The sequence below is a fragment of the Pseudomonas sp. 8209 genome (assembly GCF_028682105.1).
GTDB lineage: Bacteria > Pseudomonadota > Gammaproteobacteria > Pseudomonadales > Pseudomonadaceae > Aquipseudomonas > Aquipseudomonas palmensis.
This window is the reverse complement of record NZ_JANIAH010000014.1, coordinates 115,343-164,163: the sequence shown is the minus strand read 5'-3', so window position 1 is coordinate 164,163 and position 48,821 is coordinate 115,343. Positions and strand designations below refer to the sequence as shown.

The following is a 48,821-nucleotide window of genomic DNA, read 5'->3' as shown; positions in this document are numbered from 1 at the left end:
TTTTCGCCAAACCCGAAACCGTTGATACACCGTTGACCACGGGCCAAAGCGCTCCGGCATATCTCGCCACGCAGCACCTGAGCGGAGCACCCAGAGCACGCCATCGAGCATCAGGCGGTCGCTCAGGCGGGGCCGCCCCCGGCCATGGGTTTCGGTGAAGAGATCAGCAACCACAGCCCAAGCCTCATCCGAAAGTTCGTAACGCTTTGCCATCACAGGATTCCTTTCCGTAGATGGTTGGAAACCTTACAAAAAATCAGCTTCCGAGGGACGCCGATTAGGTTTCTCGGGATTTCGTACAGAGCCTAGCTTGATTTCAGCCCATGGCAGCCCCAATGAGTGCCCTGAGAGTGGGATCCTCGGCTGAGGAGGGGAGGATCTATAAGAAAGCCGTGACAAGACATCTCTCCCTGTTGTCTGGGGTGGGGGAGGGGTAGCCGGGTTGGTGGTTTAACCCCGATGGAGTCCACACTTAATGGATCGCGGCCTCAACCAACTGGGTGTAGCAGCCGAGAGCAGTACGTCTTATCGCGATGGAACGCTACTGAGAATAGATTAGGAGCGTTTCCTTTGAGAGGTGCGCGATTGGGCTGGCAACGAGGTGATGACCTGATGGGCAGATGTCCAGATGTCCAGCCAAGACCATCATCTCGCGCTCCGTTAATGCCGAGGGGCGCAGTCAAGCGTTTAGCCGTTCGGTAAGATGCAACACCCTAAGCTGCAACTAGTTGCGTCTTTCTGGGCGAGAAAATGAAAAAGCTTGAAAGGCCCGGTTTTATTGGGTTAAGCTTGTTTTCAAGGTGAGCAGTGAAAAGAGCGAACCACCCGTATAAGGGGGCTCTCCTTAGAGAAGGGTTCGAATCTCTACGCTTCCGCCATCTTCAAAGCCCTGATTAGTCAGGGCTTTTTGCGTTTTTGGGGGTCCAATTTTTAGCTAGTCCCCGTTCCTTGATTTCCGCATTTTTGTCTTCTATTTCCGCAAGTCACGGTTCGGGCAGTCCTGCATGCCGCGCCTTTGACTGTATGTCCATACAGTGCTAGTCTCGTCCGTAATGCCTCTTGGCCATTACGCATCTGAGGTGTATATAGGTCGGAGACGACATGGACGTCAGCGGCACAGAGTTGGTTTCTGGTTTCCATGTCAATACTTCGAGCTTGTGCGGCAGGGTTGTGTCTTAAGCGCAGCCCGAGTCGGACAGCATTGCGCATGGGGCTATCTGATTGAATACGTTTTCCGCATCAACCAATGCCAATATCCCGGAGCTCGTTGAGAGCGAAAACTCTGTTAATGTACCAACTATTGAAGTGGTTGCTGCCATAACAGCATCTTTGGAGAAGGATCCAGAGCTTCAACGGAAGCCATTTAAGTATTTGATGGGGGCTGTTTGGAATTTAAAAAACAAAGCTGCCATTGATTTTATAGAGCAGATTGAGAAAAAGTTCAGGAAGAAGAATAAGTTCCATAGTTATTTTTCCGGCTTGCCCTCCAATCAAACGCCACAGAACTTGCAGAAATATATAGACTCTGACCTGCCATTTCATGATTTGGCACAGGCAGAAATGAGGCTCCTCGTAAGCTTTGCGAATGAGGCTGAGCGGGCGTCACTATCTGGTGGTAATCTTGTTTTTATTCATTACAAAACTCCTGGTGATGAGGAAGATCATGGCCGGTTGATGGTTGTAATGGTTGACAAGAAAGGCGCGTTTGAATTTGACGAGGAGAGTTTGGAGCCTAAAAGACTGCAGCCCATAGATACCGATGCGTTGAGGCAGGCGGCAATGTTTGATTTGACATTGTTCTCAGCTATTTATCCGGAAAAAACAGGGGCTGCTTATCTTCATTTTATCGAAGGTAGGTCTAAGTCAGAGTTCTTCAAGTCTGCGTTGGGCTGTGATAGTGCGGTCTCTAACAAGCAAAGTGTTGCTAATCTTTTTGAGGCTATTAAGCAGTTCTCATCTTATAACTCCTTGAAAATTGGGGTTCAAGAGAAAATCACAGAAAAAGTTTATGAGCATATTGAAAGGAATATAGGCAAGCAGGTTGCGCTTGTCGATATCCAGCATATCATTGATAAACAGTTGCCAGATGGTCACAAGGCGGTTGGGCAGTTTTCCGAGTATGCTAATGAAAACGGCTATCAGGTAAACTCTGTATTTGAAGCTACTAGGTACTCTTTGAATAAGGGGGTGTCGATCCAAATTAAGGATTTTCAAAATAATTATTCGGTTTCTGTTAAGTCCAAGTCGATAGGTTATTCGGGTGGAGACAAGCCGGTAACAGTTGATGAGAATTTGACATACATTATGATCCCGTTATCCCCTGAAGATCGTGATAATATTCGTGCGGCGATTGGGGAAAAAGAGAGCTAAGATGCAACAAGTAGCTGGCCTGCTCAAGCAGGCCAAATTTGAAATTGAAAATGGGTATCTAGAAGTATACTCAGATCGAGACAAATTGGACGCTCTCTACGAAGCGGTGCGTAGCCTTGGATATGAGGATGACTGCAGAGTAGAGGGGGCTATCGGAAATTGTTATTTATCGCTAAATTTGAGCGTTGACTCGTGGCCAGTGCAGAATCCTTTTTTTCCGACCATGCTTGATTTCTGGCAGCATGTACTTCGAAAGGGTATGCCTGAAAAGTTTTATATTCTAGATAGTCAGGCGTTCAATGGTCAAGAACCGGCCAACTCAGATATTGGATCTATAGCGTATTACCTTGAGTGGAGGTCCCTGCTTTTTTCTTTGAAAGATCGAGGGGGCGGTGACGGATCTGATTCGACACTTCTGTACTTCATCAGCACCGAGAAAGGTGCAAAAATGTATGAAGTAAATCCAAGGGGGATAGAGTTAGAACAAGTTAAGGAAGGGTTTAAGGGGCTGGGTGAGGATAAAGATGTAACCCATTTGGCCGATATGATTGCTATCTCTGACGGACATCAAAAGGAACGGCGTGATGTTCTGAGAGCTTCGCTTGCAGAACTCTTGGAGGAACATCACGCCGGATCCTCGATTGCATGGCTACTTAAGCAGGGAGGAAGGCTTAGAAAAAAGTATCAAGAAAATTATGATGTGTACTTGCATAAGTTTTCTGTAAATAAGCTTCTTTCTGAGATTGAGGAAAAGTCGACGGACTATATTTCTAAAATCAATGACTCGATTTCTTCTAGCCAGTCCAAGGCTTTCGCTATACCAGGGGCTTTAATTGCAGTAGGGGCTTTGATAAGGAATCCAGAGCTGCTTCCCTTGCTATTTGTTTGTGCTGGCTTGTTAAGTGTTTCTCTTTTGACGTTCGTTGCTAATAATATTCATTGTGAAGCTTACTGCGCGCTAAGAGAACAAGTGCAGCGCTCGCTTAAGCGATACGAAGTTATAAAGAACGAGGATGCGGTTAGGGTTAGTGCGGAGGAAACGAAAAGAAAGCTGCTTGGGTTGATTGATAGGGCGATTAAAAGATTGAATTTCATAAATCATCTGTCAGTCGTGGTTTTTTTTGTTGGCGTGGCCTATACATTATATGTGAGTCCTGATGCCTTGAGTCTTTCGCGAAAGTTTCTGGGCGGTGTTGTGGGTTTTTTTGGGGTTATTTACAGTTTTGGTTTTTCAGCGGGTTGGCTTTACTATTTCTCCTGCGCGGCGATATACAGTAAGGGTTATCCTCTTGTCAGTATGGCCAAGTAACCGGCTGGCATGCGTCAAATCACCAATTTCGCTTGCCACCTTTGGGCGAATATCACGGAATTGGAACTTACGAATCTGCTGTGCCAAAAGCTCATCCTGGGCTTTGAGTGCATGCCCAATAGCAGATTTCCTGGCATCATCGAAGCGAAGTCTCAGCATAGAAGCAGTTACGTTGCGGCCGTCCTCAGTGGTGATCAGATAAGGATTTCGAACACCACGCTCTTTGCGTTGCTTCATTAGCCTCTCCACGAGCAAGCCTAAATTGTTGGCCTGGTTGCTGGAGCTGAGTTCAATCCGCAGTTTCTTTGCTGTTTTATCCTGTGAAACTTGCAGGTGTCCCTCTATGCAGTCCGCTGCCCTCATGGAAAGTACGTCGGCCGGGCGCTGGCCCGTCAAGTAAGCCAAATCCATCGTGTCCCGTAATTCAGGCACAGCACATTCATAGACCGCATCCCATATCTCGGGTTGACGGGCGTGCAATCCGCAATTCCTCACAACGCGCTGCAGCCCAAGGTACGCAAGGCGCGCAGCCCAATCGGCGAATTTGTTACAGGGGAGAATGCAGAACGTGAAAAAGGGCATGGACCATGGCTTTAAAAGGCTGCGCCTGGACCTCGTTCAGTGCTCGGTCTGCAGGGGTAGGGCGGTTGCAAAAGGGGTCTTCTTTGAGCTGGTCTGCACTGATTGCAATGGCTCAGGTTGGGTTGTTGAGGGTTCTAGGTTGGTGCTTCCGCTCGAGGAGTTGGTGACGCAGTTGAGTTTCAAATTGCAGCATGCCCAGAGACAAATTGAAGCGCTGAAAGGGCCGATCAGAGTAGTCGGCCCGCAGCAGCAATACCAAGAATCGAACCGCCTGGGGGCGGGCAGCACAAATTACACAGGGGATTGAAAACATGATGATTCGTAAGCCGGCAGGCCGACCATTTGGAGATACCGAGTACCTGCTGGAGTAATGGGGGTGGTGGCGTATGGATGGGGCAGGTCTGCCTATTTACACTTCGCCGACCTTTGCGCTGATGCGGCAAGCATTACCGCAGCCATCGGTGAGCAAGAACTATTGCATAACCGATGAATGGGCACTTGTCATCGACAGTGCAGTAGCCCGGCTTGCGGCTCGCGATCAGCAGATGCGGGACGTTATTTGATTGTACTTCGGTGCCAAGTGGCCGATGGTGCGAGTTGGCAAGCACTACGGTCTGAGTGAGGGGAAAGCAAGAGAGCTAGTAAGAGCGGGGGCGGCTTGGATTGATTGGGCTGTTACAGGCATGCGGGATGTTGCATGATTTCCTTCAGGTGCAGGCAGGGCAAGGGTTCCGAAAGTCAAGGTCTTGTGGTTAATGACCTCTCGCTTGGATTTTTTAAAGCTTAATGGAGACGAAGTATGGAGTATCGACAAACAGGTGGCGTTTTGATAGCGTGCTTCCGATTGCGCTCAGGGTGGTTAAGTCGGATGGGGTGTCCTTCCGTTCCACACAAATATTCTTCGTCAGTGAATGGAATGTCATGGCAAGGCCAAGGGTTTTTGTTTCATCAACTTATTATGACTTAAAGCATATTCGTAATAGCTTAGAGATATTTATCCAGGACTTAGGGTATGAGTCTGTTCTCTATGAGCAAGGTGACATACCTTTTCATCATGACTCTCCACTGGATGTGTCCTGCTATGATGAAATAAAGAGCTGTAACATACTTGTTCTAATTATAGGCGGGCGGTATGGTAGTCCAGCATCAGATGCGGATATAGATTCTGGTTTGGATTTTTATAATTCAGTTACAAAAAAAGAATATGAAACTGCAAGGGAAAATGATATTCCGATCTACATTTTTATAGAGAAAAATGTGCACTCGGAATACCATACCTACAAAAAAAACCGTACGAACGAATCAATAAAGTACGCTCATGTGGATAATGTAAGCATATTTAAGTTGGTTGATGAGGTGTACGCGCAAAAGCGAAATAACTTAGTGCGCGATTTTGAAAATTTTGATGATATTTCAAGTTGGCTGAGGGATCAGTGGGCTGGGCTTTTTGCGGATTTATTGGCTGGCAAAAAGCGAGATAATGACCTTGAGGAACTATCCGTTCAAGTGTCTGGATTGAAAGACTTGAGTTCTGTGCTTAAGAGTTACACGGAATCAATCATGTCTAAGCTTCAGCCAGATGATTTTGAACAGATCATTAGCACTTCAAATAAAGCTCTGAAAGAAAAATCGCTTAAAATTTTTGAACAGCATCCAATGATCGAATATTTCTTAGATAACTCGCCGAAAGGAGTCGGTTTGATAAGGCTTTATGATGCTTTCCAGAACAGCGAATCGGTTGAAGAGTTTCTTATAAACGCGAACTTTAGTCCGGAGTTTGTAGAAGATATGAAGGGGCATAAAGCTGCGAACAAAGACTTCAATCACCTGAAAAGGGAGCTAGGGTAAGCGGTCTGGTGAATAGACACATGTTTATGTGGGTTCATTCAGGGTGGCGGCGGCGAGTGATTGAAGAAAAGCTTTTCCGCGCGGAATAAACCTGTTTCTATTGCAACGTGTGTTGCTGCGAACGCATCGCGACGCCTTCAAGAGCCCGGCCAAACTAGCCGGGTTTTTTTTGTGCCCATATACAAGTCCAGCCATCGTGCGGTGCTTTTTCGTTTTCGGCCCCTTACCTGGCTCTTTGCATCAGGCGGATGACAGTGTCATGGAGGCCGAACCTATTTGAGGACTACAGATAAACACTGAGCATCAGGCGCTCGCCGATGTGCCCCTTTGGCTGTTGGTGCTGCTGAGTATGGCTGGTCTATCAGGGGAATGCTGCGGGCTTCAGGGGCCGATCTAAGTCTGCGTCAGATTCTGCAGCGAGTGGCTTTACGCTTCCTGGCACCAGGTCTGCTTGGCATGGCGACGCTGCTGCTCGCCTTAGCGTTGTGGGGAAATCTGTATGATCCTCATAACTTACTATATTGAATTTCTCTTCTGGCTTGTTCATTCCAAACATCATGTGAAGAAGGTTTGTAGTGGTCTAATGATTCCGGACACCCATTTAGGCGAGAATGCTCGCTACAGAGAGGTGTCCGATGACCAAGCAACGCCGTACCTTTACCCCTGAGTTCAAACGCGAAGCTGCCTGCCTGGTGCTCGACCAAGGCTACAGCCACATCGAAGCAGCCCGTTCGCTCGGCTTGGTGGAGTCGGCCCTGCGTCGATGGGTCAACCAGCTCCAGTAAGAGCGAGGCGGTGTCACTCCGACCAGCAAGGCGCTGACGCCCGAGCAGCAAAAAATCCAGGCATTAGAAGCCCGAATCAATCGGCTGGAACGGGAAAAATCGATCCTAAAAAAGGCCACCGCGCTCTTGATGGCCGAGGAACACGAGCGTTCGCGTTAATCGATCAGCTCCGCTCTGAAGAGCCTGTTGATCTGTTGTGCTCGGTATTTGAAGTCACCCGATCTTGCTACTACGCGCACTGCCGAAAACGTCGAATTCCCGACGTTGAGCGGCTGGTTTTACGCAGTCGAGTGAACGAACTGTTCACCCAAAGCCGCAGCGCGGCGGGCAGCCGAAGCATCATGTTCATGATGCGGGAGGACGGCATAGAAATTGGGCGCTTCAAGGTGCGTAAGCTGATGAGCGAAATGAAGCTAATCAGTAAGCAACCCGGTTCACATGCCTACAAAAAAGCGACGGTCGAGCGACCAGATATCCCGAACGTGCTAGATCGAGCGTTCACCGTACCGGCACCAAACGAAGTTTGGTGCGGTGACATCACTTATGTCTGGGCTCAAGGTCGCTGGTACTATTTGGCTGCCGTCATCGATCTATTCGCCCGCCGCGTGGTGGGCTGGGCATTTTCAGCGAAGCCCGATGCCGACCTGGTGATCAAGGCATTGGACATGGCCTATGAACTGCGTGGTCGGCCACAGAGCGTGCTGTTTCACAGCAACCAAGGCAGCCAATACGGCAGCCGAAGCTTCCGTCAGTGGCTGTGGCGTTATCGGTTCAAACAGAGCAGGAGTCGACGGGGAAACTGCCACGACAACGCGCCGATGGAGCGGTTGGTTCGCAGTTTGAAAACAGAATGGGTGCCAACAGTGGGATACATGAGTGCTTCCCTGGCACAGCAGGATATTGGTCGGTTTTTGATGCAGCGCTACAACTGGCAACGGCCACACCAATTCAACGGCGGACTAGCGCCCGCCGTGGTTGAAGAAAAACTTAACGCAGTGTCCGGGATTAGTTGACCACTACACAAACAGGGAGCGTGGCAATGGGGTGGAGAAGCAAGCTGGTGGCGCTCAGGCAAAGGTTCACGCGTCGGCAGCGGTTAGTTGTTGGTGGCGGCGTGTTTGTGGTCGCCCAAGTGGGCTCTTTCTCGTACCCGAGCCAATACTGGCTGTACCTGGTGATCTTCGGGGTTATCGTCCTGAGCAGCGCCTGGTCACCCGAACTGCACCGGAAGCGTTGATGCTCTGACGGGCAGCGTCGTCATTGAAGCACTCGCCAGCTCTTGGTAGGCCCGCTAATTGGTCTGGCTACGAGTGCCAGCCCGCCCGCACCGAACATCGCTGTCGAGGATGCTGGCCTCACTGTAAGCGATGACCCGGCGCACAACCAGTAGTGCTGCCTGGTAGACAGGCACTATTTTTCTCTCTGAAAAAATTAGCCGCGCAAAAGAATCGGGCTGTTTCGTGCACTATTTTTTCAAGGCGCTCAGGTGCGTGGCGAGTGAACGACGATTGGCGGGTGGGCTGATCAGGGCCTAAAAAGAAAAACTTGCGAGCAGGCCATGGCGGCCTGCTGCAATAACAGTCAGGAGTAGCGAGTGCAGTAGTGTTTTTTACTTTACAGCTTTTCTGGAGGGCTACTCTTTTTGCGGTGCTGTCTGGTTTTTAAGATGCACTCCGGCAGCTTTCGCAGCGCCATCCCTTGTAACTTTCTGCTTTTTCAAGCGCTGCAACCAAATCACGACCGGCTATCGTGTTTTGGCAGTTGTTGTGTTTTTCGTTTGGTTTTCTCATCCCCTCGCATTGTTTCTTCAGGAAGGGGCTCACCACCGCCTGCTGCCTTGACGTAAGCGCTCTGAAACCCTTGTCTACGGCTAGCTGGGCGTAGCTTTGTACGCTCGGCTTTTCACCTTGAAATGCGTTCTGCGCGATAAGGGCCGAGAAAATCTCTCGCTCGATAGTCATTCGTTAATCCTTTATTCAACCAACAAGTTTGCTCATGTTTTTTATTATTCTGAGCAATGCGAAAGCATACGTTACCATCGGGTGAGGTTTTATTGAACTGGGTTTCCATCCAGCTATAAAAACGCACGGCTTCACATTTTTTGGTCAATAAAGGTTGGGTTCCTGGTATTTAAAATATTTCAACAGGTCATTGTTACAATTTATTTCTTGTTCAAAAAAAGTTTCGCTCTCACTTTAATGGGGTCGTGCACCGTGTAAGTTTCCTGCCTTTCCCACTAAGTTTTACGGTGACGACACGCCTTATGAGTTTTTATGAAGTTCCGCGATTTCCTGTGCCGGGCTGCCACTGAGTGCGCAGCTCGTGGGGAACACCCGCCCTGTCGATTTCAGTTGCAGGTCGTGCAGGTCCTTCGTCAGCCCCTGGTTCATCGCCACAAGCTTGGCAATGTTCCTGCGCGCCTTGCCCAGCTCTCGGGTCAGGTATTCGGCCTCATTCGTAATGAGCACCACCTGGTGCTTCCACATCTCCAGCTCAGTGGGCGCTCCGAAGCCGTCAAGGTCTTCAATGTCTTGGGTCATTTCCGCCACCATATGGATACTGTTTGCATATACAGTAATCCAGTCGGGCGAGCACGGCGAGCCGAGGCGACGAATTGCACGGGGAGGGGGATTTTTTCGGTCGGCAGGACGCCGGAACAGGGGTGAGAATCGGTTTCAGAACGCCAGCGGCGCCACTTGCAGCATGCGGCCTGTCGCATGCCGAGTTATCGCCAGCACCACGCCCCTTCAGTCATGCTCCATCTGAACATACTCCAGCATCTTCTGGCTCCCATCCAGAATGTCACTGCAGATCGCCAGGCGAGCCGCCGCACCATCGCGCTGCTTCAACGCCTCCAGCACATCCCAGTGATGATCAATCGCCATGCGCTCGTTGAACCCGCCGTAGGCCCGGGCAATCAGCGGCCCGGTACGCATCCACAACCCATCCAGCAGGCTGACCAGCACCGGCATATCGGCGATTTCCGCCAACCTGAAGTGAAACTCGTGGTTGAAGGTCAGCGCGGACCTCAAGTCATTGTCCTTGATCGCCACCAGGTTGTTCTGAATGCAGGTTTGCAGCCGCGCCACTTGCTCCTCGGTCGCCAGCGATGCAGCTGTTTCGGCCGCCAACCCCTCGAGCGAGAGCCGGATGCTCCTGATCTCCAGGTACTGCTTGGAAGTCAGTACCGGCACACGAATGTCCCGCGGTGTCTTCAGAACCAGCGCCTGCTCCTTTGCCAGTTGAAGAATCGCGTCCCGCACTGGTGTGACACTCGTACCCAGCTGTTCGGCAAGGTCGCGTATGCGCAGCCGGTCGTTAGGCTGGAAGCGCCCTGTAATCAGGGCTTCGCGCAGCAGGCCATAGATACCGCTGCCAAGGTAGGAGTGTTTCAGGTGCTCAATCGGATAATTCATCGCGTACTCGTGTGCGGCGCAGGCCCGGCGGGAGAGGGGAGGCTACCGGCAGCGATTATCGAGTAACTCAAACATGTTGCCCACCGTTTACATGGATTTCTGCGCCATTGACGTACGAAGCGCCCTGCGTGCAGAGAAAATGCACCAACGCCGCGACCTCCTCGGGTTTGCCCATGCGTTTCATCGGGATCGATCGCTCCACGATCAGCTCGGTGCCAGCGGACAGGATGGAGGTGTCGATCTCCCCCGGGGCGATCGCGTTCACCCGAACCCCATAGGGCCCGAAGTCGTGCGCCATCTCGCGAGTCAGCGCCGACAGCGCCGCTTTGGAGCAGGCATAGGCCACCCCTGCGAACGGGTGCACCCGCGAACCGGCAATGGAGGTGACGTTGATCACCGAGCCTTTCGCCGCCTTGAGCTCCTCGAACAACCCCCGTGCCAGCAGGGCCGTCGAGAAGATGTTCACGTTGAACACGTTCAGCCAGGTCGAGTAGTCGGACTCCAGCACCCCCAGTCGCTCCCCATCCGGGCCTTTGGGTGAAACGCCGGCGTTGTTGACCAACGCATCCAGCCGCCCCCCGAGTTTTTCCCGGATTTCCGGAAGCCTGCGCTGTATGTCCTCCACGCTCCCCAGGTCGAGGTGAATGTGGTTGGCGATGCCTTCGGCCCAGGGGCAGCCTTCGCCCAGGTCCTGCCTCGAGGCGGTAAACACGCGCCAACCCGCAGCACTGAAATGTTTCACGGTGGCGTGGCCGATGCCCCGGCTGGCACCGGTGAGAAGCAGCGTACGTTGATCGGTCATGGCGGGTTCCCTGTTCATTGGTGAGGGCAAGTGTAGCGTAAAATATGATGCATCATATTTATTATGTGTTTTAATGCGTCCCGTCCCCACCGGGGAAGCGTCACGTTCGATCGATTGCTGCCACTACAAGAAAACTGCCATCCCTTTAAAGCTGCCCACGACCCGTAGCTGACCTGGAGAGACGCATGAATAAGAAAATCGCAGCTGTACTTTTGCTCGCAACCATCGCAAGCCCGCTGTATGCCGCTGAAAAGCTGACCGTGGTGTCCTTCGGCGGCAACAACCGCCAGGCGCAGGAGAAGGCGTTCTACAAACCCTTCACCGCCCAGACCGGCGTGGCCATCACCGCCGACGACTACAACGGCGAAATGGCCAAGATCAAGGTGATGGCCGACACCGGCAAAACCAGCTGGGATGTGGTGGAGGTCGAATCGCCCGAGCTCATCCGTGGTTGCAGCGAAGGGGTGTTCGAACCGCTGGACTGGAGCCGGATAGGCAACAAGGAAGACTTCATTCCTGCGGCCGTCAGCGACTGTGGTGTCGGCATCTTCATCTGGTCCACCGTGCTGACCTACGACCCCAAGAAGCTCGCCTCCAGCCCGCAAGGCTGGGCCGACTTCTGGGACCTGAAGAAGTACCCCGGCAAGCGCGGCCTGCGCCGCGGCGCGAAGTTCACGCTGGAGTTCGCGCTGCTGGCCGATGGGGTAGACAACAAGGACCTCTACACGCTGCTGGGTACTGAAGAGGGTGTCAAACGTGCGTTCAAGAAGCTCGATGAAATCAAGTCCAGCATCCAGTGGTGGGACTCCGGCGCGCAGCCGCTGCAATGGCTGATCGCCGGTGACGTGGTCATGACCTCCGCCTACAACGGCCGTGTCACCTCTGCCCAGGAGGAAGGCCAATCGTTCGCGATGCAATGGAATGGCAGCCTCTACGACCTCGATCACTGGGCCATCGTGAAAGGGGCGCCGAAAAAGGAATTGGCCGAGCGCTTCATCGCGTTCGCCAGCGAGCCCATGCAACAGAAGAACTTCGTCGAGGCCATCCCCTACGGGCCCAGCAACACCGGCGCGATGGACCTGCTGGACAAGCGCGTGGGCGAAAAACTGCCCACCGCCCCGCAAAACCTGAAAAACGCCCGTGCCACCGACGCCGAGTTCTGGATCGACCACGGTGAGGACCTGGAGGAACGCTTCAACGCCTGGGTCAACAAGTGATGCATGGCGCCCCTGAAACCGGGGGCGCCATTCAAAGGCCGTATAAGGATGCGAGTCATGCCCCTTGAAAATCTGGCTGTCGATGACAGCCTGCTCGAAGCTGCTCCGGCACGGGTCACCGATGCGCAGGCGTGTGCAGTGCTGCGCCAGCAATTTGGTTTGAGCGGCACGCTCGAAAAACTGGGCGGCGAGCGCGACCTCAATTTCCGCGTGATGCTCGAAGGCGGCTCATCCCGGTTGTTCAAGCTCTCCCACCCGCTTGAAAACCCCGATGTGGTCGACTTCCACAACCAGGCGATGCGAAGAATCGAGCTTCGCGATCCCGGGCTTGCGGTTCAGCGCGTGCACCCCTCGCTTGAGGGCCAGTACGCCACCTTCGTCGAGATCGACGGGCAGCGCATGCTGGCGCGGCTGCTGTCCTTCGAAGATGGCATGCCCCTTCACTGCGTGAGTCACCCCACACCGACGTTTCGCCGGGTCATCGGGCAGTCCATCGCCCGGCTTGACGTGGCGCTGCAAGGGTTTGCCCACCCCGCCGCCGGGCATGCGCTGCTGTGGGACATGCAGCACGCCGCGCACCTTCGACCGCTGCTGGTGCACATCGAACCCGGTCCCGGACGAAGCCTGGTGCAGCGCAGCCTCGAGCAGTACGCGTCGGCGGTGGTGCCAAGCATCCCCGGGCTGCGCAAGCAGGTCATTCACAATGACACCAACCCGCACAACATCATCGTGGATGCCCACAACCCCGATGTGCTGCGCAGCATCCTCGATTTCGGTGACATGGTGCATGCGCCCCTGGTCAACGAGGTCGCGGTTGCCGCTTCCTACCACCTTGGGCAGGTAGGCGATGTACTGGAGCCGGCCCTGGATGTGATTGTCGGCTACCACCAGTGCAACCCCCTGAACCAGCAGGAGCTGGCGCTGCTGCCCGAGCTGCTGGCCACGCGCCTGGCGTTGGCCCTGTGCATCAACTCCTGGCGCGCCGAACTGCATCCGGACAATCGCCAGTACATCCTTCGAAACACCCAGCGTGCCTGGGCAAGCCTGAAGGCACTGTCGGCGCTGTCTCGCGCTGAAACAGAGGACCGAATTGCTTCGGCCTGCCTGCGAGCAAATCGAGCATGAGCATGATCAACGGCTTCACGTCAGCCGACGCCACCCGGCTTTCGGCATCGCAGCGACGCCTGATCGAGCGCCGCGAGCGGCTACTGGGCCCGGCATACCGTCTGTTCTACGAGCGACCGCTGCACACTGTTCGAGGGGAGGGCGTATGGCTCTTCGACGAGCAGGGCCGTCGTTACCTGGACGCCTACAACAACGTTGCCTCCATCGGTCACTGCCATCCCCGGGTGGTCGAGGCGATGCATCGGCAGTCGCAGGTGCTGAACACGCACACCCGTTACCTGCAGGAGGGCATTCTCGACTATGCCGAGCAGTTGCTCGGTACCTTCACCGATGACCTGGATCGCGTCATGTTCACCTGCTCCGGGAGCGAGGCGAATGATCTGGCGCTGCGCATCGCCAGGCACTGCACCGGTGGCACCGGCGTCATCATCACCCGGTTCGCCTACCACGGCGTCACCGCAGACATCGCCGAGCTTTCACCATCGCTTGGCAGCGCCATGGTGCTCCCGGCGCATGTGCGCACCGTTCGCGCACCTGACGCTTACCGTCTGGGGGCCGAAAACGTGGCGTCGATTTTCGCCGCAGACGTGCGCGCCGCAATCGATGACCTCAAGGCGCACGGCATCCGCCCGGCGGCAATCCTGCTGGATGGCATCTTCTCCAGCGACGGCGTGCTGCCCGGGCCGGCGGGCTGTATCGCCGAGGGTGTGGCGCTGGCCCAGGCCGAAGGCCTGCTGTACATCGCCGATGAGGTACAGCCGGGTTTTGCGCGTACCGGCCTTAACATGTGGGGGTTTACCAGGCACAACGTGCGCCCGGACCTCGTCACCCTCGGCAAGCCCATGGGCAATGGCCAACCCATTGCCGGCATCGTCGGGCGCTCCCAGGTGGTCGATCACTTCGGCAGGAGCATGCGCTACTTCAATACCTTTGGCGGCAACCCGGTCTCGTGCGCGGCAGGTCAGGCGGTGCTGGACGTCATCCGTGAAGAACACCTGCAGCAGAGGGCCCATCACATTGGCAGCTACCTGCTGGACGGCCTGACACGGCTTGCCCAGCGCCATGAACTGATCGGCGACGTCAGGGGGGCCGGCATGTTCCTTGGGGTTGAGCTGGTCACCGACCGCGCCACCAGGGCACCCGCAGCCAGGCAGGCCCGCCAGGTGGTCAACGCGATGCGCGAGCAGGGCGTGCTGATCAGCGCCGCTGGTCCGCACCAGAACGTGCTCAAAATCCGTCCGCTGCTGGCGTTTACCGAAGAGCATGCGCAGATGCTTGTGGAAGCGGTCGATACCGCGATGCAAGGGGCTTGTTGAGAAGGCCAGGCCCCTTGTTCGTCAGCCTGCGCCGTGGGCGGCGAGGTTGCAGTATTGCCCCTTGAAGTACAGCAAGGGCTGTGTGGCAGCAGTTTGCTGCAGGTTCAGCGCCTTCACTTCGCCAATCACGATCAGGTGATCACCGGCGACGTGTTCGGCGTGGATCTCGCAATCGAGCCAGTGCAGGCTGCCGGCAATGATCGGGTTGCCCAGTGGCGATGCCTGCCATTGCACGCCCTGCCACTTGTCGGTACCTCGTCGGGCGAACTGGTTGGAGATCCCGACCTGTTCACCGGACAGGATGTTGACCGCGAAGCGGCCTGCCTGGCGGATCCTGGGGTAGCTGGCCGAACCGGCCATCACGCTGAACGACACCAGCGGCGGGCTCATCGACACGCTATAGAACGACTGGCAGGTAAAGCCGACCGGCTCCTCCTCGATCTGCGACGTGATCACCGTGATACCGGATGCGTAGTGCCCGAGCGCTTCGCGAAAGCGCAATGGCTCGATGGCAGTACTGGAACGTGACATGGTAGGTCCTGGCTGAAGGGGCGGATCCAAAGGCGGTGGGGAGGGGGCAAGCCGCTCGATCAGCGCTGCAACCCCTCCTGCACCCTTATCGGTTCAAGAGCTCTCTGCGCACGATGTCCGCGCCGGCGCTCAAGGCGTTCAGCTTGCCGCGTGCCACCTCGCGGGGCAGAGGGGCCATGCCGCAGTTGGTGCACGGGTAGAGCTTGTCGGCGTCCACGAACTGCAGCGCTTTGCGCAGGGTGTTGGCCACTTCCTCGGGTGTTTCGATGGCGTGGTTCGCCACATCGATGGCCCCCACCATCACTTTCTTGCCGCGAATCAGCTCGATCAGGTCCATCGGGACATGGGAGTTGTGGCACTCCAGCGAGATGATATCGATGCCGGATTTCTGCAGCTTGGGGAAGGCCTCCTCATATTGGCGCCACTCCGAGCCCAGCGTCTTTTTCCAGTCGGTATTGGCCTTGATGCCGTAGCCGTAGCAAATATGCACGGCCGTTTCACATTTGAGCCCTTCGATCGCCCGTTCCAGTGTGGCCACGCCCCAGTCATTCACCTCGTCGAAGAACACGTTGAAGGCAGGCTCGTCGAACTGGATGATGTCCACGCCCGCCGCCTCCAGCTCTCGGGCTTCCTGATTGAGGATCTTGGCAAATTCCCAAGCCAGCTTTTCCCGGCTTTTGTAGTGGCTGTCATACAGCGTGTCGATCATGGTCATGGGGCCGGGCAGGGCCCATTTGATGGGCTGGCTCGTCTGCTGGCGCAGAAACCTGGCATCTTCGACAAACACCGGTTTCTGCCTGGCAACAGCGCCCACAACGGTCGGCACGCTTGCGTCATAGCGGTCACGAATTCTGACGGTTTCGCGCTTCTCGAAATCCACTCCGCTCAGGTGCTCGATAAAGGTGGTAACGAAATGCTGGCGGGTCTGTTCGCCGTCGCTGACGATATCAATGCCTGCGTGTTGCTGTTCCTGCAGGGCCAGGCGCAAGGCGTCCTGCTTGCCTTCGAGCAGCTCCTCGCCGTGCAGCTTCCAGGGCGACCAGAGCGTCTCGGGTTGTGCAAGCCAGGACGGTTTGGGCAGGCTGCCAGCAGTGGAGGTGGGTAGCAGTTTTTTCACGATAGATGACCTTGTATGTTCTGAATGATCAAAGCGCGTATTGGGCGGACCATTGCTCAAGCACGGTCTGGTAGGGCTTGATGAAGTGCTCTTCGACAAACCTGCCCTGTTCGATGGCCAACTGACTGCGCTCTTCTCGATCGTAGACAATGCGGGTCAACGAGTAATCCTGGTGATTCAAGCTCGGCTGATAGGATCGACCTGCTGCTGAATTCGCGTTGTAGATTTCAGGGCGATAGATCTTCTGGAAGGTATCCATCGTGCTGATGGTGCTGATCAGTTCAAGGTTGGTGTAATCCCCAAGCAAGTCCCCAGCAAAGTAGAACGCCAGCGGTGCCACGCTGTTGGCAGGCATGAAGTAGCGAACCTTCAGGCCCATCTTCCGGAAGTACTCATCGGTCAGGGAATATTCGTCCTGCTGGTATTCGGTGCCCAATACCGGGTGCTGGTTTTCGGTGCGCTGATAAGTCTTGCTGCTGGAAACACTCAGGCAGATGACCGGTGGTTTTTTGAAGTGTTCCTTATAAGTGCTCGAGTTCACGAAATGCTTGAACAGCTTGCCGTGCAGCTCGCCGAAATCATCCGGCGTACTGAACCCCTGCTGGTTCTTGTTGTGCCCCAGCAACAGCACGCTGAAGTCATAATCGCGCACGTACGAGGAGAAGTTGTTGCCTACGATGCCCTCGATGCGTTCGCTTGTTTTGCGATCCACAATGGTGGTCTGCAATATTTCAATCAGCGGCAGGGCGGTGTCCCTGTGCTCGACATCCATGTTCATTTCCACGGAAATGATTTCAAGTTCGACGTTGTAGCGGTCGCCTTTCGGGTTGTCCCAGTGCGCCAGGGCATTGAAACGATTGTCGATCATCGTCAGGGTGTTGCGCAGGTTCTCCTGGCGACGCTGCCCCCTCGCCAGGTTTGCGAAGTTGGTGGTCGTGCGGGTGTTTTCAGCGGGGCGATAATGTTCGTCGAAACGAATACGCTTGATCGAGAATGTAAATGCTGTGCTCATTTTAATCGGGTGCCCTGATGGTCCGAGATAAAAACCGAATCTACATTTGCCCTCTTCGGCAAGTTTGATTCGTTGTAGGTTTTTTTGCTCGGGCGTCTTGAAGTGTTCCTTAATTGGGGCGTATTTTATGTCCGGGCATCGAACGAGTTAAATTGAATTGATTTCATGGGAACGTTAGCCACCCTCATGATGCTCATCTGCAGGGCTTGTGATTATTATTTTCCGCCTTGACCAATAAGCGGCAGGTTCGCTTTTTCAAGATGCGCGCAGGCCATGGTGACCATTGAGGCCTCAAGGCGCTGGAGGCCATGGCGTCACTTGTTGCGGATATATAAATGAAACCACTGATCACGGCCCTTGCGCTGTTCATCCTCGCCGGCTGTACCTCCAGCGGCGCTCCCACGGCTGAGCAGCAAACCCGGGAATGCATGAACTATCACGCCATGATGACCGCGCCCATGGCGCCCGATGCCATGCAGCGCCTCAAGGCTGCATGCGAACAGTCCAGGCTTCGATAGCGGCCTAGGCTCTGTACGAAAAGCCTTGATACTCGATGATGCTGCGTTGAAAACAGCCTGACCTTCGTCTCAAGACTTTTCATACAGACCCTAGTCCCAGGCCATCACCACGCCTTCCAGCCGGCGAAATTCATCCAGTGTGTGGTGGAATTCGGCGCGTTCGAAGGTGGCGGTGCACGCGGCCTCGAACCAGCTGACGCGGGGCTGCTCCAGGGTGATCACCTCGTGCAGCAGGCCGAAGCGCCGCCAGTGTATGTGATCCTCATGGGCGTGTTGCTCCACGACGATGACCGTGCAACTCAGGTCCAGGTCATCGGAGCACACCAGCAGCGGCACCAGGGTGGTCCACCCAGGGGCAGTGGAGTAGCTGCGGTCCCACACCAGTTCATTATCGTCTTCGCCGTAGAGGCCGGCATGCGCTGCCACCAGATGAAGCTGTGCAGCGGGGTCTCGTGTTGGCAGCCAGACTTCCAGCGGCGCGCCATCGATGGCGAAGGTCGAGTAGAAGCCCTGGCTGTACTTCGATTTGAAGCTGGCGATTGAAAGCTGGTTCACGTTGGTTTCTTTCCTTTGGCAAAACCTGGCAGGCCCTCAGTGCCCGCCCTTCATCCGCCGCGCCACCAGGTAGATCCCCAACCCCACCAGCGCAGTCGCCGCGCCAATGTAGCCGGTACTGGTCCAGCCGAACCCCGCGGTAATCGCCATGCCGCCAAACCATGGCCCCAGCGCATTGGCCAGGTTGAACGCCGCATGGTTCGATGCCGCCGCCAGGCTCGGCGCTTCATGTGCAATGTCCATCAGGCGAATCTGCAAGGGGGCGGCCAGTGCGATCATGGTGCCGACCAGCCCGCAGCCCAGCAGCACGCCCCACGGCGAACTGGCCGCGAAGGGGAACAGGCTCAGCACGAGAATCGACCATACCAGCACCAACCCCACCGCGCGAAACTGCAGGCGGTCGAACAGCTTGCCGCCCGCGATGTTGCCGATGATGCCGCCCACCCCGAACGCCGCCAGCCCGAATGGAATCCACTGTGGCGACACCTTGGTCACCTGCAGCATGGTCGGCGCCAGGTAACTGAACACGCAGAACATGCCGGCAAAACCGATCGAGGCGATGGCCAGCGCCATCCACACCTGCGGCAGGCGAAACGCCTGGAGCTCCTTGCGCGGGTCGCTGCGCACTTCATCGTGACGCTGCGGCACGTAGCGCCACACCAGCCCGATGGTGCACAGCGCAATCGCGCCCACCAGCACGAACGCCGCACGCCAGCCGAAGAACTGCCCCAGGAAGGTCGCCACCGGGTTGCCCAGCAGCATCGCCAGGGTGAGCCCCATCATCACCCGTGCCACCGCGCCCGCGCGCTGGTCGGTGGCCACCATGCTCGAGGCCACCACCGCCGCGATGCCGAAGTAGGCGCCGTGGGGCAGGCCGCTGATAAAGCGAAACGCCACCAGCCCGGCGAAGGAGGGCGCCAAGGCCGTGGCCAGGTTGCCGAGCGCATACAGCGCCATCAGCAACAGCAGCATGTGCTTGCGCAGCAGCTTGGCGCCCAGAATCGCCAGGGCCGGCGCACCCACCATCACGCCCAGGGCATAGGCGCTGATGGCATGGCCCACCTGGGGCTCGCTCAGGTGCAGGTTGCTGGCAATGTCGGGCATCAGCCCCATGATCGCGAACTCGCCGGTACCGATGGCAAAACTTCCCAGGGCCATGGCGGCTTCCATCTTGCCGACGGTGGCTCTGGAATAGGCGAGTGGCGGCGCTTGCTGAATGGTCATCTGAATCCTTGAAACAAACTGAAACGTTAAAGCGGGAAGCTTAATCAATCTGCACCCTACGCGTCGAGAATCAGGGCACGCGCATTGGATTCGCCGCACAAGGCGCGGTGAGTGCCGGGTCTACTCGCGTCAATCACGCTACCATTGCCCGCGTTCCCCAAACGCTCAATGGAGTTGGTCTTGACCGGTTACCCAACCACCCGCAAACACCTGATGCACGCCCTCGGCTTCTCGATGGCAGCGTTGCTGCTCGGCGCCTGCACCAGCGCAACCCCGCCTGCGCCATCCAGCACCGCCTTGCCCGCCGCCCCGGAAATCGCCTCGGGCTACCGCACAGGCATGGCCCCGGTACAGGCACAGCACCATATGGCCGCGGCAGCCAACCCCCTGGCAAGCGCCGCCGGCCAGGCGATGTTGCGCAAGGGCGGGTCTGCGATCGATGCCGCCATTGCCATGCAGGCGGTGTTGACCCTGGTGGAGCCGCAGTCCAGCGGCATCGGCGGCGGCGCCTTCATCCTGTACTGGGATGGCAAGCAGGTGCAGGCGTTCGATGGGCGGGAGACGGCGCCCCATGGGGCCGACAGCCGCCTGTTCCTGAAGCCGGACGGTACGCCGATGGGATTCAAGGACGCCCAGATCGGCGGTCGCTCGGTGGGCGTGCCCGGTGTGCTCAGGGCCCTGGAGATGGCGCACCAGCAACACGGCAAGCTGCCCTGGCGCGCGCTGTTCCAGCCGGCCATCGATTTGGCCCGCGACGGCTTCCCCGTGTCTGCGCGGCTGCACGCCCTGATTGCCGCCTCCACCTCGATACCGCAGTCGCCTGCACTGGCCCGTTACCTGCTCACGCCCCAGGGCCAGCCCTTGCCCGTGGGCACGCTGCTGAAGAACCCCGAGCTGGCGCAAACCCTGGAGGCCATCGCCAACCAGGGCCCGGACGCCTTCTACCACGGGCCCATCGCCGAGGCGATGGTGCAGCAGGTCAATACCCACAGTAACCCCGGCACGTTGTCGCTGAGCGACATTGCAGGCTATCGGGCCAAGGTGCGCGCGCCGGTATGCGGGCCGTACAAGCAGTGGACGGTCTGCGGCATGCCGCCACCGTCGTCCGGTGGCGTCGCGGTACTGCAGACGCTGGGCATCCTGGAGGCGCTGCAGCGCCAGAAACCGGCACTGGACCTGGCCGCGATGGCACCCGAAAAAGCTCGCCCCGGGGGCGTCATGCAACCCTCCGCGCAGGCCGTGCACCTGATTGCCGAAGCCGAGCGCCTGGCCTATGCCGACCGCGCCCTGTACCTGGCCGACGGCGACCAGGTGCCGGTCAATGTGCCAGGGCTCACCAGCAAGGCGTACCTGGCCCAACGCGCCACGCTGATCGGTGACCGGAGCATGGGCGTCGCCACTGCCGGTGTGCCGCCCGGCATGCCCCTGGCATGGGCGCCTGACCGCTCGCCGTTGCGCATTTCCACCTCGCAGATCGTCGCGGTGGACGATCAGGGCGGCGCGCTGTCGATGACCACCTCGGTCGAGGCGGCGTTCGGCTCTCATGTGCTGGTCAAGGGCTTTCTGCTCAACAACCAGATGACCGACTTTTCGTTCATCCCCGAGGAGAACGGCAAGCCGGTGGCCAACCGCATCGCACCGGGCAAGCGGCCGCGCTCCTCGATGGCGCCGACCCTGGTGTTCGACCAGGCCAGCGGCCAGCTGGTGGCCGCCCTCGGCTCGCCCGGCGGCTCGCAGATCATCGAGTACGTGAACAAGGCGCTGATCGGCTTGCTGGACTGGAACCTCGACCCGCAGCAGGCCGTCGACCTGCCCAACTTCGGCAGCCGCAACGTCGGCACCGAAGTGGAGGCCGGGCTGATCGGCCCCGCCCTGATCGAGCAGCTCAAGGCCCGCGGGCATGCGGTATCGCCCATCGAGATGACCAGCGGCACGCAGGTCATCGTGCGTGATGGGCAGGGCTGGTCGGCCGGTGCCGACCCACGTCGCGAGGGCGTCGCGTTGGGCGACTGAGTTTTTTGCCTGCCCAAGCTGGTAGGGTACGCAACGGTATCCCGCCAGGGCTGTTTTTTCAGAGGATCAAGCGAAGATGAGTCTGCAGTCAGTCAAAGCGTTTTTCTCCCACCATTCACCCGACCTGCAGGTGCTGGAACTGGCGTCCAGCACCGCCACCGTCGCCCTGGCCGCCGAGGCGCTGGCGGTCGAGCCGGGGCAGATCGCCAAGTCGCTCTCGCTGCGCGTGGGCGAGGAGGTGATCGTGCTGGTGGTACGCGGCGATGCGCGCCTGTGCAACCGCAAGTACAAGCAGCAGTTCGGCGTCAAGGCACGCATGCTCGAGGCCGAGCAGGTCGAGCAGCACACCGGCCACCCCATCGGCGGCGTGTGCCCCTTCGGCCTGAGCCAGCCGCTGCGGGTGTACTGCGACGAGTCGCTGAAGGACTTCGAGGTGGTCTTCCCCGCCGGCGGTGCGGTCAATGCGGCGGTGCGCATCGAGCCCGAGCGCCTGGCCACCCTGGTCAACGCGCAGTGGGTCGACGTGATCCAGCCACTGGCCTGAAGTCGTCAGGCGCGCAAGCGGTGGTGGCGCGGGGTTATGAAAACCGCTCGATTATCCGTTGCAGGGCAAGGGCGGGCAGGCCGACTTGCCACAGCAAGCCGGCCTGCCCGGGGGTCACACGCAGATCTGCTTGCGCGCACCGCGTGGCAGGCGGCAACGGTCGGCCTGGCTGCTCAGGCGGGCCTGCCAGCTGGCCTTGACGCTGAACGCGGGCACCGGCGCCGGCGCGGCCTGTTGCTGGCGCTGCTTGCGCAGTTCGGCCAGCGAAGGGGTCTTGGCCTTGGCGGCCACGGCTGCGGAGTCGGGGGCTGCCAGCGAGCGCAGGCAGGACTTGCACGACACCTGATCCGCTGCCTGAGTGCTGTTGAGGGTCTGACTGGTACGCCCGCAGGCGGCATTGGCGCCGTTCGCCGAATAGTGTGTAACCAAACCGTACATCTCCAACCTGTTGATAACAAAGGCGCTATTTTCGCACAGCCGCGCCGCTGGGTGGGCACCGGCTTCAGTTCACCAAGGAGAAGACACATGCAATACCGCGTGATTAAAGCGCACCGCAGCGAATTCCCTCAGCCCATCACCTTTGCCAAGGGGGCCGTGCTGGAGGTGGGGGATGTGTACCAGGGCGATGAAGGATGGGACAACTGGTACTTCTGCACCACGCCCGGCCAGCAGGGTGGCTGGGTGCCGGCGCAGGTGATCGAAAGGCTGGGCGAGCAGGCAGGCCGCGCGCGCGAGGACTACACCGCCAGGGAGCTGGACGTGGACATTGGCGATGAAGTGCTCTGCGTGAGGTCGCTCAACGGCTGGTCCTGGTGCACAAGGCCGCGCGACGCGCAGGCCGGCTGGGTGCCTTCAAGCCATCTGCGCCACATCGAACAGGCGCCGGCGGCACCGACCCGCTGAAGGGCTGCACGCGGGTTCAACGGTGCGAGCGCTGATGCTCGCTGCACCTGTCGCGTATTGACGCCCGCCCGTGACGCCCACTAGGCTCGCTGCCGGTCCCTTTCATGGAGTGCTGCAATGGTTACCTGCTACCTGCGCTACATCGTCGATGCCTACAAGCTGCAAGAGTTCGAAGCCTACGGGCGCATGTGGATACCGCTGGTGGAGAAATTCGGCGGCCAGCACCATGGCTACTTCCTGCCCAGCGAAGGCGCCAACAACGTCGCCCTGGCGATGTTCTCGTTCCCGAGCCTGGCAGCGTACGAACGTTACCGCGAACAGTCGAAAACCGACGCCGAGTGCATCGCCGCGTTCAAGTACGCCGAAGACACCCGGTGCATCATCAGCTACGAGCGCAGTTTCTTCCGCCCTGTACTGGGCTGACCCCATCACGGCGCAAGCCCCCTCCTGTGGGAGCGGGCTTGACCCGCGATCGGGCCGCAGAGCGGCCCCAACTGCCGCCTACAGCTTCATCACCACCGACTTCAGCTCGGTGTAATGCTCGATGGCCGCCGCGCCCATCTCGCGCCCCACGCCCGACAGCTTGTAGCCGCCAAACGGCAGCGCCGGGTCCAGCGCACTGTGACAGTTGACCCACACCGAGCCCGACTTGATGCGCGGCACCATGCGGTGCACCTGCGCCAGGTCGTTGGACCAGATGCTCGCGCCCAGGCCATAGGCACTGTCGTTGGCCAGGCGAATCGCCTCGTCCATGTCGTCGAACGGAATCGCCACCAGCACCGGCCCGAAAATCTCCTCCTGCACCAGCGGGCACTGCTGGTCGACGTCGGCAATCACCGTCGGCTGCACGAAATACCCCGGCCCGTAATACTCGCCGCCACACGCCACCTTGGCGCCCAGCTCGCGGCCCATGTCGATGTAGCGGCCCACCCGTGCCTGCTGCTTGGCCGAGATCAACGGGCCCATGTCGATGCTCGGGTCCAGGCCATTGCCCAGCTTCATGCCGTTGGCGATGCCGGCAATATCGGCCACCACGCGGTCGAAATGCTTGCGGTGCACATACAGGCGCGACCCCGCGCAGCACACCTGCCCCTGGTTGAAGAAGATCGCGCTGGCGGCACCGGCAGCGGCCACCTCAAGGTCGGCGTCGGCCAGGATGATGGTCGGCGATTTGCCGCCCAGCTCCAGCGTCACCCGCGTCATCGAATCCATCGCCGCCTTGCCGATCAGCTTGCCCACCTCGGTCGAGCCGGTGAAGGTCACCTTGTCCAGCAGCGGGTGCGCCGACAGCGCCGCACCGGCCACCGCGCCCACGCCGGTGACCACGTTGAACACGCCCGCCGGGTAGCCGGCCTCCAGTACCAGTTCGGCCAGCTTGAGCGCGCTCAGCGGGGTCTCGTCCGCCGGCTTGAGCACCACGCTGCACCCGGTGGCCAGCGCCGGGCCCAGCTTCCAGCAGGCCAGCAGCAGGGGGAAGTTCCACGCCACGATGGCACCCACCACACCCACTGCCTCGCGGCGCACATAGGCATGGAACTCGCCGTCGAACAGCGGCAGCGACGGGTCGACCGTGGTGCCTTCGATCTTGGTTGCCCAGCCGGCCATGTAGCGCAGCGAGTCGATGGCCATCTGCACGTCCATCACCCGCGCCACCTGCGCGCTCTTGCCGTTGTTCAGGCATTCGAGCTCGGCGAACACCTGGGCATCGCGCTCGATCAGGTCGGCCAGCTTCCACAGCAGGTTCTGGCGCTCGCGTGGGCGCATGCGGCTCCAGGGCGAGTCATCGAACGCCTGGCGCGCGGCACGTACCGCCTGGTCGACATCCTCGACCGTGGCGGCAGGCACCTGGGCCAGCGCCTGGCCGTTGGCCGGGTTGAGCAGTTGCAGCGTGGCGCCATCGCTGGCGCCGCGCCAGTCGGCACCGATCAGCATGCGGTGCTGACGCTGCACGAACGCCTGGGTATCACTGTGAACCGGGAAGGCATGGGTCATGGGTGTGGCTCTCTTGTTATTGAAAGGAACCCGAGGCATTCAGCAACCCTTGTGCCAGCTTTTTTCTACTACCAAAGTACTTGTTTTTCAGGGGTTTGGAGGGCTTGAGCCGGTTCTGTGCGTATTAGGTCGAGACAAACGGTGAGACACATGAGACGCCCCTGAGAAACCCCGCAAAGCCTTGCAAACCGGGCCTGCAACGCGGCAGGTGGCAGCCGGGCACCTCACCGCAGGTTGACGTCCTCAAAGCGCAACCAATTGATATCAATGGATTAATTTCGTTGGCACGAAGCCTGCTACGGCCTGTGTGCCGCCCATTGGGTGGCTCATCCGACAAAAACAATAAACAGGTGACTCGATGAGCAAGACCGTACTGTCAAGCGTGCCGGCACACCGCCGTCGTACTGCATTGGGCTGGGCACAGGCCTGGACGCTGGGCCTCGCCGGCTGCCTGGGCAGCCAGGCGCACGCCGTGGATGTGGACGCCGGGGACTACACCGCGTTGCCCGAAGGCACCAACCTGGGCATGGTCTACTACCAGCATGCCGAACGTCGCTCGCTGTACTCCGGTGGCCACAAGCAGCCGGTGCGTGCCGGGCTGAACTCCGACATCGGCATTCTCAGGGGCGTGCACTTCATGAAGCTGGGCGGGTTCACCATCGACCCGCAGTTCCTGCTGCCCTTCGGCCAGCTCGAAGGCAAGCGCGACACCTCGGGCCTGGGCAAGAGCGATGGCGGCATCGGCGACCTGATCCTGGCCTCCACCGTGTGGCTGGTGGAGCGCCCGGAAGAAAAGACCTATTTCGGCATCACCCCGTTCCTCTACGTGCCCACCGGCCGCTACGACCGCGACGACGCGCTCAACATCGGCGAGAACCGCTGGAAGTTCGCGCTGCAGGCCGGCTACATCCAGGGCCTGGGCGACAAGTGGTGGCTGGACCTGATCGGCGACGTCACCTGGTTCGGCAAGAACGACGACGCCACCTCCGCCGGCCTGACCCTGCGCCAGTCCGCGCTGTACCAGGGCCAGGCGTTCCTGCGCTACCAGCTCACCCCGAGCCTGGACCTGCGCGTGGGCTACTCCAGGTTGTGGGGCGGCGAAACCCGCCTGGACGGCGTCGACCAGCACGACAAACCCGACACCGCCAAGTTTCTGGTGGGCGCAGGCTGGTTCGTCACCCCCAAGACCCAGCTGCTGTTCAACTATGGCCGTGACCAGTCGGTGGAAAACGGTTTCAAGGAAGGCGACCGCTTCAACGTACGCCTGATGCAGGTGTTCTGACCCGCACCTGCAGCCATCACCGAGGACACCGAACATGAAAAAACCTTTGCGTACTTCATTGCTGATGCTGTGCCTGGCCACCCCGCTGGCAGCCCTTGCCGCCGGGGTGGACGAGGCCGCCATCCGCGCCACCGAACAGGCCGGCGGCGAGTGGCTCAGCCACGGCCGCACCTATGCCGAACAACGCTTCAGCCCGCTCAAACAGATCGACGCCAGCAACGTCAAGTCACTGGGCCTGGCCTGGTACATGGACCTGGACAACACCCGCGGCCTGGAGGCGACACCGCTGTTCCACGACGGGGTGATCTACACCTCGATGTCCTGGAGCCGGGTGATCGCGGTCGACGCCGCCAGCGGCAAGGAGCTGTGGCGCTACGACCCCGAGGTGGCCAAGGTCAATGCCCGTACCTCGTGCTGCGACGCGGTCAACCGCGGCGTGGCACTGTGGGGCGACAAGGTCTACGTCGGCACCCTGGACGGGCGTCTGATCGCCCTCGACGCCAAGACCGGCAAGGCCATCTGGAGCCAGCAGACCACCGACCCGGCCAAGCCCTACAGCATCACCGGCGCGCCACGGGTGGTCAAAGGCAAGGTCATCATCGGCAACGGCGGCGCCGAATACGGCGTGCGCGGCTTCGTCTCGGCCTATGACGCCGACACCGGCAAACTGGCCTGGCGCTTCTACACCGTACCGGGCGACCCGGCGCTGCCCTACGAGCATCCCGAACTGCGCGAAGCGGCCAAGACCTGGCAGGGCGACCAGTACTGGAAGCTCGGCGGTGGCGGCACGGTGTGGGACAGCATGGCCTACGACCCCGAGCTGGACCTGCTCTACGTCGGCACCGGCAACGGCTCGCCGTGGAACCGCGAGGTGCGCAGCCCGGGCGGTGGCGACAACCTGTACCTGTCGTCGATCCTCGCCATCCGCCCCGACACCGGCAAGCTGGCCTGGCACTACCAGGTCACCCCGGGCGACAGCTGGGACTTCACCGCCACCCAGCAGATCACCCTGGCCGAGCTGAACATCGACGGCAAACCGCGCAAGGTCCTGATGCAGGCGCCTAAAAACGGCTTCTTCTACGTGCTCGACCGCACCAACGGCAAGCTGATCTCGGCCGAGAAGTTCGGCAAGGTCACCTGGGCCGAGAAGGTCGACCTCGCCACCGGCCGGCCGGTCGAGGCCCCTGGGGTGCGCTACGAAAAAGAGCCCATCGTGATGTGGCCCAGCCCCTTCGGCGCGCACAACTGGCATTCGATGTCGTTCAACCCCGGCACCGGTCTGGTGTACATCCCCTACCAGGAAGTGCCCGGTGTGTACCGCAACGAAGGCAAGGACTTCGTCACCCGCAAGGCATTCAACACCGCCGCCGGCTTTGCCGACGCCACCGACGTGCCGGCCGCCGTGGTCAGCGGCGCCTTGCTGGCCTGGGACCCGGTCAAGCAGAAGGCCGCCTGGAAGGTGCCGTACCCCACGCACTGGAACGGCGGCACCCTGAGCACCGCCGGCAACCTGGTGTTCCAGGGCACCGCGGCGGGGCAGATGCATGCCTATTCCGCCGACAAGGGCGAGGCGCTGTGGCAGTTCGAGGCGCAAAGCGGCATCGTTGCCGCGCCCATGACCTTCGAGCTGGCCGGGCGTCAGTACGTGGCGATCATGGCCGGCTGGGGCGGCGTGGCCACCCTGACCGGCGGCGAGTCGATGAACCTGCCGGGCATGAAGAACCGCAGCCGTCTGCTGGTGTTCGCCCTCGATGGCAAGGCGCAGTTGCCGCCACCGCCCCCGGCGCCCGCCAAGGTCGAGCGCGTGCCCCAGCCCGTCACCGCAGCACCCGAGCAGGTGCAGGCCGGCAAGCAGCTGTATGGCCAGTTCTGCAGCGTGTGCCACGGCATGGGCACCATCAGCGGCGGTTTGATTCCCGACCTGCGCCAGTCCAGCGACGCCACCCGCGAGCACTTCCAGCAGATCGTCCTGCTGGGCGCGCTCAAGCCACTGGGCATGCCGTCGTTCGACGACTCGCTCAAGCCCGAGGAGGTCGAGCAGATCAAGCTCTACGTGATGTCGCGCGAGTACGAGGACTACATGGCGCGGCACAAAGCCGCACCTTGAATCGCACCGGCGGCCTGTGTACGTCACAGGCCGCCGGTCGGGTGCGTGTTGGTGCTCCGGGTCGGTCTGGTCTTTTCTGAAAGAAGTCACATCGCTGGCAGTCTTTGTGACCTCAACGCAAGAGCCCGATTGCCCCTGGAGCCACTGCCATGTCCGCCATCCCTTCGCGCAGCCCCCGCAGGACGCCACTTGCCCGCAACAAGGACGTGACCGCGCTGGTCCCGGACTTCCCGTTCCACTACGCCGACTACCTCGCCGCCGCCCGTGCCGCCGGCCAGCCGCTGTGCCGCGTGCCGCCCGAGTGCTGGGGCCGCAAGGTGCTGGTGGTCGGCGCCGGTATCGCCGGCCTGGTGGCGGCCTACGAACTGCTGAAGATGGGCCTGCACCCGGTGGTGCTGGAGGCCGGCGAGCGCATCGGCGGGCGGCTGTATTCCAGGGTCATGGGCGACCCCGGCGCCGAGGTGATCTGCGAGCTGGGCGCCATGCGCTTTCCGGTATCCGGCAAGGCGCTGTTCCACTACTTCGACAAGGTGGGCATGACCGCGCAGTCGGCGGACTTTCCCAACCCCGGCACAGCGGCCGCAGTCAGCACCGTGGTCGACTACCAGGGCCGCGTGAAGTACTACGAGCACGACAGCCCGGTGTTTCCCGTGCCACCGGAGTACCTGCAGCTCGAAGAGCAGTTCTTCGACACCTTTCTGGCGGGCGCGCCGTTCCACTTCCATGAACTGGAAACCGCCATGACCGAAGGCAGCATCGACCAGAAAGCCATCAAGCGCCTGTGGAATGCCATCGTCCACTGCGGCGCCGGCCGCAGCTGGGACGACGTCAGCTTCTACCAGGCCCTGCTGCAGGAGTCGGGGTGGAGCCGCGAGCAGATCAACCTGTTCGGCCAGATCGGCTTCGGTACCGGTGGCTGGAACACCGACTACCCCAACAGCATTCTCGAAGTGCTGCGGGTGCTGTACACCGGGCTGGATGCCAGCCACCGGCTCATGTACCAGGGCGCCGATGCACTGCCCAGGGCGCTGTGGACGCAATCGCCCACTGCGTTGGGCGACCCCTGCGCCAACGGCCAGGGCGACAGCAGCGTCGAGTCGATGACCCGCCAGGTATTCGCCGAGCCGTTCAACCAGGAGGTCCGGCATATCAGCCCGCTGGCGAACGGTGAGTTCTCGGTACTGGTCCACGACCTCAAGCGCGATACCAGCGCCTGGCTGACCATCGGCCACGTGGTCTACACCCCGCACCTGCGGGTGCTCGACAAGCTGCGCGCCAGCGGCACCGTGCAGCAACTGAAGGCCATGGACGCGCTGCTGCCCAGCGCGACCTGGGAGGCCGTCAAATACACCCACTACATGCAGTCGGCAAAGATCTTCGCGGCCACCCGGCGGCCCTTCTGGCACGAACGACCGGGGCCGATGCAGGAACGCACGCTGAGCGTGACGCTGTCCGATGGCCTCACCCGTGGCACCTACCTGGTCGATTACGCGCAGGCGCCAAGCGGCTACCGCGGCAGCGGCATCTTCCTGTCGTACACCTGGAACGACGATGCGCTGAAGTTCCTGGGCGACCGCGCCAGGCCGGCGCCGCAGCATGCCCAGTTGTGCACCACGTTGCTGCAGGCCATCTACCCCAACGTGGACCTCGCCGCGCACTACAGTGCCAGCAACACCTTCGTCGAGTTCAACTGGGAGGACCAGCCGCACTACCTGGGCGCCTTCAAGATGAACCTGCCCGGGCAGTACGCCTACCAGCGCAGGCTCTTCGCGCAGTTCATGACCGGGGTGGGCGATGCCACGCCCTACGGCTTCGTGCTGGCCGGCGACGACGTGTCCTGGACCGGTGGCTGGGCCGAGGGCGCGGTCACCAGCGCACTCAATGCCGTGAACAAGATTGCCGTGTGCCTGGGCGGCGCGAGCGACCCGCGCAACCCCGGCCCGGTGGAATCCTGGGCCGACCTGCAACCGGTCGAACTGCGCTGAAGCTATCCACAAAAAAAGTGGGTAGCTCTGTGGATAAAGCGCTACACGCTACGTACCACAAGGGCTGCGTCAGTTTGATTACAAACTGAACAGCTTCTCTGGGTGTGCGTGGGGGGCTGTTGGCCACTGTGCCAAGTTCGTCATGCCCGTGGTCCGAATCGATCAAGCCCGGCCCCGGTCGATGGGGCACGATGGACGGTCTGTCCAAGGAGCTGACCATGATTCGACTGACCCTTACCCAAGCCCATGAACTGGCAGAGTCGATCCTGCTGCACAACGGTTTCAACGCGGCGCACGCCGCAGCCGTGACGGCCACGGTGGTCGCCGGGGAGCGCGATGGCTGCGCCTCCCATGGGCTGTACCGGGTGATCGGCTGTGTGAACTCGCTCAAGGCCGGCAAGGTGTCGGCGGCGGCCGAGCCGCAGGTGATCGACCAGGCGCCCTCGATCGTGCGTGTGGATGCTGCTGGCGGCTTCTCGCAGCTGGCGTTCCAGGCCGGCTTGCCGATGCTGCAGGCCAAGGCCCGCAGCAACGGCATCGCGGCCCTGGCCATCAACCATTGCGTGCACTTTTCGGCGTTGTGGGTCGAGATCGAACAACTGACCGAGGCCGGCCTGGTGGTGCTGGCGTGCAACCCCAGCCATGCCTGGGTGGCGCCGGCCGGGGGCAGCCAGCCGGTGTTCGGCACCAACCCCATCGCGTTCGGCTGGCCGCGTGCGGGCGCCAACCCGTTCGTGTTCGACTTTGCCACCAGCGCGATTGCGCGCGGCGACATCGAGCTGCATCGGCGCGCCGGCAAGGCCATCCCCGAAGGCTGGGGCGTGGATGCCCAGGGGCAGCCGAGCACCGACCCGAACGTGGTGCTCGACAGTGGCGCGATGCTCACCTTTGGCGGGCACAAGGGTTCGGCGCTGGCGGCGATGGTCGAGCTGATTGCCGGGCCGCTGATCGGCGACCTGACCAGTGCCGAGTCGCTGGCCTATGACGCGGGCAGCAAGTCCTCGCCGTACCATGGCGAGCTGATCCTCGCGCTGGACCCGCAGCGGTTTCTGGGGGCGGGCGCCGAGGCGCACCTGGCGCGGGCGGAGGCGGTGTTTGCGGGCATCGAGGGGCAGGGTGCGCGGCTGCCGTCACAGCGCCGCTTCGAGGCGCGCAAGCGCAGCCTGGAGGAGGGCGTGCAGATCCCCGAGGCGCTGTACAACGACCTCAAGGCATTGCTGAACTGAAACCCCATCGCGGGCCAAGCCCGCTCCCACAGGGTCTCCACTGACCATGAACACAGTGGTGTACCTGTGGGAGCGGGCTTGGCCCGCGATGGGCTGCAAAGCAGCCCCAAATCAGTCAGAGCGGTTCGCGACTGCTACAACCCTCCACCAACCGCACAATCCCCAGCGGGTTGCCATCCTGCAACGCCGCCGGCAGCAGATCATCCGGGCAGTTCTGGTAACACACCGGCCGCAGGAACCGATCGATCGCCAGGCTCCCCACCGACGTCCCCCGCGCATCCGAGGTGGCCGGGTAGGGCCCGCCATGCACCATCGCATCGCACACTTCAACACCGGTCGGGTAGCCGTTGAACAGCACCCGCCCAACCTTCTGCTCCAGCAGCGGCAGCACCTGGGCAAACTGCGCCAGGTCGTCGGCTTCTGCAATCAGGGTGGCGGTCAACTGCCCATGCAGGCTCGCCAGCGCGCTGTGCAACTGATCCGCATCGGCCACTTCCACCACCACCGTGGTCGGCCCGAACACCTCCTCCTGCAACAGCGCATCACCGTCGAGCAGCAAGCTCACATCTGCCTTGAACAGCTGCGGCTGCGCCTGGTTGCCCTGTTGTTCACGGCCCGCCAGGTGGCTCACCCCAGGATGCGCCTGCAACGCCTGTACGCCCCTGGCATAACTGCGCAGGGTGCCGGCATTGAGCATGGTCTGCGCCGGCTGCTCGCCCAGCGTCGCCGCCAAGTGCGCAACAAACGCCGAAAACTGCGGCGAGCGCAGCCCGATCACCAGCCCGGGGTTGGTACAGAACTGCCCGCAGCCCATCACCACCGACGCCGCCAGCTCCGTGGCGATTTTCTCGCTGCGCACCTGCAGCGCCTGCGGCAGCACCAGCACCGGGTTGATGCTGCTCATTTCGGCAAACACCGGGATCGGCTGCGCCCGCGCCGCCGCCATGTCGCACAGCGCGCGCCCGCCCTTGAGCGAGCCGGTAAAGCCCACGGCCTGGATCGCCGGGTGCTTGACCAGCGCCTCGCCCACCCCGGCGCCATAGATCATGTTGAACACGCCCTCGGGCATGCCGGTGCGCTCGGCGGCGCGAATGATCGCGTTGGCCACGTGCTCGGCCGTGGCCATGTGCCCGCTGTGGGCCTTGAACACCACCGGGCAGCCGGCCGCCAGCGCCGCTGCGGTATCGCCCCCGGCGGTGGAGAACGCCAGCGGAAAGTTGCTGGCGCCGAACACCGCCACCGGCCCCACGCCGATACGGTACTGGCGCAGGTCCACCCGTGGCAGCGGCTGGCGCTCGGGCAATGCGCGGTCGATGCGTGCACCGTAGAAGTCGCCCCGGCGCAGCACCTGGGCAAACAGGCGCATCTGCCCGCTGGTGCGGCCGCGCTCGCCCTTGATCCGTGCCGTGGGCAAGGCCGTTTCGCGGGTTACCAGCGCGACGAAGTCATCGTCCAGCGCGTCCAGCTGCTCGGCTATGGCCTCCAGAAACTCCGCCCGGCGCCCGGCCGGCAGGTTGCGAAACGTCGGGTAGGCCGCCGCTGCGGCGCGGGCGGCAGCGTCCACTTCCTCGGCGGTGGCCTGGGTGAAACGGTACGGCAGGGCGTCGCCGGTGGTGGCGTCATGGCTGTGCAGGGTGATGCTGCCGGCGGCGCTGCGCGCACCGCCGATGTAGTTGTGGCCGATGATCTCGGTCATGCAGACCTCCTGTTGAAAGGGTTGGGCTCAGGCCAGCGAGTTGCCGCGAGCGCTGGCGGTGTCGGTGCTGGCGGCAACCCGCTCGGCCGACTCGGCGTCGACCAGGTGCAGCGACTTGCCACGGGTTTCACGGGTCAGGCCGACGGCGACGATGGAAATCGCCGCGGCGCCCACCAGGTACCAGGCAATCGGCGTCGAGCTGTTGTACTTGTTGAGCAGGGTGATGGCGATCAGCGGTGCCAGGGAGCCGGCGAAAATCGGCGCCACCTGATAGCACAGCGACAAGGCGGTGTAGCGCACATGGGTGGGGAACATCTCGGCCATCAGCGCCGAGTAGGGCGCATAGGTCATCGACTCGATGGCCAGGCCCAGGGTGATCGCCGCCATGATCAGCCAGTTGTTGCCGGTGTCCATCATCGGGAAGCCGACGAAGCCCCAGAACGCGGTCAGCACCGCACCGGTCAGGTACACCGGCTTGCGCCCCACCAGGTCGGACAGGTAGCCCATCAGCGGGATCAGGAAGAAGTGCAGCAGGTGCGCGCCGAACATCAGCAGCAGAATCTGCGAGGTGTCCTTGTGCACCACCAGCTTGAGGTAGGTGATCGAGAAGGTCACCACGGTGTAGTACAGGATGTTCTCGGCAAACCGCGCACCGATGCCCACCAGTACCGAACGCCAGTGATGGCGCAGCACTTGCACCACACCCAGCTGCTGCACCTTGTGCTGTGCCTGGCGGGCCTGGGCCTGCTTGAAGATCGGGGCATCATCCACGCTGGTGCGGATCCAGTAGCCGATCAGCACCACCAGTGCCGACAGCCAGAACGCCACGCGCCAGCCCCAGGCCAGGAACTGCTCCTCGCTCAGGGTGCTCGACAGCGCCAGCAGCGCCACCGTGGCCAGCAGGTTGCCCGCCGGTACGCCGGCCTGCGGCCAGCTGGCCCAGAAGCCGCGACGGTTGTCCGGGCAGTGCTCGGACACCAGCAGGATCGCGCCGCCCCATTCGCCGCCAAAGGCGAACCCCTGGATCAGGCGCAGCAGCACCAGCAGGATGGGCGCGGCGTAGCCGATGCTGTCGAAACCGGGCAGGCAGCCCATCAGAAAGGTGGTGATGCCGACCACCACCAGGCTCAGTTGCAACAGGCGCTTGCGCCCGAACTTGTCGCCATAGTGGCCGAACACCAGGCCGCCCAGCGGGCGGGCCAGAAAACCTACGGCGTAGAGGGCGAAGGCGGCGATGATGCCGTCGATGGGGCTGTCGGTCTGGCGAAAGAACAACTGGCCGAACACCAGTGCCGAGGCCGTACCGTAGAGAAAGAATTCATACCATTCGGCGACGGTACCGGCCATGGCGGCCGCTACCACACGCTTGAGGCCCGCCGGGGCGGTGGTTGCGCGGGGAGAGGGGTGTGCAGTGCTCATGCTGGCGTTTCCTGTGCAGGCGCAAGACAGAAAAACTGGCGCGCCGGGTGGGCCCCGCAGAGAGGCCCGCCCGGCACTCACTCAGAGGCCGACATCCGGCAGTTCAGGGCGATTGGCCAGGGCCTTGGCCATGATCTGCTCGACGAACTCGCGGTCGTCCTTTGGCAGGGCCAGGCGCGGTGGACGGGTCAGCGCGCTGCCGCGACCGGCAATGGCTTCACACAGCTTGATGCACTGCACCAGGTCGGCGCGGGCATCCAGGTGCAGGATCGGCATCAGCCACTCGTAGATCGGCATGGCCTCGGCAAAGCGTCCGGCCTTGGCCAGGCGGAAGATCGTCTCGCCCTCCTTGGGGAACACGTTGGACATGCCCGACACCCAGCCCTCGGCGCCCACCGCGATGCTTTCGAGCACCACGTCGTCGAGGCCGGCGAACAGCACGAAGCGGTCGCCCACCTCGTTGCGCACGTCGATGAAGCGGCGGGTGTCGCCGGAGGAATCCTTGAAGCACACCACGTTGTCGCAGTCGGCCAGGGAAATCAGGATGTCCGGGGTCACGTCGTTTTTGTAGATCGGCGGGTTGTTGTAGACCATCAGCGGCACGTCGGCATGCTTGGCCACGTAACGGTAGTGCTCGGCGGTCTCGAACGGCTTGGAGCCGTACACCAGTGCCGGCATCAGCATCACCCCGTCCACGCCCACCTTGCGCACCGCGTTGGCCACCTTGGCGGCCTGCACGCTGGTGAACTCGGCCACGCCGCAGATCACCGGCACACGCCCACGCGAGGCATCCACCGCCACTTCGGTCACGGCAATCTTTTCTTCGGCCGTCAGCGAGGTGTTCTCGCCCACCGAGCCGCACACCACCAGGCCCGACACGCCGTCGCGGATCACGTTGGAAATCACCTGGTGGGTTTTTTCCAGGTTGATGGAGAAGTCGTCGTTGAATTGGGTGGTGACCGCAGGGAACACGCCACTCCAGTTGATGCGCTTGCTCATTGGTTGTCTCCGGTGGTTGTTAGTATTTCGTATACGATATTTTATGTGTGTGAAGCAGACCAGCGTTATTTCGGGGTTTTTGCTGGTCTTTTTGCTTAGGGTTTGTGAATCAAGGGCTTAGCGATCAGGCGCCGGGCCAGGTGTCCGACAGTCGGTAGCCTTGTGGCCACGGGTCGGCGGGGTCGAGCAGCAACTGGTGGGTGCCGGTGATCCAGGCGCGCCCCGAAATGCACGGGTAGATGGCGGCGCGGCCGGCCACTTCGGTCAGCGAATCGATGCGACAGTGGAACTCCGAGCCCAGGATCGAGCGGCCGATGAAGCGTTCGCCCACCTGCATCAGGCCCTTGGCCTGCAACACTGCCATGCGCGCCGAACAGCCGGTGCCGGTGGGGGAGCGGTCGATCTTGCCGGGCTGGATCACCACCGCGTTGGCACCGGTGGCCACGCCATTCTCCATCACGATGGGCGCGGCGATCTGGCAGAACGAGATATGCGACCAGCCGGGGTTGAGCGGGTGCACAAAACCCAGTTGCTCGTTGGCGGCGCGGGTGATCTTCAGGCCCACCTCCACCAGGTCGGCGGCCTCGTCGGGGCGAATGGCAAAGCCCAGGCGCTGGGCATCGACAATCGCGAAACTGTCGCCGCCATAGGCGGTGTCGACCTGCAGCGAGCCCACACCCTCGACCTCGATCCAGGCGTCCAGGCGGTCGGCGAAGGAGGGCACGTTCCTGACCTCCACGCGCTGAACCTTGCCGTCCCGGCATTCGGCCACGGCCTCGATCAGGCCGCCGGGGGCTTCGAGCACCAGGCGGGTCTGCGGCTCGGTCATCGGCAGGATGCCGCTGTCGAGCAGCACCGTGGCCACGCACAGCGAGTTGGAGCCGGACATCGGCGGGGTGTCGGCCGGCTCCATGATGATCCAGCCCATCTGCGCGGCCGGGTTCTTGGGCGGCACCAGCAGGTTGACGTGGCGGAACACGCCGCCACGCGGTTCGTTGAGCACGAAATTGCGCAGGGTGTCGTCCTGCGCGATCCAGCGCGACTGTTCCCACAGGGTGTCGCCCGGTGGCGGCGCGACGCCACCGACAATCACATCGCCGACCTCGCCTTCGGCGTGGCAGCTGACTACATGAATCACCTTTGATGAACGCATTGCCTGGCTCCTGATTGATGGTGTGGCCTTCGCTGGCAAGCCAGCTCCTACAGGCTGCGCAGAACCCTGTAGGAGCCGGCCTTGCCGGCGAAGGGGTCTGAAGCTATTTCACCGACTTGAGAAACGCCGCCGTCTCCGGCTGCTGCGGATTGCCGATCACCTGGTCCGGCGAGCCGATCTCGTGCACCAGCCCGTTGCGAAAGAACGCCACCCGGTCCGACACATCCCGCGCAAAGCGGATCTCGTGGGTCACCAGCACCATGGTCATGCCGTCTTCGGCAAGCATGCGCATGGTGTCCAGCACTTCGCCCACCAGTTGCGGATCGAGCGCCGAGGTGGCCTCGTCGAACAGCATGTAGTCCGGCGACATCGCCAGCGCCCGGGCAATCGCCATGCGCTGCTGCTGACCACCGGACAACTTGCCGGGGAAGGTCTTGAACTTGTCGCCCAGCCCCACGTGGGTCAGCTGCTGGATCGCCAGTGCCTCGGCTTCCTCGCGGCTCTTGCCCAGTACCTTGCGCGGCGCCAGCATCACGTTCTCCAGCACCGTCAGGTGCGGGAAGGCATTCCACTGCTGGAACACGATGCCGATCTTCTGGCGCAGGCGGTTGAGGTCGGTGGCGCGGTTGTGCACTTCGATGCCGTCCACGCGAATGCTGCCCTTCTGGATCGGCTCCAGGCCGTTGATGCACATCAGCAGGGTCGACTTGCCCGAGCCCGAACCGCCGATGATCGACACCACCTCGCCCTTGTTCACCGTCAGGCTCACGCCCTTGACCACTTCCAGGTCGCCGAAGGATTTGTGTACGTTGTCGATCTCAATCATTTTCTTGCCACCTTCTTTCCAGTCGGGCGCCCAGGCGTGCGACCACCAGGCTCATGACGTAATAGATGAGGCCCGCGATGCACAGCACCAGCAGGGGTTCCTGAATCCGTGTGACGATGGTCTGGGAGGCGCGCAGCAATTCGACGATGCCGATCCACATCACCAGCGCGGTGTCCTTCATCACGCTCAGCACCAGGTTCAGCCAGCCCGGAAAGGCCACCCGCGAGGCCATCGGCAGCACGATCCAGCGCAGGTCCTGCAGGTAGCTCAGGCCCAGCGACCGACTGGCCCGGCGCACGCTGGGCGGTACCGCCAGCACACCGCTGCGCACGATCTCGGTGAAGTACGCCGCGGCGTACACCCCCAGCACGATGCAGCCCACGCTGAAGGCGCTGATGTTCAGGCCCACGATGCTCTTGAACGAGTTGAACAGCACGAACTGGATCAGCAGCGGCACGCTGCGAAACACATCCAGCACCCAGGCCAGCGGCAGGCTGGCGCGTGGCAGCAGCGCACGCAGCAGGCCGAACACCAGCCCGGCCACCGAGCCCAGCATGATCGACCAGAAGGTCAGCTGCAGGGTGACCCAGGCCCCGTCGAGCAGGAACAGCATGTCGTTCCAGGTAAAGCTTGTAGAAAACATGGACAGCTCCTCAGTAACGGAACAGCCGCCAGGCCATCAGCCGGGCCACCGCGACGATCAGCTTGGCGATCAGGTAATACAGCACCGCTGCAATGGCGAAGTACTCGAAGGTGCGGAAGGTCTTGACGTTGTAGTCCTGGGTCACGCCGGTGAGGTCGTTGTTGAGCCCCACGATCACCCCCAGCGAGGTCATCAGCACCGCCCACACCATCTGGTTGCTCAAGGGGTAGAACACCACCCGCAGCAGCTGCGGCACGATGATCATGCGGTAGGCCTGGAACGCGCTCATGCCCAGCGAGCGTGCCGCGCGCATCTGCGTGGTCGGCACTGCCTTGAGCCCGCCGCGAAAGTTCTCCGCCAGGTACCCGGCGTTGTTGAAGGTGATGCCGGCCAGCAGCGCGAACCACGAACTCACGTGCAGCCCCAGCGAGCCGAGCCCGAAGTACAGGATGTAGATCTGGAACAGCGAAGGGGTGTTGCGCGCAATCGATACCCAGGCATTGCCGATGCCGCGCAACACCGGCTGCTGCGCTTCACGCATCACGGTCAAGGCCAGGGCGATCAGCACGCCGAAGATCATCGACAGCGCGGCGGTCTCGAAGGTGACCCAGGCGCCGGCCAGCATGTCGGGCAGGGCGCGCAGGGCCGAGCGCCATTGGAAGGTGTAGTCAAACATGCGCGGGGCTCTCCTGTGGGGCGGCCGGTTGCAGCCAGGCCGGCAGGCGACCGCTGGCGCTGCCGGTGCAGGCGGCCTCGACGCACTCGCCAAGGCTGGCGAAATGCACCGCCCGGCCCGCCAGCCCGGGGGCGTAGTGGGCGTATTTGCCCGAGTTGGTCATCAGTGTGCGGGCGGCGGGCGGGATCACCGGCTCGCCGAGCATGCACCAGCAGGTGTCGGTCACCAGCACCGCGCCGAAGGCTTCGATCGGGGCAAGGTGGCCGGCGTCACGGGCCTGCTCCAGCACCGCACGGCCGCAGGTGATCACCAGGCTGACCGCCGGGTTGCGCGTGCGCCCGCGGCACAGCTGTGCCAGGTGCGCGAACTCGCCCAGGGAGAAGTGCGGGTTGCCCAGCGACACCAGGTCCACCTGGCTGTCACGGGCACTGTTCAGCTCGCGCCAGCTCACCAGCAGGTCGGCCAGGGCAATGCGTTTTACCGGCAGCACCTCGCCCGCGCTGACCGCCTGGGCCGGGTCCAGCGCTTCGGGTGTGACCCCGGCGATATGGAACAGCGGCGCCGCCGAGGTGGTGGCGAACGCGGCGCCGAAGGCCTTGAGGTCGTCGTGGGTCGGGGCAAAACGCTCCAGCCCTGTCACCAGCGGGATCCGGCTGCCGACCATGGCGCCGATGTGATAGCCCAGCAGCGGGTAGAACGCATCGTCCAGGTGGGTCAGCGCCGGCAGGTCGATCTGCACCCGCGCCTTGCGCTGGGCCTCCAGGTGGCAACCGATCAGCGGCGCGCGGCCGGTCAGGGCGATGCAGATATCCAGGTAGTCGGGGTACTTCAGGGTACGCGCGCCGAGCACGCTGTTGGCGTACACCACGGCGTTGGACTCGGCCCACACGATCTGCTCGCCGAGCTTCGGCGCGCTGTCGAGCAGGTAGGGGGCGCAGGTAAAGCTCATCTGCGCGCCCATCGCCATGTAGGCATCGCCCAGCGCACTGGCAGGTTCGCCCAGCGCCGCGTCGATACCCAGTTCGCGCCAGCGGCGCTGGTCCACGGAAATCGAGTTGAGGGTGGTTGGCACCCGCACCCTGGCGCCCCACTGCACCAGCTGCTGCGCAAAGCGCAGGCTGGCGGGGCCGGTGTAGATGCAGCCGTCGATATGCGCCTGGCTGATGTCCACCAGGCTGTGTGCGCCCTGCAGCTCGGCCATGCGCAGCACGATCTGCATCGCCACCTGCGCGGCCTTGCCCAGGTCGCCCGCGAGCAAGGCCTGGTCGTGGTCGGTAAGGGTGAGGGTGGTCGGGCGCGTCGCCGCCGGCGGGCTGGCGGGGGCTGCCGGCAGCGCCTCGGCGGGGGCCTGGTCGAACAGCACCAGGCGCTCGCCCTGCACCTGCGCGAAGGCCTTGCCGCGCAGGGCGGCAAAGGCCTGCTGGCCGATGCACAGCACCGGCAGCGAGCGCCCGAACAGCAACTGCGCCACCAGCACGCCCAGGGTCAGGATCTCATCCGGTTCGGCCAGCACCAGTGCCGCCGGTGCATGGCCGTTGCTGATCAGCTCCATCATCACACTGCTGCCGGTGCACGAGCCGCGCCCGCTGGGAATGGCCAGCACGCGGCCGGCCAGGTGTGCGCCGCTGAGCGGGTGATGGCGGTCGATGACCTCGCCGCTGAAGGCGTCGACACCGCCCCAGAAACTCAGGCCGATGTCGGCGAACAGCAACTCGCCACTGGCCGCGCCATCGACCAGGCTACGCCCGTTCAGGGCAGTGGAAGGGCTGGACATGCCGGGCACCTCAGTAGTAGACCTTCGGCACGGTCAGGTCGGTCGGCGGGATATCGGTGCCTACCCATTTGACGAACAGCTCGTTGTAGCGGCCGCTACGTACCTGCTGGTTGACGAACAGGTTGAGGTAGTTGAGCAGGCCGTACTCGTTGCGCTTGGCTCCCAGCGACACGTAGTCGATCACGTAGGGTGCGTTGCCGGCGATCTTCAGGTTCTTGTACTTGCCCGACTTGAGCGTGGCGGCGGCCACGGTGTTGGTCACCACGGTGGCATCGATGTGCCCCTGGGCCACGGCCAGGATGGTGTCGTTCTGCGACTGGTAGGCGCGGAAACTGCCGCTGCCCCACTGCTTCACGTCCTTCTCCAGTGCGATGGCTTCATAGGTGCCGCTGGTGTTGCCCAGGGCCTTGCCCTTGATGTCGTCGAAGCTGTTGATGCCGGTGTTGTCGCGGGTAAGCACGACCATCTGGAAGGCAAAGTAGGGCACCGTGAGGCCGACCGTCTTGGCCCGCTCCAGGGTGTCGGAGGTGGACGCCACGATCACGTCGGCCCGCCCCGAGACCAGCGCCGGGATACGGTCCGGGAACGGCGTCTCGACGATCTCGGCATCTACCCCGAGGACCTTCGCCAGGTCGTTGCAGTAGTCGACGTCGAAGCCGGCCGGCTTGTTGGCGTCGTCGCGAAAGCCCATGGGCGGGAAGTCCAGGGTCACGGCGCAGCGCAGCTTGCCGGAGCCGATGATGTCATCGAGCTTGTCGGCCTGGGCGGTGGCGATGAAGGAGGTACTGAGCACAGCGCTGAGAGCTACAACAAAAGCGGGGTTTTTCATGGAAGCCTCGTTTGTCGGAAGGTGCTGGTAGCGGGCGTATTGTGAATTTCGTATACGATATTTTTATAGCAATGCGCGTGCCTGTTTTTGCCCGGGCGATGCAATTGCTTTGCGGCCCTTGAGCCAGAGGACTTGCGTTGAATCCGGCAGGGCAGGCGGGCGGTGCGCAGGAAACGCTGCCCGGTGCCGGCGGTGTTACATATGGGAGCAGTGGGTGCGGCGGCGCACCCTAAAGGAACACACCGCGTCTAGCGGCGGGTATCGCGGTACTGGCTTGGCGACAGGCTGGTGAGGGCGCGGAACTGGCGGCTGAACGCGCTGTGGTCGGTGTAGCCGCAGCGCAGGGCGATCTCGGTGATCGGCAGGTCGCTGTGGTGCAGCAGCCGCGAGGCTTCTTCAAGGCGCACCTTGTGGATCATCTGGCGCGGGGTGAGCTGGAACACACGCTTGCAGTTGCGCTCCAGCTGCGCGGCAGACAACCCGGCAATCGCGGTCAGCTCGGCCAGGCTCACGGGCCGTGCGAAGTGCTCGCGAATGTGCGCATCCACCGCCGCCAGGCGATCGAAGCCGGGGTGGCTGGCCTGGGGCGCCTGCAGGTCGCGGGAGATGCCGGCCAGGCCGACGATCTGGCCCTGGGTGTCGAACAGTGCCAGCTTGTGGGTCAGGCACCACACCGGCTGGTTGCCGAAGTACAGGTGCAGTTCGAGCTGGTCGGCCAGCTCGCGGCCGCTGTCGAGCACGCGGCGGTCCTGCGCGGTGTACAGCGGGCCGAAGCGCTCGGGGAACACGCTGTCGGCGGTCAGCCCCAGCAGCTCGTGGCTGTGCCTGAAGCCGCAGCGCCGCGCCAGGGTGTGGTTGACGAAGGCGTAGCGGGCCTGGGTGTCCTTGATGAAGAACACCACGTCGCTCAGCGTATCGAGCAGCGGCGCGATCGGCTGCAGGCTGCTCAGCAGGCTGGGCAGGTCGCAGGGCTGGAAGCTGTTGAGCGATACGTACATGGCGCTGACGGTCTGGTGGGCACCTTCGGGATCATAGAGATCCGGCGCCCGCCTCGAAAGCCCCGGGGTGCGTTTCATGCGGGCGGGGTGTCGTCCAGGCACAGCAGGGTCTCGATGCGCGCCGGGCTGAACGGCGGGCGCGGCGCCGAGGGCTGCCAGCCGAACAGGTGCTGCGCTGCGGCGCCGCACACCCGGCCCTGGCAGGCGCCCATGCCGCAGCGACTGCTCAGCTTGGCCTCGCGCCAGTCACGCTGGCCGGCGAGCTTGCTGTAGGGCACATCCTCGCAGCGGCATACCAGGGTGTCGGGGCGGGCCAGTTGCTTGAGCTGCGGGGCAAGGGCGAAGGCGTGGTTGAGCGCCTTGGCGAAGCCCTGCCAGCGCGCTCGCTGCGGCCAGTGGCGGGCGGCGCCCTGGCGGTCGCCCACGGCCGCCAGCCCGGCAATGGTGCCTTCCACCAGCGCCAGTTCGCTGCCCCCAAAACCGGTGCATTCCCCCGCCGCGAACAGGCCCGGCTCACTGGTGGCCTGCCACGCATCCACGGCCAGCGCCTGGCCGTGGAGTGTGCAGCCCAGGGCCTGGCCGAGCTGGCTGTTGGGAATCAGGCCGAAGCCGCAGGCCAGGCGCTCGCAGGCCAGCTCGACCAGGTTGCCGTGCTGGCGCAGGCGCACGCCTTCGAGGCGCTCGCTGCCGAGTGCCTCCACCACATGGCTGTCGGTGCGGTAGTGGCGGTCGAACAGGCCGAACGCCTGCAGCAGCTTGTTTGGCCAGCGCGGCAGTTGTGCGGCAAAACCCGCCACCGCGCCGCGGGTTGCCTGTTCGGCAACGCCTACCACCTGCGCGCCGTTGTGCCGCGCCGTGGCAGCGCTGGCCAGCAGCAGCGGGCCGCTGCCGGCGATCACCACGCGCTGGTCGCGCACCGGCAGGCCGCCCTTGATCAGTGCCTGCAGGCCACCGGCACCGGTCACGCCGGGCAGGGTCCAGCCGGGGAAGGGCAACAGCAGTTCGCGTGCGCCGGTGCACAGGATCAGCGTGTCGTAGCCGATCACCCAGCCGCGCTCGGCGTCTTCCACCAGCAACTGGCGCGGGCCGGTGGCGGCGATCACGCGGGTCTGCGGGTGGTGCTGCACATTGTTCAAGGCGCCCACGTGCTCGCGCAGGCGCTGTGCCTGCGCCGGCACGCTGGCCTGCGGGCCGTCGCGCCAGATCTGCCCGCCGGGCCAGGGGTTGTCGTCCAGCAGCACGATGCGTGCACCGCTGGGGGCAGCGGCCAGTGCGGCATTGAGGCCGGCCGGGCCGGCGCCGATGATCAGTACGTCGGCATGGGCGCTCATGCGCGGGTCTCCACCTGCATGCCGTCGCGGCACAGGGTCTGGCAGGCCAGGCGGCGCCGGCCGTCGATGCTCACCCGGCATTCCTGGCAGATGCCCATGCCGCACAGCGGTGCGCGGCGCTGGCCGCTCACCGAGGTACGCGTGCAGCCGTCGCCAGCCAGGGCCAGTGCAGCGGCCACGCTGGTGCCTTCGGCCACGCGCAGGGCACGTCCGTCCAGGGTCAGTTCAGGCATGGGTCGGTTCTCCGAGAAAACGCTGTGGCAGGTAGGCCTGTGCGGCCAGGGGCGGGTGTTCGTCGAACAGTTGCGCCACCAGCAGGTCGGCGGTGGCCGGGGCCGTGGTCACGCCCAGCCCTTCATGCCCCACCGCCAGCCACAGGCCGGGGCGTTGCGGGTGCTGGCCCACCAGCGGCAGGCCGTCGGGGCTGGCGGCGCGAAAGCCGGTCCAGGCGCGAATCGCATTGAGCTGGGCCAGCGCCGGCACGTATTCGGTGGCGCGCTTGAGCATCCTGGCAAGCATCCAGCCTTCCACCTGCGGGTCGGTGGTGCCGAACTGGCGTGAGGCACCGATGAACAGCTGGCCGGTAGGGCGCGGCTGGATATTGCACGCGGCCGACGGGCCGCTGGCGTTGTGCGCACTGGTCACGTAGCCCAGTTCCACCAGGGTGTGGGTGACCTGGCCGGGGTAGCGGTCGGTGATCAGCAGGTGGCCCTTCTTGGGTTGTATCGGCAGTTCGGGGCACAGTTCGGTGGCCTGGATACCGTTGGCCAGCACCACGGCCGTGGCGGCCAGCCACTGTCCGTCGTCCAGGCGCACCCGGGCGCCATCCACCTCGGCGACCCGTGCCTGGCGCTGGCGAATGCGCGGCTGGTCGAGCATCCAGCGTGCGGTGGCCGGGGCATACAGAATGCCGTCGTCCTCGATCAGCAGGCCGCCCTCCAGCCCTTCGCGCAGCAATGGTTCGCGTTCGCGCAATCGAGGTGCGCCGACCAGCTGGCAGATCACCCCATGGGCGCGCAGGTTGGCGTGCTTGTGCTCGGCCACGGCCATTTCTTCAGCGTTGGCGGCCAGCCACAGGGTGCCGTTGCTGCGGTAGGCGCAGCCTTCGGGCAGGTTGCGCGCAATGTCGCGCCAGCGTTGCAGCGAGTATTGGCTCAGGGCCAGTTCGGCGGGGTTGTCGTCCAGCACCAGCAGGTGGCCCATGCCGGCGGCGGTGGCGCCGGGCAGCCCGGCATCCAGCACCAGCACGTCGAGGCCGCGCCGGGCCAGGGCCTGGGCGCAGGCCGCGCCGATGATGCCGGCGCCCACCACGATCACATCGGCGGCCAGGCCCTGGGTCACAGGCGGATGCCCCAGGCGAACGGGTCGTCCTGCTCGATGATCAGCGTGGCTTCGGCGCTGATATGCGCGCGGCCGCGAATGGTCGGCACGATGCGATCGCCTGCGGTTTCGAACGAGCCTTCGAACTGGCTGCCGATCACGCTGGCCTGGCGCCAGATCTGGCCCGGTTGCAGCTTGCCGTCGGCGGCCAGGCACGCCAGCTTGGCGCTGGTGCCGGTGCCGCAGGGCGAGCGGTCATAGGCCTTGCCGGGGCACAGCACGAAGTTGCGGCTGTCGGCGTCGGGGTCGTCGGCGAACAGCTCGACGTGATCGATCAGGCCGCCGTCCTCGCCGCGCAGGCCCTGATCTTCCAGGGCCTGCTGCACGGCCACGGTGTAGGCGGTGAGCGCGTCGAGGTTGTCGCCGCTGATACGCAGGCCGTGCTCGGCCACCAGGAAGAACCAGTTGCCGCCCCAGGCGATATCGCCGGTCACTTCGCCGATGCCGGGCACCTGCACGCTGACGGCGTGGCGATAGCGGTAGGCGGGTACATTGCGCACGCTGACCGAGTGGTCGTCGTGCAGGGTGGCTTGCACGTTGCCCACGGGGGTTTCGAGGGTGTGGGTGCCGGGGCCGATCCTGCCCAGGTGGGCCAGCGAGACCACCAGGCCGATGGTGCCGTGGCCGCACATGCCCAGGTAGCCGGTGTTGTTGAAGAAGATCACCCCGGCGCAGGCGCTGGGGTCGACCGGTTCGCAGAGCAGTGCGCCCACCAGCACATCATTGCCGCGGGGTTCGAGCATGCAGGCGGCGCGCCACTGATCGTGGTGTTCGGCCAGCTGTTGCCTGCGTTCGGCCATGCTGCCGTGGCCCAGGTCGGGGAAGCCTGCGGTGACCAGGCGCGTGGGTTCGCCGCCGGTGTGGGAGTCGATCACGGTGATGCGTTTCATGGGGCGCGTCCGTTGGGGGGTATGGACGCAAGGGTGGCGGTTGGTGGGGGGTGGCGTCTTGATGGAATTGCGCGGTGTGGATGACGAAATCGGCATAGGGCCATGACATGTCCGAACTGTTGCAACGCGCCATGGCCTGGGGGTTTTGAGAGGTCAGCCCTGTTGGCCCGGCTCCAGACCGGGGTGGGGCTTGGCCATCGGCAAGTGCTCCAGCAAGGTCTCGCACACCCCCGCAATATGCTCATCCAGCAAGCCCACCGCGCGCTCCACATCACCCGCCCGGCATGCATCGAGGATCTCGCGGTGTTCGTGGTCGGCACGCTCCTTGCCCGCCGACAGGCTCATCTGCATGCGCAGGTACCGCTCCAGCTTGTCGTTCACCGAACGGATCATGCTCACCAGAAACGGTCGCTGCGCCGGCTCGTACAGGCACGCATGCAACTCCCAGTTCAACTGCGCCCAGCGCCCCACATCGTTCTCGCCAATGAACTCCTGGCAGATGCGCTCGGCCTGTTCGAACGTGGCCTCGGTCATGTTCGGGATGGCCAGGCGCAACACCTTGTCCTCCAGCAACATGCGCACCTCGAACATCTGCGCCAGCTCGAAGTCCGACAAGCGCGTGACCATCGCCCCACGGTTGCGCTGAAACATCACCAACCCCTCGGCCTCAAGCCGCTTGAGCGCCTCGCGCACCGGGATCTTGCTGACGTTGAACTGACGCGCGATGTCGTCCTGGCGAATCGGCTCGTCTTCGTCGAAGTGCCCGGCCACGATGGCATCGCGCAGGTGCCGGGTGATGATCTCGGACGTGGAGGGCGTGTTGCCCAGGTCCGGCGCGTTGAGTTTGGGTAGGTTCACGGTGGCAATCATTCGAGGGGATTTAGGGATATGGTATACGAATTATCTGGAAACGTTCGCCCGGGAGCGCGACGCGTTGCCACACGATGACGGCGACGGCGGCTCGAAACCGTCCCCCGACAGGCACTGGCGCAGGTGCGTCAGCAGCGTCGCGACCTTGGGCTGCGCCTGCCGGCTCTTGAGCCACGCCAGGTGAATCGGCAGGCCGTCGGTGGCCAGCGGCGCCAGCACCTGCACCAGGCTGCCGTCTTCCAGCTGACGACGAATCAGCCAGGTCGGCAGCTGTGCGATGCCATGCCCGGCCAGCACTGCGGCCACCTGGCCCTCGGCATCGCCCACCGCCATGCGTGCCGGCATGATCCGACGCTCGGTATGCCCGGGGCGGGCGGTAGGGAAGTGCCACGGGCCGACCATGCCGTCATTGAGCCCGTACACGATGCAGCTGTGGCGTTCCAGTTCGAGCTCGTTGCCGGGCTCGCCATGGCGCTCCAGGTACGCGGGGGCGGCGCAGAACACCACGCGCTGCGAGCCCAGGTAATGGTGCCCCACCGCCGCCGGCCAGCTTTGCGGCCCGCCGATACGCACGAACAGGTCGATGCCGGCCTCGACCGGGTCCACGAAGCGGTCGGAGAAGGTCACGTGCGGCATCAGCAGTGCATGCTCGCGCACGCAGGCCAGAATCGCCAGCAGCCCGTGCAGGCGCCCGAAGGCCGCCGGCAGGTCGATGCGTACCCGGCCGCGTGGCTCGGCGTCTTGGGTGCTTAGCGCCAGCTCCGCCTCTTCCAGCTCGGCCAGCACGCCGGTGCAGGTGCGATAGAACGCCGCCCCGGCTTCGGTCAGCGCCACGCGCCGTGTTGTGCGTGCCAACAGGCGCGTGTGCAGCCGCGCCTCGAGCCGCGCGACGCTCTTGCTGACTGCCGAGCCGGTCAGGTTAAGGCGCTCGGCCGCGGCCTTGAAGCTGCCCAGGTCGGCCACGCAGACGAACACGTCGATGCCCTTGAGGCGTTCCGAAGAATACATGTGCCCACCCCATTGATGAATTGCAGTCACTTTACCCGGTAAAACATATCGCCAATACGCCGTTTGTTCCCGAGTAGCCTGATTCAACCTCTATTGCACAACAGGTTGCGACCATGCACGACACCAAGCCCACCGTCCTCATCACCGGCGCCACCGGCCAGATCGGCGGCGACACCCTGCGCTTTCTGCAAGGCGACGACACCATCGAACTGGTGGCCGCCGTGCGTTCGCCGGCCAAGGCGCAGCCCTTCGAGGCCCGTGGCATCCGCACGGTGATCATGGACTTCGACCACGAGCACACCCTGGCGCCGGCCCTGCAGGGCGTCGACCGGGTGCTGCTGGTGACCGGCTACAGCGTCGACATGCTGCGCCAGAGCAAGGCCTTTCTCGACCGCGCACGCCACGCCGGGGTGCAGCACGTGGTGCACCTGGGGGCCTGTGGCGATGACGACGCCACCATCGGCCACTGGGCCTGGCACCAGTTCGTGGAGCGCTATGTGCAATGGTGCGGCTTCAGCTTCACCCACCTGCGCCCGGAGTGCTTCATGCA

Annotated in this window: 46 protein-coding genes and 2 pseudogenes (1 of these 48 cut by a window edge); 19 read left to right on the top strand and 29 right to left on the bottom strand. The window is 62.4% G+C overall.

The annotated features are described in order from the left end of the window. The coding region (locus tag NP552_RS25275) for a transposase (protein WP_274097286.1) at window positions 1–213 on the bottom strand (213 nt) is incomplete at its 3' end. 1,008 nt (window positions 214–1,221) lie between these two features. Between NP552_RS25275 and NP552_RS25270 the strand changes: the two genes are divergently transcribed. Beyond that, window positions 1,222–2,370: a nucleoid-associated protein gene (locus NP552_RS25270; protein ID WP_274097285.1), complete on the top strand. Its 1,149-nt coding sequence runs from the start codon at window positions 1,222–1,224 to the stop codon at window positions 2,368–2,370. Between the two features lies 1 nt (window position 2,371). Continuing rightward, window positions 2,372–3,679, top strand: a complete 1,308-nt coding sequence (locus NP552_RS25265; RefSeq protein WP_274097284.1) for a hypothetical protein — start codon at window positions 2,372–2,374, stop codon at window positions 3,677–3,679. On the opposite strand, the gene NP552_RS25260 is transcribed toward NP552_RS25265, so the two are convergent. After that, a complete protein-coding gene (locus tag NP552_RS25260) occupies window positions 3,602–4,159 on the bottom strand; it encodes a tyrosine-type recombinase/integrase (RefSeq protein WP_274097283.1) in 558 nt (185 codons plus the stop codon). The genes NP552_RS25265 and NP552_RS25260 overlap by 78 nt on opposite strands. Before the next feature lie 79 nt (window positions 4,160–4,238). On the opposite strand from NP552_RS25260, the gene NP552_RS25255 reads away from it, so the two are divergent. From NP552_RS25255 to NP552_RS25240, 4 genes and pseudogenes are all read left to right on the top strand, one after another. After that, the gene (locus tag NP552_RS25255) at window positions 4,239–4,568 is read left to right on the top strand and encodes a hypothetical protein (protein ID WP_274097282.1); all 330 of its coding nucleotides are present in this window, start codon (window positions 4,239–4,241) and stop codon (window positions 4,566–4,568) included. Window positions 4,569–4,572: 4 nt separating this feature from the next. Continuing rightward, window positions 4,573–4,962: pseudogene (locus NP552_RS25250) on the top strand (antiterminator Q family protein). Between the two features lie 85 nt (window positions 4,963–5,047). After that, window positions 5,048–6,109, top strand: a complete 1,062-nt coding sequence (locus tag NP552_RS25245; RefSeq protein WP_274097281.1) for a DUF4062 domain-containing protein — start codon at window positions 5,048–5,050, stop codon at window positions 6,107–6,109. Between the two features lie 635 nt (window positions 6,110–6,744). Beyond that, a pseudogene (locus NP552_RS25240) lies at window positions 6,745–7,907 on the top strand (IS3 family transposase). A gap of 648 nt (window positions 7,908–8,555) precedes the next feature. On the opposite strand, the gene NP552_RS25235 reads toward NP552_RS25240, so the two are convergent. The 4 genes from NP552_RS25235 to NP552_RS25220 all read right to left on the bottom strand — a co-directional run bounded on the left by NP552_RS25235 (window position 8,556) and on the right by NP552_RS25220 (window position 11,112). Further along, entirely contained in the window at window positions 8,556–8,855 is a 300-nt protein-coding gene (locus NP552_RS25235; protein ID WP_043861032.1) for a hypothetical protein, read from the bottom strand. Window positions 8,856–9,155: 300 nt separating this feature from the next. After that, window positions 9,156–9,434 (bottom strand): hypothetical protein, encoded by a 279-nt coding sequence (locus tag NP552_RS25230; RefSeq protein WP_152644101.1) that lies wholly within the window; start codon window positions 9,432–9,434, stop codon window positions 9,156–9,158. A 207-nt stretch (window positions 9,435–9,641) separates the two neighbouring features. Further along, on the bottom strand, window positions 9,642–10,310 hold the full coding sequence (locus NP552_RS25225) for a GntR family transcriptional regulator (RefSeq protein WP_043861034.1): 669 nt from the start codon (window positions 10,308–10,310) through the stop codon (window positions 9,642–9,644). A gap of 67 nt (window positions 10,311–10,377) precedes the next feature. Then, window positions 10,378–11,112: an SDR family NAD(P)-dependent oxidoreductase gene (locus NP552_RS25220; protein WP_043861035.1), complete on the bottom strand. Its 735-nt coding sequence runs from the start codon at window positions 11,110–11,112 to the stop codon at window positions 10,378–10,380. A gap of 185 nt (window positions 11,113–11,297) precedes the next feature. Here NP552_RS25220 and NP552_RS25215 point away from each other — a divergent pair, with 185 nt between their 5' ends. Genes NP552_RS25215 through NP552_RS25205 form a run of 3 tightly spaced genes read left to right on the top strand, consistent with a single transcriptional unit; the run spans window position 11,298 to window position 14,770 of the window. Continuing rightward, a complete protein-coding gene (locus NP552_RS25215; RefSeq protein WP_054916130.1) occupies window positions 11,298–12,329 on the top strand; it encodes an ABC transporter substrate-binding protein in 1,032 nt (343 codons plus the stop codon). 57 nt (window positions 12,330–12,386) lie between these two features. Beyond that, window positions 12,387–13,454, top strand: a complete 1,068-nt coding sequence (locus NP552_RS25210) for a phosphotransferase (RefSeq protein WP_274097280.1) — start codon at window positions 12,387–12,389, stop codon at window positions 13,452–13,454. Beyond that, window positions 13,451–14,770, top strand: coding sequence for an aspartate aminotransferase family protein (locus tag NP552_RS25205; RefSeq protein ID WP_274097279.1), 1,320 nt, complete (start codon window positions 13,451–13,453; stop codon window positions 14,768–14,770). The genes NP552_RS25210 and NP552_RS25205 overlap by 4 nt, the downstream gene beginning before the upstream one ends. 21 nt (window positions 14,771–14,791) lie before the next feature. On the opposite strand, the gene NP552_RS25200 is transcribed toward NP552_RS25205, so the two are convergent. From NP552_RS25200 to NP552_RS25190, 3 genes are all read right to left on the bottom strand, one after another. Continuing rightward, the gene (locus NP552_RS25200) at window positions 14,792–15,301 is read right to left on the bottom strand and encodes a flavin reductase family protein (RefSeq protein ID WP_054916127.1); all 510 of its coding nucleotides are present in this window, start codon (window positions 15,299–15,301) and stop codon (window positions 14,792–14,794) included. Between the two features lie 85 nt (window positions 15,302–15,386). Beyond that, window positions 15,387–16,418: a methionine synthase gene (locus NP552_RS25195; RefSeq protein ID WP_043861040.1), complete on the bottom strand. Its 1,032-nt coding sequence runs from the start codon at window positions 16,416–16,418 to the stop codon at window positions 15,387–15,389. Window positions 16,419–16,446: 28 nt separating this feature from the next. Then, window positions 16,447–17,430, bottom strand: a complete 984-nt coding sequence (locus NP552_RS25190; RefSeq protein ID WP_274097278.1) for a DUF1852 domain-containing protein — start codon at window positions 17,428–17,430, stop codon at window positions 16,447–16,449. 335 nt (window positions 17,431–17,765) lie between these two features. Here NP552_RS25190 and NP552_RS25185 point away from each other — a divergent pair, with 335 nt between their 5' ends. Further along, complete coding sequence (locus tag NP552_RS25185; RefSeq protein WP_054916126.1) at window positions 17,766–17,948, top strand: hypothetical protein; 183 nt, start codon at window positions 17,766–17,768, stop codon at window positions 17,946–17,948. Window positions 17,949–18,038: 90 nt separating this feature from the next. Here the strand turns inward: NP552_RS25185 and NP552_RS25180 are convergent, their stop codons facing one another. Continuing rightward, window positions 18,039–18,503 carry a hypothetical protein gene (locus NP552_RS25180; protein ID WP_274097277.1) on the bottom strand — a complete coding sequence of 155 codons (465 nt, stop codon included), beginning with the start codon at window positions 18,501–18,503 and terminating at the stop codon, window positions 18,039–18,041. Between the two features lie 36 nt (window positions 18,504–18,539). Continuing rightward, window positions 18,540–19,727: an MFS transporter gene (locus NP552_RS25175; RefSeq protein WP_274097276.1), complete on the bottom strand. Its 1,188-nt coding sequence runs from the start codon at window positions 19,725–19,727 to the stop codon at window positions 18,540–18,542. Between the two features lie 234 nt (window positions 19,728–19,961). On the opposite strand from NP552_RS25175, the gene ggt reads away from it, so the two are divergent. Further along, entirely contained in the window at window positions 19,962–21,740 is a 1,779-nt protein-coding gene (ggt, locus tag NP552_RS25170; RefSeq protein ID WP_274097288.1) for a gamma-glutamyltransferase, read from the top strand. Window positions 21,741–21,816: 76 nt separating this feature from the next. Next, entirely contained in the window at window positions 21,817–22,284 is a 468-nt protein-coding gene (locus NP552_RS25165) for a YbaK/EbsC family protein (RefSeq protein ID WP_043861044.1), read from the top strand. A gap of 114 nt (window positions 22,285–22,398) precedes the next feature. Here NP552_RS25165 and NP552_RS25160 read toward each other — a convergent pair whose 3' ends face one another. Further along, on the bottom strand, window positions 22,399–22,713 hold the full coding sequence (locus NP552_RS25160; protein ID WP_043861086.1) for a hypothetical protein: 315 nt from the start codon (window positions 22,711–22,713) through the stop codon (window positions 22,399–22,401). A 96-nt stretch (window positions 22,714–22,809) separates the two neighbouring features. On the opposite strand from NP552_RS25160, the gene NP552_RS25155 reads away from it, so the two are divergent. Both NP552_RS25155 and NP552_RS25150 read left to right on the top strand, forming a co-directional pair. After that, on the top strand, window positions 22,810–23,187 hold the full coding sequence (locus tag NP552_RS25155; protein ID WP_274097275.1) for an SH3 domain-containing protein: 378 nt from the start codon (window positions 22,810–22,812) through the stop codon (window positions 23,185–23,187). Between the two features lie 117 nt (window positions 23,188–23,304). Further along, window positions 23,305–23,610, top strand: coding sequence for an NIPSNAP family protein (locus NP552_RS25150; protein WP_043861047.1), 306 nt, complete (start codon window positions 23,305–23,307; stop codon window positions 23,608–23,610). Window positions 23,611–23,688: 78 nt separating this feature from the next. Here NP552_RS25150 and NP552_RS25145 read toward each other — a convergent pair whose 3' ends face one another. Beyond that, a complete protein-coding gene (locus NP552_RS25145; RefSeq protein WP_043861048.1) occupies window positions 23,689–25,179 on the bottom strand; it encodes an aldehyde dehydrogenase family protein in 1,491 nt (496 codons plus the stop codon). Window positions 25,180–25,537: 358 nt separating this feature from the next. On the opposite strand from NP552_RS25145, the gene NP552_RS25140 reads away from it, so the two are divergent. The 4 genes from NP552_RS25140 (at window position 25,538) to NP552_RS25125 (ending at window position 31,779) form a co-directional block, all read left to right on the top strand. Beyond that, entirely contained in the window at window positions 25,538–26,461 is a 924-nt protein-coding gene (locus NP552_RS25140) for a transporter (protein ID WP_052504233.1), read from the top strand. 34 nt (window positions 26,462–26,495) lie between these two features. Further along, entirely contained in the window at window positions 26,496–28,568 is a 2,073-nt protein-coding gene (locus tag NP552_RS25135; protein ID WP_274097274.1) for a PQQ-dependent dehydrogenase, methanol/ethanol family, read from the top strand. A 149-nt stretch (window positions 28,569–28,717) separates the two neighbouring features. Then, window positions 28,718–30,553 carry a flavin monoamine oxidase family protein gene (locus NP552_RS25130; RefSeq protein ID WP_058541184.1) on the top strand — a complete coding sequence of 612 codons (1,836 nt, stop codon included), beginning with the start codon at window positions 28,718–28,720 and terminating at the stop codon, window positions 30,551–30,553. 218 nt (window positions 30,554–30,771) lie between these two features. Then, complete coding sequence (locus tag NP552_RS25125; protein ID WP_058541183.1) at window positions 30,772–31,779, top strand: Ldh family oxidoreductase; 1,008 nt, start codon at window positions 30,772–30,774, stop codon at window positions 31,777–31,779. A gap of 115 nt (window positions 31,780–31,894) precedes the next feature. Here the strand turns inward: NP552_RS25125 and NP552_RS25120 are convergent, their stop codons facing one another. The 16 genes from NP552_RS25120 to NP552_RS25045 all read right to left on the bottom strand — a co-directional run bounded on the left by NP552_RS25120 (window position 31,895) and on the right by NP552_RS25045 (window position 48,271). Further along, window positions 31,895–33,475 carry an aldehyde dehydrogenase (NADP(+)) gene (locus NP552_RS25120; protein ID WP_274097273.1) on the bottom strand — a complete coding sequence of 527 codons (1,581 nt, stop codon included), beginning with the start codon at window positions 33,473–33,475 and terminating at the stop codon, window positions 31,895–31,897. 27 nt (window positions 33,476–33,502) lie between these two features. Further along, window positions 33,503–34,894 carry a fosfomycin efflux MFS transporter AbaF gene (gene abaF / locus NP552_RS25115; RefSeq protein WP_100633765.1) on the bottom strand — a complete coding sequence of 464 codons (1,392 nt, stop codon included), beginning with the start codon at window positions 34,892–34,894 and terminating at the stop codon, window positions 33,503–33,505. An 81-nt stretch (window positions 34,895–34,975) separates the two neighbouring features. After that, the gene (locus NP552_RS25110) at window positions 34,976–35,893 is read right to left on the bottom strand and encodes a dihydrodipicolinate synthase family protein (protein WP_043861054.1); all 918 of its coding nucleotides are present in this window, start codon (window positions 35,891–35,893) and stop codon (window positions 34,976–34,978) included. A 124-nt stretch (window positions 35,894–36,017) separates the two neighbouring features. After that, a complete protein-coding gene (locus tag NP552_RS25105) occupies window positions 36,018–37,046 on the bottom strand; it encodes a trans-3-hydroxy-L-proline dehydratase (RefSeq protein WP_054916117.1) in 1,029 nt (342 codons plus the stop codon). Window positions 37,047–37,149: 103 nt separating this feature from the next. Further along, window positions 37,150–37,872: an amino acid ABC transporter ATP-binding protein gene (locus NP552_RS25100; RefSeq protein WP_054916116.1), complete on the bottom strand. Its 723-nt coding sequence runs from the start codon at window positions 37,870–37,872 to the stop codon at window positions 37,150–37,152. Next, the gene (locus NP552_RS25095) at window positions 37,865–38,515 is read right to left on the bottom strand and encodes an amino acid ABC transporter permease (protein ID WP_043861057.1); all 651 of its coding nucleotides are present in this window, start codon (window positions 38,513–38,515) and stop codon (window positions 37,865–37,867) included. The genes NP552_RS25100 and NP552_RS25095 overlap by 8 nt, the downstream gene beginning before the upstream one ends. Window positions 38,516–38,525: 10 nt before the next feature. After that, the gene (locus NP552_RS25090; RefSeq protein ID WP_043861058.1) at window positions 38,526–39,191 is read right to left on the bottom strand and encodes an amino acid ABC transporter permease; all 666 of its coding nucleotides are present in this window, start codon (window positions 39,189–39,191) and stop codon (window positions 38,526–38,528) included. Then, complete coding sequence (gene lhpI / locus NP552_RS25085) at window positions 39,184–40,965, bottom strand: cis-3-hydroxy-L-proline dehydratase (protein WP_274097272.1); 1,782 nt, start codon at window positions 40,963–40,965, stop codon at window positions 39,184–39,186. Before lhpI ends, NP552_RS25090 begins: the two co-directional genes overlap by 8 nt. Before the next feature lie 10 nt (window positions 40,966–40,975). Then, window positions 40,976–41,794 (bottom strand): ABC transporter substrate-binding protein, encoded by an 819-nt coding sequence (locus tag NP552_RS25080; RefSeq protein ID WP_043861060.1) that lies wholly within the window; start codon window positions 41,792–41,794, stop codon window positions 40,976–40,978. A gap of 248 nt (window positions 41,795–42,042) precedes the next feature. Further along, the gene (locus NP552_RS25075; RefSeq protein ID WP_043861061.1) at window positions 42,043–42,792 is read right to left on the bottom strand and encodes an AraC family transcriptional regulator; all 750 of its coding nucleotides are present in this window, start codon (window positions 42,790–42,792) and stop codon (window positions 42,043–42,045) included. A 74-nt stretch (window positions 42,793–42,866) separates the two neighbouring features. Beyond that, on the bottom strand, window positions 42,867–44,123 hold the full coding sequence (locus NP552_RS25070; protein WP_274097271.1) for an NAD(P)/FAD-dependent oxidoreductase: 1,257 nt from the start codon (window positions 44,121–44,123) through the stop codon (window positions 42,867–42,869). After that, window positions 44,120–44,356, bottom strand: a complete 237-nt coding sequence (locus NP552_RS25065; RefSeq protein ID WP_043861063.1) for a 2Fe-2S iron-sulfur cluster-binding protein — start codon at window positions 44,354–44,356, stop codon at window positions 44,120–44,122. Before NP552_RS25065 ends, NP552_RS25070 begins: the two co-directional genes overlap by 4 nt. Then, window positions 44,349–45,464 carry an NAD(P)/FAD-dependent oxidoreductase gene (locus NP552_RS25060; protein WP_078480796.1) on the bottom strand — a complete coding sequence of 372 codons (1,116 nt, stop codon included), beginning with the start codon at window positions 45,462–45,464 and terminating at the stop codon, window positions 44,349–44,351. Before NP552_RS25060 ends, NP552_RS25065 begins: the two co-directional genes overlap by 8 nt. Beyond that, entirely contained in the window at window positions 45,461–46,393 is a 933-nt protein-coding gene (locus NP552_RS25055) for a 4-hydroxyproline epimerase (RefSeq protein WP_078480797.1), read from the bottom strand. Before NP552_RS25055 ends, NP552_RS25060 begins: the two co-directional genes overlap by 4 nt. A gap of 153 nt (window positions 46,394–46,546) precedes the next feature. Further along, window positions 46,547–47,251: a GntR family transcriptional regulator gene (locus tag NP552_RS25050; RefSeq protein WP_058541363.1), complete on the bottom strand. Its 705-nt coding sequence runs from the start codon at window positions 47,249–47,251 to the stop codon at window positions 46,547–46,549. Window positions 47,252–47,293: 42 nt separating this feature from the next. Then, on the bottom strand, window positions 47,294–48,271 hold the full coding sequence (locus tag NP552_RS25045) for a LysR family transcriptional regulator (protein ID WP_274097270.1): 978 nt from the start codon (window positions 48,269–48,271) through the stop codon (window positions 47,294–47,296). Window positions 48,272–48,384: 113 nt separating this feature from the next. On the opposite strand from NP552_RS25045, the gene NP552_RS25040 reads away from it, so the two are divergent. After that, a protein-coding gene (locus NP552_RS25040; protein ID WP_054916111.1) for an SDR family oxidoreductase crosses the window boundary here: on the top strand, window positions 48,385–48,821 show its start. 451 nt of this gene lie beyond the right edge of the window; only the first 437 of its 888 coding nucleotides appear in the window; it begins with the start codon at window positions 48,385–48,387; its stop codon lies off the right edge, out of view.

Bases quoted from the DNA above. Each gene is read 5' to 3' on its own strand.
- NP552_RS25265 (WP_274097284.1), top strand. From the start codon at position 2,372: ATGCAACAAGTAGCTGGCCTGCTCAAGCAGGCCAAATTTGAAATTGAA.
- NP552_RS25255 (WP_274097282.1), top strand. From the start codon at position 4,239: ATGCAGAACGTGAAAAAGGGCATGGACCATGGCTTTAAAAGGCTGCGC.
- NP552_RS25245 (WP_274097281.1), top strand. From the start codon at position 5,048: ATGGAGACGAAGTATGGAGTATCGACAAACAGGTGGCGTTTTGATAGC.
- NP552_RS25235 (WP_043861032.1), bottom strand. From the start codon at position 8,855: ATGACTATCGAGCGAGAGATTTTCTCGGCCCTTATCGCGCAGAACGCA.
- NP552_RS25230 (WP_152644101.1), bottom strand. From the start codon at position 9,434: ATGACCCAAGACATTGAAGACCTTGACGGCTTCGGAGCGCCCACTGAG.
- NP552_RS25225 (WP_043861034.1), bottom strand. From the start codon at position 10,310: ATGAATTATCCGATTGAGCACCTGAAACACTCCTACCTTGGCAGCGGT.
- NP552_RS25220 (WP_043861035.1), bottom strand. From the start codon at position 11,112: ATGACCGATCAACGTACGCTGCTTCTCACCGGTGCCAGCCGGGGCATC.
- NP552_RS25215 (WP_054916130.1), top strand. From the start codon at position 11,298: ATGAATAAGAAAATCGCAGCTGTACTTTTGCTCGCAACCATCGCAAGC.
- NP552_RS25210 (WP_274097280.1), top strand. From the start codon at position 12,387: ATGCCCCTTGAAAATCTGGCTGTCGATGACAGCCTGCTCGAAGCTGCT.
- NP552_RS25205 (WP_274097279.1), top strand. From the start codon at position 13,451: ATGAGCATGATCAACGGCTTCACGTCAGCCGACGCCACCCGGCTTTCG.
- NP552_RS25200 (WP_054916127.1), bottom strand. From the start codon at position 15,301: ATGTCACGTTCCAGTACTGCCATCGAGCCATTGCGCTTTCGCGAAGCG.
- NP552_RS25190 (WP_274097278.1), bottom strand. From the start codon at position 17,430: ATGAGCACAGCATTTACATTCTCGATCAAGCGTATTCGTTTCGACGAA.
- NP552_RS25185 (WP_054916126.1), top strand. From the start codon at position 17,766: ATGAAACCACTGATCACGGCCCTTGCGCTGTTCATCCTCGCCGGCTGT.
- NP552_RS25175 (WP_274097276.1), bottom strand. From the start codon at position 19,727: ATGACCATTCAGCAAGCGCCGCCACTCGCCTATTCCAGAGCCACCGTC.
- ggt (WP_274097288.1), top strand. From the start codon at position 19,962: ATGGCAGCGTTGCTGCTCGGCGCCTGCACCAGCGCAACCCCGCCTGCG.
- NP552_RS25165 (WP_043861044.1), top strand. From the start codon at position 21,817: ATGAGTCTGCAGTCAGTCAAAGCGTTTTTCTCCCACCATTCACCCGAC.
- NP552_RS25155 (WP_274097275.1), top strand. From the start codon at position 22,810: ATGCAATACCGCGTGATTAAAGCGCACCGCAGCGAATTCCCTCAGCCC.
- NP552_RS25150 (WP_043861047.1), top strand. From the start codon at position 23,305: ATGGTTACCTGCTACCTGCGCTACATCGTCGATGCCTACAAGCTGCAA.
- NP552_RS25145 (WP_043861048.1), bottom strand. From the start codon at position 25,179: ATGACCCATGCCTTCCCGGTTCACAGTGATACCCAGGCGTTCGTGCAG.
- NP552_RS25140 (WP_052504233.1), top strand. From the start codon at position 25,538: ATGAGCAAGACCGTACTGTCAAGCGTGCCGGCACACCGCCGTCGTACT.
- NP552_RS25135 (WP_274097274.1), top strand. From the start codon at position 26,496: ATGAAAAAACCTTTGCGTACTTCATTGCTGATGCTGTGCCTGGCCACC.
- NP552_RS25130 (WP_058541184.1), top strand. From the start codon at position 28,718: ATGTCCGCCATCCCTTCGCGCAGCCCCCGCAGGACGCCACTTGCCCGC.
- NP552_RS25125 (WP_058541183.1), top strand. From the start codon at position 30,772: ATGATTCGACTGACCCTTACCCAAGCCCATGAACTGGCAGAGTCGATC.
- NP552_RS25120 (WP_274097273.1), bottom strand. From the start codon at position 33,475: ATGACCGAGATCATCGGCCACAACTACATCGGCGGTGCGCGCAGCGCC.
- abaF (WP_100633765.1), bottom strand. From the start codon at position 34,894: ATGAGCACTGCACACCCCTCTCCCCGCGCAACCACCGCCCCGGCGGGC.
- NP552_RS25110 (WP_043861054.1), bottom strand. From the start codon at position 35,893: ATGAGCAAGCGCATCAACTGGAGTGGCGTGTTCCCTGCGGTCACCACC.
- NP552_RS25105 (WP_054916117.1), bottom strand. From the start codon at position 37,046: ATGCGTTCATCAAAGGTGATTCATGTAGTCAGCTGCCACGCCGAAGGC.
- NP552_RS25100 (WP_054916116.1), bottom strand. From the start codon at position 37,872: ATGATTGAGATCGACAACGTACACAAATCCTTCGGCGACCTGGAAGTG.
- NP552_RS25095 (WP_043861057.1), bottom strand. From the start codon at position 38,515: ATGTTTTCTACAAGCTTTACCTGGAACGACATGCTGTTCCTGCTCGAC.
- NP552_RS25090 (WP_043861058.1), bottom strand. From the start codon at position 39,191: ATGTTTGACTACACCTTCCAATGGCGCTCGGCCCTGCGCGCCCTGCCC.
- lhpI (WP_274097272.1), bottom strand. From the start codon at position 40,965: ATGTCCAGCCCTTCCACTGCCCTGAACGGGCGTAGCCTGGTCGATGGC.
- NP552_RS25080 (WP_043861060.1), bottom strand. From the start codon at position 41,794: ATGAAAAACCCCGCTTTTGTTGTAGCTCTCAGCGCTGTGCTCAGTACC.
- NP552_RS25075 (WP_043861061.1), bottom strand. From the start codon at position 42,792: ATGTACGTATCGCTCAACAGCTTCCAGCCCTGCGACCTGCCCAGCCTG.
- NP552_RS25070 (WP_274097271.1), bottom strand. From the start codon at position 44,123: ATGAGCGCCCATGCCGACGTACTGATCATCGGCGCCGGCCCGGCCGGC.
- NP552_RS25065 (WP_043861063.1), bottom strand. From the start codon at position 44,356: ATGCCTGAACTGACCCTGGACGGACGTGCCCTGCGCGTGGCCGAAGGC.
- NP552_RS25055 (WP_078480797.1), bottom strand. From the start codon at position 46,393: ATGAAACGCATCACCGTGATCGACTCCCACACCGGCGGCGAACCCACG.
- NP552_RS25045 (WP_274097270.1), bottom strand. From the start codon at position 48,271: ATGTATTCTTCGGAACGCCTCAAGGGCATCGACGTGTTCGTCTGCGTG.